The 57,671-nt window shown below is 36.4% G+C and carries 51 protein-coding genes and 1 riboswitch (2 of these 52 running past the window's edge); of the genes, 21 read left to right on the top strand and 30 right to left on the bottom strand.

Annotation, left to right across the window (positions count from 1 at the left end):
• From NP781_RS24675 to NP781_RS24660, 4 genes are all read right to left on the bottom strand, one after another.
• Window positions 1–671: the start of a beta-propeller domain-containing protein gene (locus tag NP781_RS24675; protein WP_257521048.1), read on the bottom strand. The gene continues 1,429 nt to the left of window position 1, outside the view; 671 of the gene's 2,100 nt are visible here — the first part of the coding sequence; it begins with the start codon at window positions 669–671; its stop codon lies off the left edge, out of view.
• Between the two features lie 123 nt (window positions 672–794).
• Entirely contained in the window at window positions 795–1,988 is a 1,194-nt protein-coding gene (locus tag NP781_RS24670; RefSeq protein WP_257521047.1) for an acyl-CoA dehydrogenase family protein, read from the bottom strand.
• Between the two features lie 9 nt (window positions 1,989–1,997).
• The gene (locus tag NP781_RS24665; protein WP_004229703.1) at window positions 1,998–3,170 is read right to left on the bottom strand and encodes a saccharopine dehydrogenase family protein; all 1,173 of its coding nucleotides are present in this window, start codon (window positions 3,168–3,170) and stop codon (window positions 1,998–2,000) included.
• A 26-nt stretch (window positions 3,171–3,196) separates the two neighbouring features.
• A complete protein-coding gene (locus NP781_RS24660) occupies window positions 3,197–4,675 on the bottom strand; it encodes an aldehyde dehydrogenase family protein (RefSeq protein ID WP_257521046.1) in 1,479 nt (492 codons plus the stop codon).
• A 580-nt stretch (window positions 4,676–5,255) separates the two neighbouring features.
• Between NP781_RS24660 and NP781_RS24655 the strand changes: the two genes are divergently transcribed.
• Window positions 5,256–6,056, top strand: coding sequence for a TIGR00266 family protein (locus NP781_RS24655; protein ID WP_004229711.1), 801 nt, complete (start codon window positions 5,256–5,258; stop codon window positions 6,054–6,056).
• Between the two features lie 38 nt (window positions 6,057–6,094).
• Here the strand turns inward: NP781_RS24655 and NP781_RS24650 are convergent, their stop codons facing one another.
• The 4 genes from NP781_RS24650 to NP781_RS24635 all read right to left on the bottom strand — a co-directional run bounded on the left by NP781_RS24650 (window position 6,095) and on the right by NP781_RS24635 (window position 10,881).
• On the bottom strand, window positions 6,095–7,057 hold the full coding sequence (locus NP781_RS24650; RefSeq protein WP_221679082.1) for a 2-hydroxyacid dehydrogenase: 963 nt from the start codon (window positions 7,055–7,057) through the stop codon (window positions 6,095–6,097).
• Between the two features lie 216 nt (window positions 7,058–7,273).
• Window positions 7,274–8,566, bottom strand: a complete 1,293-nt coding sequence (locus NP781_RS24645; RefSeq protein WP_257521045.1) for a globin-coupled sensor protein — start codon at window positions 8,564–8,566, stop codon at window positions 7,274–7,276.
• Between the two features lie 294 nt (window positions 8,567–8,860).
• Window positions 8,861–9,697, bottom strand: a complete 837-nt coding sequence (locus tag NP781_RS24640) for an undecaprenyl-diphosphate phosphatase (RefSeq protein ID WP_004229718.1) — start codon at window positions 9,695–9,697, stop codon at window positions 8,861–8,863.
• Between the two features lie 104 nt (window positions 9,698–9,801).
• Window positions 9,802–10,881, bottom strand: coding sequence for a metallophosphoesterase (locus NP781_RS24635; RefSeq protein ID WP_257521044.1), 1,080 nt, complete (start codon window positions 10,879–10,881; stop codon window positions 9,802–9,804).
• A 309-nt stretch (window positions 10,882–11,190) separates the two neighbouring features.
• On the opposite strand from NP781_RS24635, the gene NP781_RS24630 reads away from it, so the two are divergent.
• On the top strand, window positions 11,191–12,339 hold the full coding sequence (locus tag NP781_RS24630) for an acyl-CoA dehydrogenase family protein (protein WP_257521043.1): 1,149 nt from the start codon (window positions 11,191–11,193) through the stop codon (window positions 12,337–12,339).
• A gap of 36 nt (window positions 12,340–12,375) precedes the next feature.
• Here the strand turns inward: NP781_RS24630 and NP781_RS24625 are convergent, their stop codons facing one another.
• From NP781_RS24625 to NP781_RS24610, 4 genes are all read right to left on the bottom strand, one after another.
• Window positions 12,376–14,586, bottom strand: a complete 2,211-nt coding sequence (locus tag NP781_RS24625; protein WP_257521042.1) for a histidine kinase dimerization/phospho-acceptor domain-containing protein — start codon at window positions 14,584–14,586, stop codon at window positions 12,376–12,378.
• A 16-nt stretch (window positions 14,587–14,602) separates the two neighbouring features.
• Window positions 14,603–14,758: a hypothetical protein gene (locus tag NP781_RS24620; RefSeq protein ID WP_004229738.1), complete on the bottom strand. Its 156-nt coding sequence runs from the start codon at window positions 14,756–14,758 to the stop codon at window positions 14,603–14,605.
• Window positions 14,736–15,428 (bottom strand): response regulator transcription factor, encoded by a 693-nt coding sequence (locus NP781_RS24615; RefSeq protein WP_004229740.1) that lies wholly within the window; start codon window positions 15,426–15,428, stop codon window positions 14,736–14,738. The genes NP781_RS24620 and NP781_RS24615 overlap by 23 nt, the downstream gene beginning before the upstream one ends.
• A 76-nt stretch (window positions 15,429–15,504) precedes the next feature.
• Window positions 15,505–16,368, bottom strand: coding sequence for a DMT family transporter (locus NP781_RS24610; RefSeq protein WP_257521041.1), 864 nt, complete (start codon window positions 16,366–16,368; stop codon window positions 15,505–15,507).
• A 155-nt stretch (window positions 16,369–16,523) separates the two neighbouring features.
• Here NP781_RS24610 and NP781_RS24605 point away from each other — a divergent pair, with 155 nt between their 5' ends.
• Window positions 16,524–16,754, top strand: coding sequence for a MerR family transcriptional regulator (locus NP781_RS24605; RefSeq protein WP_004229745.1), 231 nt, complete (start codon window positions 16,524–16,526; stop codon window positions 16,752–16,754).
• Window positions 16,755–16,813: 59 nt separating this feature from the next.
• On the opposite strand, the gene NP781_RS24600 is transcribed toward NP781_RS24605, so the two are convergent.
• From NP781_RS24600 to NP781_RS24590, 3 genes are all read right to left on the bottom strand, one after another.
• Window positions 16,814–17,800 carry a homoserine dehydrogenase gene (locus NP781_RS24600; protein ID WP_257521040.1) on the bottom strand — a complete coding sequence of 329 codons (987 nt, stop codon included), beginning with the start codon at window positions 17,798–17,800 and terminating at the stop codon, window positions 16,814–16,816.
• Between the two features lie 462 nt (window positions 17,801–18,262).
• Window positions 18,263–18,646 carry a hypothetical protein gene (locus NP781_RS24595; RefSeq protein WP_004229747.1) on the bottom strand — a complete coding sequence of 128 codons (384 nt, stop codon included), beginning with the start codon at window positions 18,644–18,646 and terminating at the stop codon, window positions 18,263–18,265.
• Between the two features lie 332 nt (window positions 18,647–18,978).
• Entirely contained in the window at window positions 18,979–20,280 is a 1,302-nt protein-coding gene (locus NP781_RS24590) for an O-acetylhomoserine aminocarboxypropyltransferase/cysteine synthase family protein (protein ID WP_257521039.1), read from the bottom strand.
• 116 nt (window positions 20,281–20,396) lie between these two features.
• Window positions 20,397–20,510, bottom strand: a riboswitch (SAM riboswitch).
• 155 nt (window positions 20,511–20,665) lie between these two features.
• Between NP781_RS24590 and NP781_RS24585 the strand changes: the two genes are divergently transcribed.
• Window positions 20,666–21,298 carry a glycerol-3-phosphate acyltransferase gene (locus tag NP781_RS24585; RefSeq protein ID WP_257521038.1) on the top strand — a complete coding sequence of 211 codons (633 nt, stop codon included), beginning with the start codon at window positions 20,666–20,668 and terminating at the stop codon, window positions 21,296–21,298.
• Between the two features lie 195 nt (window positions 21,299–21,493).
• Complete coding sequence (locus NP781_RS24580) at window positions 21,494–22,975, top strand: SLC13 family permease (RefSeq protein ID WP_221679066.1); 1,482 nt, start codon at window positions 21,494–21,496, stop codon at window positions 22,973–22,975.
• Between the two features lie 74 nt (window positions 22,976–23,049).
• Here the strand turns inward: NP781_RS24580 and NP781_RS24575 are convergent, their stop codons facing one another.
• Window positions 23,050–24,573 carry a succinyl-CoA:acetate CoA-transferase ScpC gene (locus tag NP781_RS24575; protein ID WP_257521037.1) on the bottom strand — a complete coding sequence of 508 codons (1,524 nt, stop codon included), beginning with the start codon at window positions 24,571–24,573 and terminating at the stop codon, window positions 23,050–23,052.
• A 367-nt stretch (window positions 24,574–24,940) separates the two neighbouring features.
• On the opposite strand from NP781_RS24575, the gene chrR reads away from it, so the two are divergent.
• Window positions 24,941–25,672 carry a class II chromate reductase ChrR gene (gene chrR, locus NP781_RS24570; protein WP_221679062.1) on the top strand — a complete coding sequence of 244 codons (732 nt, stop codon included), beginning with the start codon at window positions 24,941–24,943 and terminating at the stop codon, window positions 25,670–25,672.
• Between the two features lie 204 nt (window positions 25,673–25,876).
• Window positions 25,877–26,302, top strand: coding sequence for a hypothetical protein (locus tag NP781_RS24565; protein ID WP_221679061.1), 426 nt, complete (start codon window positions 25,877–25,879; stop codon window positions 26,300–26,302).
• A 42-nt stretch (window positions 26,303–26,344) separates the two neighbouring features.
• Here the strand turns inward: NP781_RS24565 and NP781_RS24560 are convergent, their stop codons facing one another.
• Window positions 26,345–28,024 (bottom strand): hypothetical protein, encoded by a 1,680-nt coding sequence (locus NP781_RS24560; RefSeq protein ID WP_221679059.1) that lies wholly within the window; start codon window positions 28,022–28,024, stop codon window positions 26,345–26,347.
• A gap of 132 nt (window positions 28,025–28,156) precedes the next feature.
• On the opposite strand from NP781_RS24560, the gene NP781_RS24555 reads away from it, so the two are divergent.
• The 3 genes from NP781_RS24555 to NP781_RS24545 all read left to right on the top strand — a co-directional run bounded on the left by NP781_RS24555 (window position 28,157) and on the right by NP781_RS24545 (window position 31,265).
• Entirely contained in the window at window positions 28,157–28,807 is a 651-nt protein-coding gene (locus NP781_RS24555; RefSeq protein WP_004229764.1) for a lysoplasmalogenase, read from the top strand.
• 90 nt (window positions 28,808–28,897) lie between these two features.
• Complete coding sequence (gene pepT, locus NP781_RS24550) at window positions 28,898–30,127, top strand: peptidase T (protein WP_221679058.1); 1,230 nt, start codon at window positions 28,898–28,900, stop codon at window positions 30,125–30,127.
• 175 nt (window positions 30,128–30,302) lie between these two features.
• Window positions 30,303–31,265, top strand: coding sequence for a DMT family transporter (locus NP781_RS24545; RefSeq protein WP_221679057.1), 963 nt, complete (start codon window positions 30,303–30,305; stop codon window positions 31,263–31,265).
• A 259-nt stretch (window positions 31,266–31,524) separates the two neighbouring features.
• On the opposite strand, the gene NP781_RS24540 is transcribed toward NP781_RS24545, so the two are convergent.
• Window positions 31,525–31,956, bottom strand: a complete 432-nt coding sequence (locus NP781_RS24540) for a DUF4395 domain-containing protein (protein ID WP_257521036.1) — start codon at window positions 31,954–31,956, stop codon at window positions 31,525–31,527.
• A 119-nt stretch (window positions 31,957–32,075) separates the two neighbouring features.
• Here NP781_RS24540 and NP781_RS24535 point away from each other — a divergent pair, with 119 nt between their 5' ends.
• On the top strand, window positions 32,076–32,786 hold the full coding sequence (locus tag NP781_RS24535) for a Fe-S oxidoreductase (protein WP_221679055.1): 711 nt from the start codon (window positions 32,076–32,078) through the stop codon (window positions 32,784–32,786).
• 57 nt (window positions 32,787–32,843) lie between these two features.
• Here NP781_RS24535 and NP781_RS24530 read toward each other — a convergent pair whose 3' ends face one another.
• Together NP781_RS24530 and NP781_RS24525 are read right to left on the bottom strand one after the other, a co-directional pair.
• The gene (locus NP781_RS24530; protein ID WP_221679054.1) at window positions 32,844–33,527 is read right to left on the bottom strand and encodes a GNAT family N-acetyltransferase; all 684 of its coding nucleotides are present in this window, start codon (window positions 33,525–33,527) and stop codon (window positions 32,844–32,846) included.
• A gap of 11 nt (window positions 33,528–33,538) precedes the next feature.
• A complete protein-coding gene (locus NP781_RS24525; RefSeq protein ID WP_221679053.1) occupies window positions 33,539–34,651 on the bottom strand; it encodes a mandelate racemase/muconate lactonizing enzyme family protein in 1,113 nt (370 codons plus the stop codon).
• Between the two features lie 80 nt (window positions 34,652–34,731).
• On the opposite strand from NP781_RS24525, the gene NP781_RS24520 reads away from it, so the two are divergent.
• Entirely contained in the window at window positions 34,732–35,973 is a 1,242-nt protein-coding gene (locus NP781_RS24520) for a PadR family transcriptional regulator (RefSeq protein ID WP_257521035.1), read from the top strand.
• Between the two features lie 56 nt (window positions 35,974–36,029).
• On the opposite strand, the gene nhaC is transcribed toward NP781_RS24520, so the two are convergent.
• The 8 genes from nhaC to NP781_RS24480 form a co-directional block, all read right to left on the bottom strand.
• Complete coding sequence (gene nhaC, locus NP781_RS24515; protein WP_112118021.1) at window positions 36,030–37,478, bottom strand: Na+/H+ antiporter NhaC; 1,449 nt, start codon at window positions 37,476–37,478, stop codon at window positions 36,030–36,032.
• A gap of 279 nt (window positions 37,479–37,757) precedes the next feature.
• On the bottom strand, window positions 37,758–38,867 hold the full coding sequence (locus NP781_RS24510; RefSeq protein WP_221679051.1) for an amidohydrolase: 1,110 nt from the start codon (window positions 38,865–38,867) through the stop codon (window positions 37,758–37,760).
• A 204-nt stretch (window positions 38,868–39,071) separates the two neighbouring features.
• Window positions 39,072–39,215, bottom strand: coding sequence for a hypothetical protein (locus NP781_RS24505; RefSeq protein WP_257521034.1), 144 nt, complete (start codon window positions 39,213–39,215; stop codon window positions 39,072–39,074).
• Window positions 39,216–39,444: 229 nt separating this feature from the next.
• Entirely contained in the window at window positions 39,445–41,487 is a 2,043-nt protein-coding gene (locus NP781_RS24500) for a TRAP transporter permease (protein ID WP_221679047.1), read from the bottom strand.
• Window positions 41,484–41,999, bottom strand: coding sequence for a DUF1850 domain-containing protein (locus NP781_RS24495; protein ID WP_257521033.1), 516 nt, complete (start codon window positions 41,997–41,999; stop codon window positions 41,484–41,486). The genes NP781_RS24500 and NP781_RS24495 overlap by 4 nt, the downstream gene beginning before the upstream one ends.
• 125 nt (window positions 42,000–42,124) lie before the next feature.
• Window positions 42,125–43,114, bottom strand: a complete 990-nt coding sequence (locus NP781_RS24490) for a TAXI family TRAP transporter solute-binding subunit (protein WP_112117189.1) — start codon at window positions 43,112–43,114, stop codon at window positions 42,125–42,127.
• A 290-nt stretch (window positions 43,115–43,404) separates the two neighbouring features.
• Window positions 43,405–43,956, bottom strand: coding sequence for a superoxide dismutase family protein (locus tag NP781_RS24485; RefSeq protein ID WP_257521032.1), 552 nt, complete (start codon window positions 43,954–43,956; stop codon window positions 43,405–43,407).
• 161 nt (window positions 43,957–44,117) lie between these two features.
• Window positions 44,118–44,882 (bottom strand): 3D domain-containing protein, encoded by a 765-nt coding sequence (locus NP781_RS24480; RefSeq protein WP_257521031.1) that lies wholly within the window; start codon window positions 44,880–44,882, stop codon window positions 44,118–44,120.
• A gap of 298 nt (window positions 44,883–45,180) precedes the next feature.
• Here NP781_RS24480 and NP781_RS24475 point away from each other — a divergent pair, with 298 nt between their 5' ends.
• Together NP781_RS24475 and NP781_RS24470 are read left to right on the top strand one after the other, a co-directional pair.
• On the top strand, window positions 45,181–45,366 hold the full coding sequence (locus NP781_RS24475; RefSeq protein ID WP_004229797.1) for a putative motility protein: 186 nt from the start codon (window positions 45,181–45,183) through the stop codon (window positions 45,364–45,366).
• A gap of 36 nt (window positions 45,367–45,402) precedes the next feature.
• A complete protein-coding gene (locus tag NP781_RS24470; RefSeq protein ID WP_221679041.1) occupies window positions 45,403–46,563 on the top strand; it encodes a response regulator in 1,161 nt (386 codons plus the stop codon).
• 56 nt (window positions 46,564–46,619) lie between these two features.
• Here the strand turns inward: NP781_RS24470 and NP781_RS24465 are convergent, their stop codons facing one another.
• Window positions 46,620–47,636, bottom strand: a complete 1,017-nt coding sequence (locus NP781_RS24465) for a GGDEF domain-containing protein (protein WP_221679039.1) — start codon at window positions 47,634–47,636, stop codon at window positions 46,620–46,622.
• Between the two features lie 279 nt (window positions 47,637–47,915).
• Between NP781_RS24465 and NP781_RS24460 the strand changes: the two genes are divergently transcribed.
• The 5 genes from NP781_RS24460 to NP781_RS24440 all read left to right on the top strand — a co-directional run bounded on the left by NP781_RS24460 (window position 47,916) and on the right by NP781_RS24440 (window position 55,458).
• Complete coding sequence (locus NP781_RS24460) at window positions 47,916–50,957, top strand: hybrid sensor histidine kinase/response regulator (RefSeq protein WP_221679037.1); 3,042 nt, start codon at window positions 47,916–47,918, stop codon at window positions 50,955–50,957.
• Window positions 50,958–51,089: 132 nt separating this feature from the next.
• Complete coding sequence (locus NP781_RS24455) at window positions 51,090–51,779, top strand: response regulator transcription factor (RefSeq protein WP_257521030.1); 690 nt, start codon at window positions 51,090–51,092, stop codon at window positions 51,777–51,779.
• Window positions 51,776–52,762 (top strand): sensor histidine kinase, encoded by a 987-nt coding sequence (locus NP781_RS24450; protein ID WP_257521029.1) that lies wholly within the window; start codon window positions 51,776–51,778, stop codon window positions 52,760–52,762. Before NP781_RS24455 ends, NP781_RS24450 begins: the two co-directional genes overlap by 4 nt.
• Before the next feature lie 103 nt (window positions 52,763–52,865).
• Window positions 52,866–53,627, top strand: a complete 762-nt coding sequence (locus NP781_RS24445; RefSeq protein ID WP_004229809.1) for an ABC transporter ATP-binding protein — start codon at window positions 52,866–52,868, stop codon at window positions 53,625–53,627.
• On the top strand, window positions 53,617–55,458 hold the full coding sequence (locus NP781_RS24440; RefSeq protein WP_257521028.1) for an FtsX-like permease family protein: 1,842 nt from the start codon (window positions 53,617–53,619) through the stop codon (window positions 55,456–55,458). Before NP781_RS24445 ends, NP781_RS24440 begins: the two co-directional genes overlap by 11 nt.
• 388 nt (window positions 55,459–55,846) lie before the next feature.
• Here NP781_RS24440 and NP781_RS24435 read toward each other — a convergent pair whose 3' ends face one another.
• On the bottom strand, window positions 55,847–56,287 hold the full coding sequence (locus NP781_RS24435; protein WP_004229811.1) for a hypothetical protein: 441 nt from the start codon (window positions 56,285–56,287) through the stop codon (window positions 55,847–55,849).
• Window positions 56,288–56,459: 172 nt separating this feature from the next.
• Between NP781_RS24435 and NP781_RS24430 the strand changes: the two genes are divergently transcribed.
• Both NP781_RS24430 and NP781_RS24425 read left to right on the top strand, forming a co-directional pair.
• Window positions 56,460–57,098, top strand: coding sequence for a YfbR-like 5'-deoxynucleotidase (locus tag NP781_RS24430; RefSeq protein ID WP_004229813.1), 639 nt, complete (start codon window positions 56,460–56,462; stop codon window positions 57,096–57,098).
• A gap of 103 nt (window positions 57,099–57,201) precedes the next feature.
• Window positions 57,202–57,671, top strand: partial view of a zf-HC2 domain-containing protein gene (locus tag NP781_RS24425; protein WP_257521027.1) — the 5' portion only. The gene runs 43 nt beyond the window's last position; the window shows 470 of its 513 coding nt (coding positions 1–470); it begins with the start codon at window positions 57,202–57,204; its stop codon lies off the right edge, out of view.

The following is a 57,671-nucleotide window of genomic DNA, read 5'->3' as shown; positions in this document are numbered from 1 at the left end:
ATATATTGGGAATCTTTTAATTTGATACTTGTAGCCATCTTTAAATTATTAGGATCTTTAGCATTCACAACTGTAATGCTCTGATCTTTTGCAGTGTAAATAAAGCCATCTTTTACAATAACAATGTCTCCCTCTTCTACCCCCTCTACTTGATTATTAGTTGTAGATTCATTATTAGCAGTTGCTTTATCTTCACTTGCCGCACTTTGTAAGCTCTCGTCTTCTCTAATTTCTACTCTTTGAGTTGTCAACAACTTTTTAAAATAGTGCTGTAACTCTTTCTCCGTTTTAACGGCTGTTAATGTCTCAATAATTGTAAATGGAATTGTCTGTGAAGCTACATTCAGACCGCCTTGTGCAAAGGCCTCCTTTTTTACATGCAATTGATAATTACCTGGTGCTAACTTTTTCACCACTATCGTTTTTTGATCTTCCAACAATTCAATTGTTGCAGGTACTTTGCGTCCTTTTTCCGTAGTGATATAGACATATTCCTCAGTTATTTTGTTTTTCTTTAAAGCAACTGAAAAAGATGCTTGCCAGTTTTGTGTTGCCATACTTGCGCTAGCCGCCTTTGCCGTCACATCTGTATTCACTATCCATGTAAAAATTCCAGGCACGATAGCTAGAACAATTATCAGCATAATTGCGAACCATTTACTTTTCATCATTTTTCCTCTCCTTCATATACTTGTTTATTAATTAGACTAGTAAAAAAGAGGAAAGTTACATTTTTCTGAAATTTTCTAAGTTAAGGCACTACAAAAAACGAGAGGGAAACACTTCCCTCTCGTTTATTCTTCAAATGGCCATTTAGGCAACATATTTTTTAAAGGCTTATCTTGGCGTCTTCCCAATACATAATCCGCCTGCATAATAGTATGAATTTCGCGAGTCCCTTCATAAATAACTGGTGCTTTGGAGTTTCTTAAATAACGGGCAACTGGATACTCGTCTGAATAGCCATAGGCTCCATGAATCTGTACCGCATCATCCGCAGCCTTATTGGCAAAATCACAAGATTGCCATTTTGCCAATGATGTCTCTCGAGTATTTCGAACACCTTTATTTTTCAATTCTCCTACACGATAGACAAGGAGACGACTCATTTGATAGCCTGCTTCCATATTAGCTATCATTCGTCCTACAAGCTGGTGCTCACCAATAGGTTTGCCAAATGTTTCCCGTTCATGGCAGTACTTCACACTAGCCTCTATGCAAGCTTGGATCAAACCAACAGCACCTGCCGCTACTGTAAATCGACCATTATCTAGCGCAGACATGGCAATTTTGAAGCCCTCGCCCTCTTCACCTAGTCGGTTTTCAATTGGCACGCGTAAATCTTCAAAAAAGAGCTCACCTGTATTACCAGCACGAATACCATATTTTCCTTTAATCGCTTTAGATGTAAAGCCAGCCATGGAACGTTCTACAATAAACGCACTAATCCCATGATGTTTCTTCGATTTGTCAGTATAGGCAAATACGATAAAGTGGTCTGCAATATCACATAAGGAGATCCACGTTTTTTGCCCATTGAGGATATAATGATTACCATCACGTACAGCAGTTGTTGACATGGCAGCTACATCAGACCCAGCCCCTGGCTCTGTGAGACCAAAAGCTCCAATTCGTACACCTTTAGCTTGTGGAACAAGGTATCGCTGCTTTTGCTCTTCAGTCCCCCACTGCATTAGGGTCATGCTATTTAAACCTGTATGGACAGATACGGCTGTGCGAAATGCCGTATCTCCCCGTTCAAGCTCCTCACATACGATAGCAAGTGCATTATAATCCATGCCACTACCTCCGTATTGTTCAGGAACACAAACCCCCATTAAGCCAAGCTCAGCCAGTCTGGACCAAATCTTAGCATCAAAGCCACCTTCAGCATCCCATTTCGCAATATAGGGAATGATTTCCTCATCAACAAACTGTCTTACTGTTTTTCTTAGCATTTCCTGCTCAGTGGACATTTCAAAGTTCATGGTTAGCACCTACCATTTCACAATCATAGCAGACTTGTGTGATGTCTCTTTAATGACCACACCTCGTTTAGCCATCTCTTCAATATACGTATCACCTGGCACGATTGCTTCAGGCGGGAATACACCATGCTCTGTAATAGCACCGGCACCAATCATTTGAGCAACAACTGATATCGTATTAGCGGTAGCACGTGCCATAGCTGTTTCATTAATTGTCATGTCTTTCCGTACAACCATTTCATATTCATATGTCACCTGCTGTTGGGCCTTTTCACCCGCTACAATAACACGTAACAATACAGCATCAGGTTTTGTGCCCAATTCAAGTTTCTTTTTGAGTGCCTCTCGTACAACTGCACGAACAGGCACTTCTTGATTATCCACTTCTACCTTATTCGCAGAATCAAGGAAGCCTAAGTCTGCTAAAAGTTTAAATTTCTCAGCATGGCCTTTATAACGGATGGTTTTATATTCTAATGTGCGGACATTCGGGAATGTCTTATACAATGTGGAGATACCACCAGATGTATAAAATGCCTCAAGCACACCGAAATCATCAAAATAAATAGGTTCAACGCCTGATAGGGATGGAACTTCTTCAAGCTTGCCCTTCTGAATCGTTTTTGAAGGCTCAGTATAATGATCGAATACGCCATCTAAAGAAAATACGCGTGTATAATGAAGCGGAGGTTTTGGCTCAGTTGGAATACCACCAACAAATAGTTTAATAGATTCTACTTCATCTAATTTTGAAGCACCATAGCCCGCAAGAATATTGACCATGCCGGGAGCAACACCTAAATCAGGGATAATTGTAACACCCTTCGCCTTTGCTTCCTCATGTAAATCTAATATCTTCTCTGTAACGCCACCAATATGACCACCTAAATCAACAGAATGGACACCTGCCTCAATAGCTGCTCTTGCTACTCGTTCATTGAACGAATAAAACAATGCATTGACGGCAACATCACCCTTCGAAATAACGTTCATTAATGAATCGTCACGTTCTGCGTGTAGCTCTACCACTTCTACCTTATTTGTATCTAGCGTATCTACAAAGTCCTGTGCAACTTTCACGTCGATATCACCTAAATACACACGCTCCACTTTATCGTTTTTTATTAAATCACGAGCTACCTCTTTCCCCATTAAACCTGCACCTAATACAACAACTTTCATCAAGAACATCCCCTTTCGTTGATCTGTTACTCTGTATCGATTTGTGCTCTTTGTAATTTACCGCTGTAGTCTACATAAATACTTTTCCACTCTGTGTATACATCTAGGGCTGCTACACCTGAATCACGGTGCCCATTTCCTGTCCCTTTAGTACCTCCAAATGGCAAATGGATTTCAGCACCTGTTGTGCCAGCATTTACATAAACGATACCTGTGTCTAAATCACGTTGTGCGCGGAAAATTGTATTGACATCCTGTGAGAATATTGAGCTAGATAAGCCAAATTTCACACCATTATTTACTTCAATTGCTTCTTCCAAACTTGCCACTTCAATTAGAGATACGACTGGACCAAAGATTTCTTCTTGGGCAATAATCATGTCAGGCTTCACATTCGTAAACAATGTTGGCTCATAATAGAACCCCTTATCATAAGGTGGTTCATTTAGTATCCTGCCACCTGCTAATAATGTAGCACCCTCTTGTTTACCTATTTGTACATAGTGATTAATTTTTTCCAATGCTGCTTTATTAATCACTGGCCCGATTTTTACTCTCTCGTCTAGACCATCCCCAATTGTGAGCTTTTGCATTTCATCTAAGAGACGTTTCTCTAATTGTTCTTTTACATCTTTATGCACAATGACTCGGCTACATGCTGTACACCTTTGCCCAGCAGTACCAAATGCGCTCCATAAAATCCCTTCTGTAGCTAGCTGTAAATCAGCATCATTCATGACAATAACAGCATTTTTGCCACCCATCTCTAAAGAAACCTTTTTCAAATGCTTCCCGCCAAGCTCAGCTACTTTACTGCCGGTTGTTGTAGAACCTGTAAACGAAATAACCTTGACGTCAGGGTGTTCAATTAATGCTGTGCCAACTGTAGGTCCTGTACCAAATACGATATTAGCAACACCATCTGGTAAGCCTACTTCCTCAAAAATTTTACCCATTTCATAGGCCATCATTGGAGTCTCATTAGACGGTTTCCAAATGAATGTATTCCCTGCAACAATGGCAGGAAATGACTTCCACGTGGCGATAGCAACAGGGAAATTCCAAGGTGTAATGAGTGCTACAACGCCTATAGGTGCCCTTACACTCATAGCAAATTTATTGGCAAGCTCAGACGGTGTTGTTTCACCAAATAATCTACGTCCTTCACCAGCCATATAGTATGCCATATCAATTCCTTCTTGGACTTCTCCTCTAGCCTCTTCAATGACCTTGCCCATCTCTTTTGTTAAAACGGTCGCCAAATGTTCTTTTTTCTCTTTCATTTTTTGACCGATGGCATATAAATAATCTGCACGTTTTGGTGCTGGTATAAGTGCCCAGCTCTTTTGTGCTTGTTTAGCAACAGCTACAGCCTCGCCTACCTCATTCGAAGTAGAACGTGGAATGGTAGCAAGCTGCTCACCGTTTGCAGGGTTCGTCACTGCTATACTTTGTAAATGTGAATGTGTGATCCATTTACCACCGATATAGTTTTTAATCTCCACTACATACACCCCCTGAAATACTCTATGATGCCTCAGCTGTTGTACCAGTCGTATCCCATAGGTATAAGTCTATGAATTTAACCAGAATCCATTTCGCCTTTGGATAATTGCGTCCGAAACAGTGGAATGTGCTTGCACGTTGCACTATTCGTGACAGTTACCAGTGGCTTTATCTCCATACAATCAATAATTGCTCCCACCAAAAGAATAAATGTCTCATTAGGAATCTTGGAGTGAATGGAGATAAAATATGTCAAAATTCCGAATTTTCAATATACACCACACCCTGTAATACTAGCATTTCCATAATAATCGGTGACAACTGCCAGAGGCTTTATTTCCACTTAACTTCCTTACCTCAATATAAAGGATGACTTCTAATTTTAGAAGCCTCTTAAGGTTATGTATATTCACAATACCCTTAGTTAAATGAAAATAAATAATACACATTCTAGTTTTTTATATTCGACATTTTCTAACTAATTCCCTTTTTTTCTAAAATATTTAATTTTCTATTGAAACCAATGTAGCTTATAATCGTATACAATACCATTAAATTTATTTTTGGAGGAATCCCTTTATGAATAATCATGAAATTGACTACAAGTTATTTGGTGACGACATGCAATATGTGCAAGTTGAGCTTGACCCTCAGGAAACAGTGGTTGCAGAAGCAGGAGCGTTAATGATGATGGATGATTCGATCCATATGGAAACTATTTTTGGTGACGGCTCACGAGGTGGCTCACAAAGTGGTCTAATGGGTAAATTATTAGGTGCCGGAAAACGCCTAATAACAGGTGAGAGCTTATTCATGACAACATTCACAAACGTTGGCTCAGGTAAGAAGCATGTTTATTTCGCATCACCATACCCAGGGAAGATTATTCCGATGGATTTAAGCCAATTAAACGGTAAAATTATCTGTCAAAAAGATGCATTCTTAGCTGCTGCTAAAGGGGTCTCTGTTGGCGTTGAATTTCAGAAAAAAATTGGAGTAGGCTTCTTCGGTGGTGAAGGCTTCATTATGCAAAAGCTAGAAGGTGACGGCATGGCGTTTGTTCATGCAGGAGGAGCCATTCACGAAAAAACATTACAACCAGGTGAAGTTTTACGTGTGGATACAGGATGTCTTGTAGCAATGACATCCAATGTGGATTACGATATTGAAATGGTTGGAGGCGTAAAAACAGCCCTGTTTGGAGGCGAAGGAATCTTCTTTGCTACATTACGTGGCCCTGGAACAGTGTGGGTACAATCATTACCATTTAGCCGTTTAGCCAGTCGTGTCTTTGCAGCTGCACCTATTTCGCAAGGTGGAGGCGGTCAATCTAAAGGTGAAGGCGGTATCGGCGGCTTATTCGATTTATTCAATAGATAAAAAAATGGAGCATATCTTTCACCGATATGCTCCTCTTTTTAATCAATTCGATTGGATATTGCCTTTCCTTGTCCATAAGCAGTCAAGGCTTTTACATTTAACATTAGCATAGCCGTTCTCGTTTCTAATGATGCGCTACCGATATGTGGCAGAGCTACTACATTTGGAAGTGTTAATAAAGGATGATCCATCGCAATCGGCTCTTGTTCAAACACATCTAGTCCTGCAGCCCAAAGCTTCCCATTTTTCAGAACATCGTACAGCGCATCCTCATCAATAATTCCACCACGTGAGGCATTAATTAATACCGCATCTTCTTTCATCAAAGCAAGTTCCTTTGCACCAATAAGTCCTTCCGTATCACTATTATAAGGTGTCATAATCACAACAAAATCAGATTTCTTTAATAGATCCTCCAGCGAAACATACTGGAAGCCATACATTTCTTCTGCTTCATGACGACGTCTGCGATTATTATACAAGATTTTCATATCAAACCCTTTTGCTCTTCTAGCAACGGCTTGGCCAATTCTCCCCATGCCAATAATGCCAATTGTAGCTCCTGAAACATCCTTGCCAACCAGTTGCATTGGATACCAGCTTTTCCAGTTACCCTCACGTAAATATCTTTCACTTTCTGGAATTCTACGAGCAGTTGCAAGCAGTAAGCCAAATACTAAATCAGCAGTTGTATTAGTTAGAACACCAGGCGTATTTGTCGCCATAATGCCTCGTTTTTTTAAAGCCTTCACATCGATATTATTATATCCAACTGCTAAATTCGTCACTAATTTTAAGTTGGGTGCATGCGAAAGTAATTCTTCATCTACTTGATCGGCTATCGTTACCCACAGTACCTCACAGTCAGCGACAGCTGCTAGCAATTTTTCACGTGGAATCACAATTTCTTCCTCATCCCATTGTGAGATTTCATAAAATTCCTGTAGCAGTTCAACAATATGTGTAGGAAACTTACGTGTTATAAATAATTTCTTTTTCATGCTCCAAACACCCCTCTACTCAATTCCCTAATTCGCCTATAGCGTAACACTTAAAACAAGCATTTTCTAGGGTTTTGTAATCTTCCTCTTTCTATAAAATTTGTTATTAGCTAATTCATCAGCCTATTAGTTGATTTATCCGTAAAATAAGACCTTTTATCCTAATTCACATACAAAAAAACTATGCATAGATAGTTATGCATAGCTATGTTTCTTTTAAAACTCTCTTATAGTTGTATTCAAGCGATTAGCCACCCTCTCTAACTCTTCCGAAGATTTACCAATCGATTCAATAATAGTAGCTAATTCAGATACTTGATTATCAACTTTTTGGAAATTTGAGATCGAATTTTCTACAGAACCAGAAATCGCATCAAAAGCTTTTAGGGATTCAGCATTACGTTCAATACTACTATTTACAAGCTCCTGTATGTCCTGAATAGCTTGTACTACTTGTGTTGTGATACCATTTGACGTCATGATTAACTCAGCAATCTGCTCAACAGAGCTTTTCGTTTGCTCCGCAAGCTTGCGTACTTCGTTTGCAACAACTGCAAATCCTTTACCATGCTCACCAGCACGTGCCGCCTCAATTGCAGAGTTTAATGCAAGTAAATTTGTTTGGCCAGAAATACTTTTCACAATTTCTACAACGGCATTTATTTTAGAAGAGGATGCATCTAATTGCTCCACCATATTTCCCATTTCTACGGTCTTATAATGAATCTTCCCTGTTTGCTCATTAATAGATAGTATTTTACTATAGCCTTCACTAGAAACTTTTTGCATTGATTCTGCCTCATACATACTTTCCTTCAAAGAAGCGTTGACACGCTTGGCGCTATATAAAAGTTCTGTTACTGTTTCAGTCGTAGTTTGTGATTGAACCTCTAATTGTGTAGAAATTCCACCTATAACATCCTTTACATGGTCCCTAACATTATTGCGTTGTGTTTCAATTAGTATACTTGCGTAGCTATCGTATTCTTCTAAAACGATTTGTTGTTCAAAATTACATATTTTACTGATAGCATCACAAAACTTCTCTTCTTCGCCCTTTGGTAATCGTAGTTCATACACTATTTTGCGAAGTGATTTCTCAAGTATTTGAAAAGCAGCTAAATACCATTTCGGATATAAATTAATCTTTACATGCATTTTTGCCACACGTCTTCGCTTCTCTAAAAAGGCTTCATCTATTCGCCCCTCAAACATTTCAATAATATGGTGACGTAATGTCTGTCTTAAACGTTCGCTGGAGCTATGTGATTGAATAACCTTTTGTAAGGAAGGAACACTTTCTATTGCATGATAAAATGCAGCTACCACTTCTACTACATTTCTTTCTACATATGGTTTTAAACTATTAATTAGCTGAAGATCATGCACACTTAACCCTACAAGATTTAATTGTAGTAAACGGTCTGGATCCTCTATAAAAATACCGATTGTTGCTTCATTGCTTATTTCAATTGTATTTTTCTTAGATCTATTAATAAGTTGAAACATTTTCTCCACCTCATATATTTAATCATATATTTTAATAAGTCTATATTCCTACTTTTTATAAAAAAACAACAAATAATTAGACACTTTATGTATCAATTATAATCTCAAAACAGTTAAATGAACAATATGTAGGTAAATGTTGTCTAATATTATTATAATTTGCTTTTAATTTATGCATTAACATGATTCTTTATACTCATTTTCTTTCACTTTATTGAGAAAATGGATGGATGATTCAATAATTTTAACGCAAAAAAAGCCACTGCTTCTTGAAGAAGAAGCGTGACTTATTGTTTACATGAAAATGATAACGCAAAGAACTGCGGCTAAAACTAAACGATAAATGGCAAAAGGCATTAATTTTACCTTTGAAATAAGCGCTAAGAAAAACTTAATGGACAGTAATGCAAAGACGAACGAACTAATAAATCCTACAGCATAGAAGCCAAAATAGTCCATTGATAAAGTATCCCAGTTTTTCAAAACGGATACGAGGCTAGCTCCTGCCATGATTGGCACAGCCATAATGAATGTAAAATCAGCTGCAACACGGTGACTCATACCAAATAGTACCCCACCCGAAATTGTTGCACCTGAACGAGAAAAACCTGGCCATAGAGATAGGCATTGTACTAGCCCTACCTTAAATGCTAAACCATAAGAAATCTTATCTAAAGAATCAACTTTTGGTTTTCTCGGTGCCAACTTATCTGCAGCAATCATTAGAATTGCTCCTGCCACTAGTGCATATACAACATGTTCTACTTTAAAAAGATGGTCGTCAATAAAATCCTTGAATGCAAAACCTAAGACAACTGCTGGTAGCATACCAACAATAACATGCAATAAGTTAAAGCGGCCATTTATGGACTTAGCTTGACCTTCAATATTATATAAACCAACTAAGCTTAGCATACGTTTCCACATAACTACGATAACTGCTAATATGGAACCAAGTTGTACAACAATTTTAAATGTGTTGGCAGGATATTTCCCTAAAAACTCCTCTGTCTTTAACCACATATCATCCACGATAATCATATGCCCCGTAGAAGATACTGGTGCAAATTCTGTCATACCCTCAACAAAGCCTAATATTAATGCTTTTAATAACTCTATAATTTCCACCATGTCACCTTACCTTTTTTAATCAAATACCCACTTATTATAAAATACTACGTTTGTATATACTACTGCCATTTCACCTAAGAAGCCGATTGTTAGATCATCACATTCTATTTAAATGTTATATCTACTACCCAAAGCTCTGATCTACTGCCAATTCGCATCGGTGGGCCCCAGAAGCCATAGCCTGATGAAACAAGTGTATGCATCTGTTCCTTCAATTTATAACCATAATCCAGTTCAAATACACGAGCTGTTATATACTGATTCGGCCACAGTTGTCCCTTGTGTGTATGACCAGACATATGTAAATCAACGCCCATTTTTGAAGGCATGTTCAAATCGTCAGGTGTATGATTCATTACAAGCCATGGTAAATTAGCAGAAGGCTTTAGTACCTCAAGTGGTTTTCTTTCTTTATTCGTTCTGTCCTCTTGCCCTGTTAATATAAACGCATCTTCTATAAGAATTGTTTCATCTAGGAGCATTTTCACATTGGCATTTTCCATTTCCTTAATAAACTCAGGAATTTTTTTGCCATAATATTCATGGTTACCTAATATACCATATGTTCCATATGTAGATGTTAGTTGTTTTATGACATCTGCCATACCCTCTTGAACAAACCATTTAGGGTCATCGTCCACAATATCCCCAGCTAACAACACAATATCTGGTTGTGCTTCATTAGTTAAACTGACAAAACGTTGTAAATGTCGTTTATGTGATAAAACACCTAAGTGAAAATCAGATGCCACAACAGCTCTTAGTGTGTTTAACTCACTATCTTGTTTATCAATTGTTATTTCTAAATGACGAACAACTGGTGAATAGGCTAAATAGGAGCCAATGATACTTAACAAGAATAGGATTGCTACTGCTACGCTACCTATTATTTGCACATTTTTAAAAGGTGTGAGCCAAATAATGAATTGTGCAACTAAACATAGCAATATGCCATATTCAAAGATAAACATCCAATAATTACTGATTACAGAAAACACTCGTAATGACTCGTGTAATCTTCCGATTATAATACTAAAAGCAACCATATACAGCACGATCCAAAATAAGACCGGAAAACGAAACCACCCCATTGCTACAAGCCACTGCTTTACTCCCCACCCTAAATAGAAAGTCAAAGCACTATAAATACTAATTAAAAGAACACCACCGATTACTTTTGGCATAACCAAGTCCTCTACTTTCTGTCTATAATTTAATTGATTATATCATTATGCTTAACAATCATATTGCTTAAAGCACTTGAATAATCTTCTAGAGAAAGTAGGAACTTGTCACTTTATTCTATGACAAATTTAAGTTTACCTTTTCATATCATTAGTTACTCTCGTTTTACATGACATTTCACTGTATATAGATGACATTTTCGTCATTTACATATTAAATACCACTTTTATTTTCACATTTCTTCCAGTAACATAGTAGATGAACGAGCAAATTCGCGTATTTACGAGGAAAAAGGGGTGCTATTTCAAATGACACGTTATAAATTTGAAACAACAGAGCATGAGTTATTTCGCAAAACCTTTCGTAAGTTTTTAGCTGAAGAAGCTGAACCGCATTATGCACAGTGGGAAAAGGATCATCTTATTCCGCTTTCTTTTTGGCGTAAGCTTGGTGATATGGGGTATCTTTGCCCACAAGTAGAAGAACAATATGGCGGACTGGGCTTGGATTTCAGCTTTGGCGTCATTATACAAGAAGAGCTTGAACGTATAGGCTCAAGTCTTATCGGGGTTGGCCTGCATAATGATATTGTTGTCCCATATATCGAAGCATATGGTACACACGAACAAAAATCTCGTTGGCTGCCAAAATGTGTTACAGGCGACTATATAACAGCTATTGCAATGACGGAGCCTGGTACAGGTTCAGACTTGGCAAATATCAAAACGTCAGCCATTCGCGATGGGGATCATTATATCGTAAATGGTCAAAAAACCTTTATAACAAATGGCATCCATACAAACTTAGCGGTTGTCGCAGTAAAAACAAATCCTCAGGCTGAGAAAAAGCATCGTGGTATTAGCCTACTTGTTATTGAAGAGGGCACACCTGGCTTTACAAAAGGAAGACAGCTCGAAAAAGTTGGTATGCATGCCCAAGATACAGCTGAACTCTATTTTGAAGATTGTCGAGTGCCTGTTCAAAACCTACTTGGAGAAGAAGGCAAGGGCTTTCATTATATGATGGAAAAACTACAACAAGAGCGATTAGCAGTAGCGATTGCCGCACAAACAGCCGCTGAGGATATGCTTATGCTAACGCTAGACTATGTGAAATCACGTCAGGCTTTTGGCAAAACAATCGGTGACTTCCAAAATACACAATTTAAAATAGCTGAAATGGCTACTAAAATCGAGCTTGGTAAATCCTTTTTGGAATCATTGATTGAAGAGCATATTGCAGGGAATGATGTTGTGACAAAAGTTTCTATGGCAAAATACTGGATTACCGAAAATGCACGTGACCTTGCTACGCAATGTATGCAATTGCATGGTGGCTATGGCTATATGGAGGAATATAAGATCGCTAGAAGATATAGAGATATACCTGTTATGTCGATCTATGCTGGTACTAATGAAGTCATGAAGGTTATTATCGCCAAAAATTTAGGCTTATAATAAAAAAGGCGGCCGAAGTTTGCCGCCTTTTTACCATTAAACTGCTGGAATTCGAACAATTACTTTAAATAAATCGCCATCTACATCAATGCTCATTCTTGCTCCATGTAAATCGACAATGGATTGTGCAATGGCTAATCCAAGCCCTGAGCCCTCTGTATGACGTGAGGCATCTGCACGTTTAAAGCGTTCAAATAATTCTTCAGCATCTTCACTAATTTCATACTTCGCTACATTTTTCACTGTAAATTCAGCATCACCATCTGCCGTACGCTTAAATGTCACATAAACACGCGTTCCCTCTAGTGCATACTTCAAGACATTGACAATTAAATTATCAATAAGTCTCCACCACTTTTGGCCATCCACATATGCAAAGATTGGATCATGAGGCATGGTCATTCGTAAATCTAGTTGTGACTGTGTTAAATCCTCTTTATGCTCCCCTACAGCTTGCTGGATAAGCTGTGTTAAATCTACTCGACTGCGGTGAAGTTCAATATTACCACTTGCCATTTTTGATACTTCAAAAAGGTCTTCAATCAGCACTTTTAAGCGTTCAGACTTTTTATCCAGTATATGAATGTATTGTTTCCGTTCTTCCTCTGTAATATTTGGCTTCTTCAATAAATCGGTATACGTAATTATTGAGGTTAAAGGAGTACGTAAATCATGACTCACATTTGTAATCAGCTCTGTTTTTAAACGCTCACTTTTCGCCTGCTCATGCATGGACGTACGCACACCTTCTCGTAAATGATTGAGGTTTTCTGCATGACCTGTAAGCGGAGATTTACCTTTTACCTTTACATCACGGTTTAAACGTCCTTCAGCCATATCCTTCGTATCTTTCATAATACGATTTAAATAACCCATTCTGGATAAGAAAACAATCATAGCAGGGAACCCTATAAGCATACAAATACCAAGCACAAGGACTGCAAAGCTCCCTACTCCAGTCATTAATGCAACAAGGCTACCTCCTCCAAAGAATGCTGCGGCTAGCATTACAATTGAATGCAATGCAATTGAACGATTAATAAATAAGTCAGTCATCGAATCGCCAAGTGACCATAAATAACTCGATTTAACATTCTCCTCTAGCTTTTTCAAAGTATCTACTCTTGTATACAACCATATTAATTGTACGAAGAAAACACTACCAATTACCATTAGAACAACTATTTTAAAGGCAATATCAAGTATAAAACGAACATAATTATTATTATATATTGAATTATATTCTATAGATTCAAAAACAACTTGTGCTGAAAAGAAATACATAAAGGCTGTTATTAATAAAAGAATAATTTGAACATCAATTTTATACTTCGTTAATAGATCTTTTTCCTTCATGCTCATAACTATCTGTAATAAGTCCTTACGCCCCCTCCATACAAAGACGGCCATTATAATACTTGTGATCCAAATAAAGTAATGGGTATATTGATTGCGCTGAAACTGTTGAAATTGTTGGTATCCTCCTTGTATCAATTCTTCTGATATTACTGCTTTTTTAGAGATAGCTATTACACCTGTATATTCTGTCGTTTCGTAAAGGTCATCTACATTCACATACGTTTCTGTACGGTAAAAAATATCTCTTAAATTATCACTGATATTCCATGCATATAGCGGTTTTCGATCAGTATACTTTATTTTATAGGCACTACTTTCAGAAACATCACCAGAACGGTAAATTTTACCAGTTTCTGTATTTGTCAACTCATATGACCAATAATCATAGGTTTTACTAAAGCTTTTGGATTCAGTTTGAGCGGCTTTGATATATTTATCAATAAGTTCTTCTTTTTCTGCAAAAATCTTCTTTCGTACATGCTCATCATCTTCAAAATTTGCGGTAATATCTTTAATTTTAGTATCCCGTTCAGTCTCTAGCTTTGTCTTTAATTCTGTAGCATTGGCATCTACAGCTTCCTGAATGCGCTGTTCATATTGTGCTTTAATATTTTCGATTTGCTGCCCTAATGTACCATAGTAATTACGATGATCATCTATTTCAGTTTGGGTAATCTCAATTTTATTTTTCAATTCCTCTGCATTCGGTACATTAATTACTAACGGTCCTAGTTCTGCAGTGAAATTATCGATTTCATGCTGGAAATTTTCCGATTCGAAATATGATTTCCCAATATACTGGTACCCCACATGATAAAAAGTAAAGATACCGAAAACTGTCCAGATTAAACACATTAACACGAGAAGAGATTTCCATTTTTTCACCATAAATCTTTACACTCCTCTAAAAAATTCTTTCTAGTAACTGTAAAACCTCTGAGGAGCGAGAATTGACAATTTGATAGGCATAAACACCAAAATAAATGAGTCCAACAACGCCTGCTAGAAATCCTGCAATTGTCATATACTTCTCTAGTTTATTTTTCCATTTTATAGCCAACGCCCCATACCACCTTTAGATAGCGTGGATTTTTCGGATCAGCTTCAATTTTCTCACGTATTTTCCGAATGTGAACAGCTACAATATTTTCAGCATTATAAGCTTCCTCATTCCAAACACGTTCATAAATTTCACGAATCGAAAACACACGCCCTGCATTTTTCATTAATAGTTCTGTAATTTTATATTCTATCGGGGTTAGTCGAACTGGTTCTCCTTCTAGTACAACTTCTTTTGCCTCTTCATCAAGAACTAGTCCGTCTATTTCCACTTTTGTAGCTCCCTCACTATACGTTCCTAGCTGCACATAACGGCGCAGCTGTGATTTTACACGTGCCAATAGCTCTAATGGATGGAATGGCTTTGTCACATAATCATCAGCTCCTACCGATAATCCATGAATCTTATCGCCATCCTCCGCCTTTGCACTTAGCATGATAATGGGGATATTGCGCTCTTCCCTAATTTTAAAGGTTGCTGTAATTCCATCCATATTTGGCATCATGATATCTAAAATTATTAAATGTACTTCATTGTTCTCTAGCTTTTTTAATGCATCTAAGCCATCTGCTGCTTTAATGACATGATAGCCTTCATTTTTTAAATAGATTTCAATACCATCACGAATATCTTGATCGTCATCTGTAACAAGAACTGTTAATTTCGTCATGATATACACCTCGCTCTCAAATATAAGTGTATCTTCTAAATCTTAAAAACCAGCTATTATAAAAATGAAGAATTTCTTAAGGTTTTAGCTTTTTTCTCCCACCCAATGTTAAAACAACAATGCCACCTAAAAGCATCGCTACTCCAAGCCAGGAAACTACACTTAAGTGTTCTCCAACTAAAAACACACCAAGAATTGCAGCAGTCAAGGGTTCTGCTAATGAAAGTGTTACAGCTGAGGATGAACTAATTTTTTGTAGTCCACTTAAAAACAGGAAATACGCTACACTTGTACACATAATCCCCATAAATAACATTGTCCATAAGTTGTGCACATTTACTAACCAGGAAAATCCACCTTGTAAAGAAAACGGCAGTAAAAACAAAGCGCAAATGGAGAATGTCATAGCAACTGCGGGTAATGCCTCTTCTTGTGCCATTAATTTTTTACTTATGTTTGTGTAAAATGCAAAGGATAAACCTGCACAAAGCGCTAATATGAATCCGCCAACCTGAACAGAATCTTCTCCATTATTCATAAACAATAAAAGACATCCGATAATGGCCATCAATGTAGCAAGTCCCCATACCGCTGTGGGACGTTTTTTCCATACTAGCCACTCTAAAACACCAGAAAACACTGGTGCACTACCAATAGTAGCAACAGTTCCAATGGCTATACCTGTTAGGCGAATGGATGAGAAGAAAAGACCTTGGAAAAGCGCAATACTAGCCGCAGCTAAAATTGTCCATTTCCATGACCACCTTAAAAAGTTAATTTTCCTCATTATAATCGTAATAACTAATAATAAACTGCCACCAATTGCAGAACGAATCATGGCCACTGCTATCGGAGATACCCCTTGATCCAGATATGTTTGGGCAGTACCTGTCATTCCCCATAGAATTGCTGCTAGTAATACAAACATTGAATTTAGCATTTATCAACTCATCCCCGCTTCACTACGTTATCAATACTAATCATACATATTTATCCAAAATCAAACAATTATCATTTTTACTTTTCTTTTAATTCCAATAGTATGTTTTCTCATGAATGGACGTTATAATAAAAACAGTAAAAGGAGCGAATCGTATGTACAAATCAATTGAAGAGACAGCTATTGATCTTGGTATGCCTGAGGATCAAGTTATGCGTCTAATTTATGAAGGACGCATCCGTTCTGTTTACGATGGCCAACAAATTTTAATCAATAGCGGACAATTCAGCACTTATTTTAAACAATTGGAACGTATAAAAGAGGAAATTGAAATTTGGCGAGCTACTCCTATTCCAGAGGACATAGACGTCAAAGATGAAGACTAAAAGCCCACCATTCATACAATTGAACATTGTTGAATGGCGGGCCTTTTTTAAAGCTTTTATTAGATTGTCACAACAAATCCTGCTCTTTTCCCAATGATTTCAGCATAATCTTCTACCATCACACTCGCTGTTGGATACATCCCTGCTCCAGGACCGATTAATGTTAATGTACCAATATAGTTAGTCTCTAATGCCACCGCATTGAACACATCGTCGACTGGATAAAGTGGATGCTCTTTATCAACTAGTTGAGGACCTACTTTTGCAACAATCTTACCGTCAGCTAGTTTTTCCACTTCAGCTACATGGCGGTAACGTAGACCCTTTTCACATGCTTCATGAACTTGTTCAGCAGAGATACTATCGATCCCAATTACCTCTACATCAGACCAGTCAGGCTGCTCACCAAAAGCTAAGGCACTTAATATCATTAATTTTTTAAATGCATCCTGCCCAGATATATCATTATATGGATCTGCTTCGGCATAACCTAAGCCTTGTGCCTCTTTTAAAGCTGTTTCGAACGACCAGCCCTGTGCACGCATTTTTGTTAAAATATAATTACATGTGCCATTTAAGACACCTTGTATACGACTTACATCATTTACAAGTAAAATATTTTTCATTGTTTTTATAACAGGTACGCCACCAGCAGTAGTAGCCTCATAGCCTACAAAAACACCATTAGCTTTTGCAAGATCCTGCAACTCCAAACCTCGTTTGGCAAACATCACTTTATTGGCAGTAATAACATGACACTTATGTTCCACCGCTCGCTTTAAATAACTGTATGCAGGTTCTTCGTTCACAATTGCTTCAAACACTACCTGCATACCTGGCTCTGCTAAGACTTCATCCATACTTGTTGTCATTAAATGTGCTGTGCCTGGTACACGTTCACGACTAGCATCTGTCACTAAAATCTTCGCTACCTCTAATTCAATACCTAATTTATTTTTTAGCTCTTCTCGTTTTTCATTTAAAATATGGTAAATCCCCTGACCTACCGTTCCAAATCCTAAAATCGCTGCCTTTATAGTTGCCATTCCTATTATTCCCTCCAACTTACATTCCGCAGTTTCATTAAAGCTAACTCTCCATGGGGTTGTGTCATGACAATGTGACACCCACCGCAGTCTTTAGCTAACAACTCTCTTTGTATGAGTTTCGCTATTTCTATATGTGTTAGGACACATACAAATTCAAATAATTCAAAATTTAACTTAAAGAAAATTGTAACGCAAATACACACTTTGCACAAGAAAAATCTTTCTAGGAAGGACATTTGTTTTCTCTAGATGTGCAAAAGAAATCGGTTTCATTCCCTTTATTATACGTTTTATTAATCAATCTATAAGATTTGAACAAATATTGACTATTTACATTTCAATATATGAATGTCTTTCTTCTATTATATATATGTATGCTCAGACACTCATAACAATCCCTTTAAAGAAAAAACTCATTCCCTGTAGCAGCAGAGAATGAGCTTAAAAATATGAGGGGTCTTAACTTGCTTTTGAAAGCAATTGATAACGGTATTGTGCTAAAGCTTGTTGAACAAGACTAATCTCTTCTTCTGTAAAATTTGGTATTGCATATGTACGTTCCACTAATTGAAATGTACCATACTTCAAGTAAAACTCTGTCGCAGGAAGTGAGATATGGCTCACACCATACTGTTCATATGCCTCAAATACTTCCTTAACAGTAAAGTCTTCTTCAGTAAAAACACGTTCTTGAAATGCTGTATGACCAAATACTTCCTGCCATTTTCTTTCAACTGATGTAAGAAGGTGTTGAATGGATTTATTGTTGACAAATACATGCCCTTCATTTAGCTCATATATTAGATAGGATACAATGTTTTGCGCACTATAGATGTTACCCATTTTAAACACTCCTTTATCATCAGTTTTTGGGAAGAGTAGTCACTGGCTAGGCAACTACCCTTCTATATATTCAAAAGTGGGGGAGCACTTATGAAAACATTTACCTTTTTTCTAAAGAATTTTCGTACTGTTAACTTATTTCCTAGTATATAACATGGATTTAATAAAATCAATAATACATATAAAATTACTTGGTATTTTTTTATAAGGTTCTGATAATTAAACGGGTGCCATAATAGGTGGATGTAGCAACGTTTAACGCATTACCAAATGAGGCTAATCGAATGAGAAAATACGTAAACGCCACAACATTCTACCATTTGCTTTAAACTTTAAGCTTCTACTGTTTGTTCAGTTGTTGTTGCCTGTGTAATGGCTTGATCTAAATCAGCAATAATATCCTCTACTGCCTCTAAACCGATGGATAAGCGAATGAGCGACTCGGTTACACCAGCTTGAACTAATTCTTCTGCTGATAGTTGCTGATGTGTAGTGGAAGCTGGATGAATAATTAATGACTTTGCATCACCTACATTTGCTACATGTGAAAATAATCTCACGCTATCAATAAGCTTTCTCCCAGCTTCTCGTCCACCCTTGATGCCAAATGTAAGCACTGAACCGAAGCCATTTCTTAAATATTTTTTTGCTAACCCATGTGTCGGAAAATCTTCTAGGCCGTTATAATTTACATACTCCACAGATGGGTGGTTTTGTAAATACTTAGCCACTGCCAACGCATTTTCATTGTGTTTAGGGATACGCAGATGAAGCGTTTCTAACCCTTGCAATAAATTAAAGGCAGCATCAGCACTTAGTGTTGGACCAAAATCACGTAATAATTGTACACGTAGCTTTGTAGCAAAGGCAGCAGAAGCAGTATCAATTCCATAACGTAACCCATGGTAAGAGGCATCTGGTTCAGTAAAACCAGGGAATCGACCGCTAGTCCAATCAAACTTACCAGCGTCTACAACAACGCCCCCTAAAGTTGTACCATGACCTCCTATCCATTTAGTTGCTGAATGAACCACAACATCTGCACCGTATTCAATAGGTGTAGAACCGTAAGGAGAAGCAAACGTGCTGTCAATAATTAATGGTAGACCATTATCATGTGCAATTTTAGCTACTGCTTCAATATCTAAAACCTTTAAGCTTGGATTACCATAAACCTCTGCAAAGACAGCTTTTGTTTTATCAGTAATCGCCGCATTGAAATTCTCTGGATTTGTTTCATCTACAAAAATTGTTTTAATACCGTAGTTTGGTAATGTGTTAGCAAATAAATTATACGTACCACCATATAAAGAACTAGCTGCTACTATCTCATCACCAGCTCCAGCTAGATTTAAAATGGAAAATGCGATAGCTGCTGCACCAGATGAAAGTGCTACTGCTGCTGTTCCACCTTCCAATAAAGCCACACGTTTTTCAAACACATCAACTGTTGGATTAGTAATTCTTGTGTAAATGTTCCCTGCTTCCTCTAAGGCAAAAAGACGTTGCGCATGAGCAGTGTCTTTAAATACGAAAGCAGTTGAGCGATAGACTGGAACTGTGCGAGAACCCGTCACTGGGTCTGGCTCTTGACCACCATGCAACAGCAATGTTTCTGGTTTAAAATTTGTCATTGTGTACCTCCAAATGGTTATTTTTTTACGATGGTACCGGAGATGAGGAGGATTTTTCTGTAGAAAACAAAAACCCTCTTCAGCTAAGAAGAGGGTTGCGGTTGCAAGTTTTCCTCCCCTTATCTGCCAGATCCAAGTAAGAATCTGTAGGAATTAGCACCTTAGTAAGCTCATTGCTTACTGGTTGCCGGGCATCATAGGGCCTATCCCTCCGCCGCTCTTGATAAGAGTATGAGATTCAATTTCCATCGTTGTTACACAGTATAAACATAGAGTTTTTTTCTGTCAACATGTAAATTTTATTTTTTCCGAAACTTCTGTCTGCTCTTATACGTAATATGAACGCATACACTATTTTAGAAAAAATTTTGAGAGGAGTATTTTTATGGTAAAGGCCGTGATCATTTTTCTTATGATTGGCTATTTAATAGGCTGTATTCACGGCTCTAAAGTGGCTCAATTTTTATCGGGGGTTGATTTAAAAAAGGCTGGGCACGGTAATGCTGGTGCCTCTAATGCTACTCTTTCCCTTGGTTGGAAATATGGCGTTTTAGTTGCCCTCATCGATATAGGCAAAGGTGTTGTGGCTATTATAGGTGCGCATTTTTATCTAGCTGACGCCATTCATTTAACAGAAGAACAAATTTGGCTGCTTACTTATATAATGGCTGCTGGGGTTATTTTAGGTCATAATTTCCCATTCTACATGGGCTTCAACGGGGGGAAAGGAACTGCCTCCATCATTGGTATTTTACTTGCTGTTGATTGGAAGATTGGTTTATTTGCACTTATTTTATTTGTTATTTTATCCTTTGCAACAAATTATTTAATTGTTGGTGTTCTAGAATTTTATCTCGTGTTTTGTACAGCAACTTATTTATGGATTCCTGGCATTGGCCCAACCATTATAGCTCTTCTTCTTTTTGGCATAGCCATTATCCTGCACCTTGAAAATATTAAACGATTAGTCATTGGCACAGAGCCTAAAGTAACTTCTGCCTTTAAGAAAAAGAAATAATATTTTTTGGATATTTTTGTATTATTTGTGACCATGTATTTTCTCTTTATCTACTCATATTGCTGTAAAAAACACAATTTTCACATAGATTTTTTTCTACAATAAAATCGACATATTCTTATCTTAATAAAACATTATACAGGCCGATGTTATGGATAATGATCGTCATTTTTATCGTAGAAAGGATGAGAAAATATGTCTTCCCCAAAGCAAGCAGCTACAAAATTTAATTTAAAGCCACTGTGGATTGGCTTGGCATTCGCGTTACTAATCATTATTACCTTTTTACCTAATAATGGTGATTTACCTATAGCTGGGCAACGAGCTTTAGCCATTTTAGCTTTTGCAGTCATCCTTTGGGTTACAGAGGCCGTTTCATATCCTGTGAGCTCGGCCATGATCATTGCGCTAGTAACTGTTTTACTAGGACTCGCTCCGTCAATGGAAGATCCAACTACAGAGCTAGGAACAGCTAGCGCATTAAAATTATCTTTAAGCGGCTTTAGTAATTCTGCCGTTGCTTTAGTAGCAGCAGCTCTTTTTCTAGCGGCAGCAATGCAAATTACTAATCTACATAAACGACTTGCTCTTTGGATTCTTTCATTGGTAGGAACGAAAACAAAAGCTATCGTATTTGGCGCTATTTTAGTCTCTATCGTCCTCGCATTTTTTGTACCTTCTGCTACAGCACGTGCTGGCGCAGTAGTACCGATATTGCTTGGAATGGTGGCAGCTTTTGGTTTACCACGTGATAGTCGGCTTGCTGCCTTATTAGTTATTACTTCGGTACAAGCAGTTTCCATTTGGAATATCGGTATTAAGACTGCAGCAGCTCAAAATATGGTGGCTTTAAACTTTATCCAAGAGCAATTTAATGTGGATATTTCATGGGGTGCTTGGCTACTTTATGCCGCCCCCTTCTCAATTATTATGTCTATCTTTTTATTTTTCATTATGATTGCTTTAATTAAACCTGAGACTAGCAATATCGAAGGTGGTAAAGAGGTCATCAAAAAACAGCTTGCAGAGCTTGGCCCATTAAAGGCTCCTGAAATTCGTTTAATCATTACATCCGTAGTTTTACTATTTTTCTGGGCAACTGAAGGAAAGCTACATCCATTTGATACGACAACAGTCACAATTATTGCTATCGCTATTCTATTAATGCCTAAAATCGGTGTGTATTCGTGGAAGGAAGTTGAGCCTCATATTCCATGGGGAACAATTATCGTCTTTGCGGTAGGCATTATGTTAGGAACCATTTTACTAAATACGCAAGGTGCTGCATGGTTATCAGATAAAGTTTTTGGTTCACTCGGGCTAAATACTATGCCTTTACTAGCAACCATCGCACTCGTAACTTTATTTAACATTTTGATTCATTTAGGCTTTGCAAGCGCAACTAGCTTAGCCTCAGCACTTATACCTGTGTTTATCGTTTTAGCCTCCACATTAACGGCTAATGTTGATCAAGTTGGTTTTGTTATTGTGCAACAATTCGTCATAAGCTTTGGCTTCCTATTACCAATTAGTGCACCACAAAACATGCTTGCCTATGGTACAGGTTCCTTTACAACAAAGGATTTCTTGAAATCTGGGATTCCATTAACCATTATCGGTTTCCTTCTCGTACTTTTGTTCTCTGCAACTTATTGGAAATGGATTGGATTATTATAAGACTTTCATTAAATTAAAACGTAAAAGCCTTGAAGAAACAGACTAAACTGTCCTTCAAGGCTTTTCAGATAATACTATTGTTTTGTAAAAGCAGGGTCCTTCATCGTACCGTTTTTCGCATAATTAACGTGCCATGATAGTGCTTTTTCTAGATCATGTGGTGTATGATGTCCACCCGTTGCCTCATTGGCATCATTAAAGTACTGCCACAGCTGCTCCCTATAATCAGGATGTGCACAATTATCAATGATAAGTCCCACTCGCTCTTTTGGGGCAAGTCCTCGTAAATCTGCTACGCCCTGTTCAGTTACAATGACATCAACATCATGCTCTGTATGATCAACATGCGAGACCATTGGAACAATACTCGAAATATCTCCACCCTTAGCATAGGACTTTGTCACAAAAATTCCTAAACGTGCATTTCGAGCAAAGTCACCAGACCCTCCGATACCATTCATCATCTTTGTACCAGAAACGTGTGTGGAATTAACATTGCCATAAATATCTAATTCCAATGCTGTATTCACTGAAATTAATCCGAGTCGACGAATAATTTCAGGCTGATTTGAAATCTCTTGAGGGCGCAGCACTAATTTATCAGCATATTTTTCAAAATTCCCATAAACACGGTTTCCTACTTGCTCAGAAAGGGTAATAGAAGTTGCAGATGCAAATTTTACTTTCCCTGCATCAATTAATTCAAATACTGCATCCTGGAGAACTTCTGAATAAACTTCTAAGTTCTCAAACTCAGAATCTTTAAAGCCTAGCAATACAGCATTTGCTACTGAGCCTACCCCAGATTGAATTGGTCGTAAACTTGTTGTTAAGCGACCTACTTTAATCTCTTCACGTAGGAAATTTAATAAGTGATTAGCCATAACATCTGTCTCTTCATCCGCTGGGACAATCGTTGATGGCGCATCTAATATATCCGAAATGACGATGCCTTTTACTTTATCTAAATCTAGTGGAATTCCAATTATACCAAGACGATCTGAAACATTCTGTAAAGGAATTGGATCACGTTTTCCTTGTTGTGCAGGTACGTAAATATCATGTATACCTTCTAATGCATCAAGCTGTGCTACGTTTAATTCAATGATGACTTGGTCTGCTTCTTGCACAAAAATGGGAGAGTTACCAACTGAAGTTGTAGGAATTAATAAGCCTTCTTCTGTAATAGCAGCAGCTTCAATGATCGCAAAATCAATTGGTCCAATAATACCTTGACGAACAAGCTCAGCATTATGGGAAAGATGGGCATCGACAAATGTGATACCACCGCTATTGATTTTATTACGAATGCCAGCATCTGCTTGGAAAGGACCTCGCTTACGAATGACCCCTGCTTCTGCTAAATATTGGTCTACCTCAGGTCCAAGTGATGCACCTGTAAAGACATCTACTTGAAAATCCTCTTTTTTCGCTTTCTCTACAAGTGCAAGAGGTACAACCTTTACATCGCCAGCACGTGTGAATCCGCTCATCCCTAATACCATGCCATCCTTAATCCAAGAAGCTGCTTCTTCTGCTGTTACAACCTTGCTTCGTAATTGTTCATGACGAAGCTTTTTCGCTAACTTTTCTTCCATTCCCTATTCCTCCATTCCACTTTATTTTTGTTCAACTTGCATATTTGGTTCCAGTAAATCTGTGACATCCGTCAGAGAATGTATCTTTATTCCAGGAGGATTTCATCACCTAATAGCTAATGCTGTCTAAACATTTGTGAATAAAGATCATGTAATTTTTGGTAGCACAACCAAATAAACAGTCGCTTCTACAATTTTATACTATTTAGAATATTTAATCTATATCAAATGAAATATTTTACTTTACGAGATAATTTCGACATTTATAAATTATTTATAAATAACTTTTTGTTCCTCATTATTCGATTTTGCTAGAAAAGCGTGCTATGCTCAAGGTATAGAACAGACACAAAGGAGAGAGTTTTTAATGGTTAAAGAACTATTACGTAGCCATTCCTCGGTACGCATCTATGATGGAGAACCGATTTCAAAAGAAATCATTGAAGATTTAATTGGAACAGCACAAATGGCTGCAACATCACATTTTGTGCAAGCCTATAGTGTAATATGGGTAACAGATGCAGATAAAAAGGAAAAATTAGGCTTACTCTCTGGTAATCCACGTCAATATGAAACTTCAGGTGGGGCATTTGTTTTTTGCGTAGATTTCAAGCGACTTCAAATGGCTGGGAAACTAGAAGGAGTGGATATTGTAGCTGATTCTGCTGAAAATGTCCTTGTTGGGGTAGCAGATGTATCATTGTTTGCACAGAATTTTGTTATTGCGGCAGAATCAATGGGTTATGGCATTTGCTATATTGGAGGTGTACGCAATAAACCTTCTGAAATCAGTGAATTATTTAATCTGCCTGATCACGTTTTCCCATTATTCGGGCTAACAATTGGCGTTCCTGCGCGTCGCAATGAGGTAAAACCTCGTTTACCTGTATCTGCTGTATTACATGAAAATGAATACAATGTTGAAAAATATGAAGAGCTTTTACCTGCCTACAACGAGAAAATGGAAATATACTATAACAGCCGTTCGTCAAACAGAAAAATTGATAACTGGACAAAGCAGATGGCTGATTTTTTAATCGAACAACGACGTCCTCATATCAAAGAGTTTTTAGCAACAAAAGGGTTTAATTGGAAATAAACGAACGAAAATGGAGTTACTATCGTATGATAATAATTCCATTTTTTACATAAAACTATTACCGATATATATTCAATCTAGGGATATTGCCACAATTCCTTCTATAAATCTAACCATAAATTAAACGAAAAGACTCTTTCCTTTTCCAGCTATTCCATTCATATTAATAAATGATACCTATTAAAGAAAGGAGTTATACAAACAATGTCCAATATCAATAAACATCTTGCTCGCACCTTGGAACAACAACATAAGAGAAGTGTAAGAGGTTTATTCTTAAAAATTGAAGACTTAAATAATGAATGCACCCAATTAAGAAAAAGACTCGAGCCACATATTGATTTGAGTGTATATAAAAAACCCATTGATTATGTCAATCAGTTCGTTTCTCATACTACAATTCTCAATTTAAAATTCGTCTCGAATACACAGAATTTAGAAGTAGTTGTCTTGCATGCTCTTTTATTATCCTATATTTTAGAAAACACATACGGCGATGCTTGTGAATATGAAGATAAATTGTTACAGGGGTATATACAAGAAATCTTTACACTAAATGATCATGCTAAAAGACTATTTATGAACCATAGAGAAAAGATGCTTACCTATGTTCAAGAGCAAGCTACATAAAAAAGACGATCTTCGTAATAACAAGATCGTCTTTTGTTCTTTTTATTGTAGTCCTCTAATTATAAGTGAGCGAACTGGTAGGAACTGCTCTCCTGTATCGCCATAAGTGAGTATTACCTCATCACCCTCTTGTAAATAAATTGCTAAAGGTTCTGTTTCGGCACTCACTAAATAATTTTCACCATTGTTTAATAAGAAAGATACAGTTGTAAAATCGCCTAGACGTTCTTTATATACACGTAATACCTTACCACTTATTTGTTTTTCCTCAGCACTTGAGCTACCATCTACAGTATTTCCTCCTCGACTTAAGGCTGTTTTATATAGTTTCAATGCCTCCTTAGGAGTAGTAGCGTAAACGGAAATTTCAGGATTGGCTGCAGAAACAATAAAATAATTTTGTAAGAAACCATTGGAATCTAGCACCGCTGTCAGCCAGCTCGCTTCCCCATAAAAGTTATATAACACTGGCATTTCGCCATTCCACTTTTTCTCAATAAATTTCTTCTCTATTATTTGTAAATTACCTTGTGAATCCATATAACTTGAGTCTTGATTCCCTGTATAGTATGTTGCATTCCCTGTTCGTGCGTTTGTTAGTGAATAGCCTAACATTGAATCCACACCTTCTTTAGGGCTTGTAAAATCCGTAAAGTAATACATATCACCCTTCTCATCGAAAATTGGGCTCACATTCGACTCTGTTCCTTCATCAGAAGGAATCTTTACATCCTTTTTACCAAACATACTATTCCAAAAACCATGTACATAATTACCGAAATAACTGTTTTGTAAACTTACTGTCTCTGGTGATACAGCACCATCAATGAATTCAGGTATTTGATCCAGTTTAATGACCTCTGATTTCCCCGTCAGCGCATCAACCAAGACAATTCCTTTTACATCAAAGCCATTACGCGCAGAAATAAATTCCCCATATGAGCGAATATAGTATGGCTTTCCTTCATCATCTACTTCCAACTGTACGTCACCATAAAAAATAAGGAATGGATGTTGCAAACGAATATGACGTTCTAAATTAGCATTTAAATATGCGGAAGGTACATATTTCATTTCCTCTTTAATAAATTTAGGATTATCCGCAGAATCTGTAGCACTCATTATGAAGTAACCAGGTGTTGTACCACCGTTCATCCATTTAAAGAATCCAGAAAATTCAACTGGTGCGATATAAACATATTCGCCCTTCACTTTTTGAATTTGTAAGCGCCCTAATTCATAGTAGCTCGTATTTGGCACTTGTCCGAAAGCCTTTTTCATTTTATTGCGAGCAAATTTCGGGGGTACACTTGCAGGTGTTTGTGTCTCATCGAATGGTTTTATTTCAACTTCTTCCTTCATTTCAGATGATTTAAATTTTTCATTAGCATTCCATAAAGGTGCTGATAAAACATACACAGCTACACCTAAACTTGCTAAAAATAAAACACCTTTTATTTTCCGTTCGATACCACTTGCTAGCAGAGCACCCGCTAACGTTAATAAAATAATAGCTGGCCAAAAAACAAGCCAATTTACATCAATTTTTGTTACATATAACGTAATCCCTGTGGCTAAAAACCCTAGTACAAAGACTCCAATAAAAAAGTATCCAATTACTTTTTTCGATTGTCCATCTTCTCTCTTCTTCGTAATAAGCGGTGTCACTAACACACTTGCGATCATTGCAATGACTGCTGAAGCTATTAGTAGCTTAGTCATTTGGTTCATCCTCTCTTCTTCTTTCTCACTACTTACTTTACGGTTACATACTAAAAAAGTTTCATACATACGTTGTACAGAAAGGAATTCTACCATAAATATTGAATTTCAAAAGGAAAGGAGCTGAAAAATTTGTTAAAAAAATTATTAATAGGTGTCATTATTTTATTGGGTCTTTATTATATTTTTCTCTTTTCCCATATTGCTGAAAGTTTAAAACTCATCTTTAAAGTGATTCCTATGTTGCTCATCATTATTTTAGCTGCGATTCAGAAGCCGTTACATATTAAAAAGTACCAACTTTTGATTATTGCTGGACTTGTATTCTGCATGATTGGAGACTATACATTGCAGTGGTTTTTAATCGGTCTAACTAGCTTTCTTATCGGGCATATCTTTTATATTTTCGCTTTCTCTACTGCAAATGAACGGCAAGTACCAACTTGGGCAAAAATACTTTTATTATTCTATGGAGCAAGTATGGCTATATGGATTGCGGGATCCGTCTTTAAAACAGGCGAAACCATTCTTGGTATTGCAGTAATCGCCTATATTTCTGTGATACTCACAATGGGCTGGACAGCTATAAAAACTGGCTCTACGCTGGCAACAAGTGGTGCATTATTGTTTATTGCATCTGACTCTTATTTAGCTATTAACAAATTTGTCATGCCACTAGCATTTTCTCATGAAATTATCATGTTGACTTATTATAGCGCCCAACTACTTATTGCTTTAAGTATCCTTCAATATTCCGAAATCCGAAGTAAAGTGTTACAATAATATAAATTATGCCAAGGCATAATTGCGTCTGGAATCGGCTTTGTGAATGCACAAAGAATTTTAACATATATACATTAGGAGGCCATACTTATGAAAGAACAAGTAATTGAGCGATTAATACGCTATGCAAAAATTGATACACAATCAGACTTCACAAGCGAAACAACTCCTTCTACACAAAAACAATTTGACCTATTACATGTTTTAAAAGACGAACTTGCCGAAATTGGTTTGACAGACATTACATTAGATGAAAATGGCTATTTATTTGCCTCATTAGAAGCTAATACAGATAAAGAAGTACCAACTATCGGCTTTTTAGCCCATGTTGATACAGCTACTGACTATACAGGCACAAATGTGAAGCCACAGCGTGTAGATAATTATGATGGTGGAGATATTCAGTTAAACGAAAACTTAGTTATGTCTCCGACTGACTTCCCAGAGCTTAAAAACTATGTTGGCCAAACACTTATCACAACAGATGGTACTACATTATTAGGCGCTGACGATAAGGCAGGGATTGCTGAAATTATGACAGCAATGGAGTACCTCATTAAAAATCCTACTATTAAGCATGGTAAAATCCGTGTAGCCTTCACGCCAGATGAAGAAATTGGTCGTGGGCCACATAAATTTGATGTCGCTGCTTTCGGTGCAGACTATGCCTATACTATGGATGGTGGACCACTTGGCGAACTACAATTCGAGAGCTTCAATGCCGCTGGCGTAAAAGTAATTACAAAAGGCACTAGCGTCCATCCTGGTTCAGCAAAAAATAAAATGGTGAATGCTATTACAATGGCCATCGCCTTCCAAAATGAAATGCCTGCTGACGCAGTTCCTGAAAAGACAGAAGGTTATGAAGGTTTCATTCATTTAATGAGCTTTAAAGGGGCTCTTGAGCATACTGAGCTTTCTTATATCGTGCGTGACCATGATCGCCAAAAGTTTGAGGAGAAAAAACAATTAATGCGTGATGCTGCAGCTAAAATTCAAGCACAATTTGGTGAGCATGCACTGAGCATTACCATTGAAGATCAATACTTCAATATGGGTGAAAAAATTGAGCCTGTAAAAGAAATTGTTGACATTGCACGTACTGCAATGGAAAAATTAGATATTACACCGAATACCCTGCCGATTCGTGGTGGTACAGATGGCTCACAATTATCCTATATGGGCCTTCCAACACCAAATATTTTCGCTGGTGGCGAAAACATGCATGGTAAATTCGAATATGTTTCCGCTGAAACAATGGAAAAAGCAACTCAAGTTATCATAGAAATCGTTCAGCTTTTTGAACAGCAAGCAAAATAATAGTTTTAATTTTGAGTGAGCTTATTTCTAACGCATTTACCTAAAGAATCATGAAAAATTTTCATAGCTACGAAGAGAGGTTTGTCCTCTCTTCGTAATTTTTTCAGCTATAATTACTGAATTTTCAAATTACATAAAGGGTTTGAGGTTATAAGCTCAAATTGAGGTGATGTTTATGAAAGAAATTGCATTAGGTATTTTAGCTTCCCTTTTCTTTGCCGTGACATTTATTTTAAATCATGCAATGGAAATGCAAGGTGGTAGTTGGCTATGGAGTGCATCATTACGATATTTTTTTATGCTCCCTTTCTTGCTTATCATTGTCTTTTATCGTAAGGGCTTTTCACAGCTTTCTGGTGAAATAAAAGCACAGCCTATAGCATGGCTACTTTGGAGCTTTGTTGGATTTGTTTTATTTTATGCGCCATTAACATTTGCTGCTGCTTTTGGTCCAGGTTGGTTGGTTTCAGGTACATGGCAGTTTACAATCGTTGCTGGTGTATTATTAGCTCCTCTTTTTGTTTCGATCATTGCTGGTAAAACAGTGAGACAAAAAATACCTTTCGTATCCTTGCTTATTTCATGTGTCATTTTAGTAGGTATTTTGCTTATACAAATACCTCATGCACAATCAGTATCGTTTAGAAGTTTAATGCTTGGTATTTTACCTGTCATCGTAGCAGCTTTTGCTTACCCTCTTGGCAATCGTAAAATGATGGAAGTTTGCGGGGGACGAATCGATACTTTTCAACGGGTGTTAGGAATGACCATTGCTTCAATGCCAGCATGGATTATCATGGCTATTTATGCCATTCTTACAATAGGACTTCCCTCAGCAAGTCAAATGTTCCAATCATTGCTTGTTGGAATTAGCTCAGGCGTTATAGCAACAGTTTTATTTTTCATAGCAACGGATCGCGTAAGAGACCATCAAGGCAAGCTAGCCGCTGTGGAAGCAACTCAGTCAACAGAAATTCTTTTTGTTATTATTGGTGAGGTATTACTATTAGGAATTGCCTTCCCTAGCCCTATTGCACTTGCAGGTCTCGGAGTCATCATTGTCGGTATGCTATTACATAGTTACTATACAATGATTATCGGGAAAAAGAATGCTTTGCAACAAAACTCAACTTCCTAGCAGTCCATTATATGGGCTGTTTTTTGACAAAAAAAGACGACTCTATTCTAAATTTAGAATAAGTCGTCTGAGATTTTCACGTTCCCAAAAAATGAGGGGGGTTTTAGGAGCGTAATCATGAACTAGCAAACTTCTGGAGAAAAGTAGCTAAAGTTCATCCTCTCTACACTGTATTGTAGACGAGGAATAATCTTTATACGATAATGATAATCATTATCAATTAAAATGTCAATCATAATCTAATCATTTTTTTACTTTTTTAAAAAGATTTTTTTAGTGAGCGTCGGTACTGCCATTGCTTCAACTGAAAATGTAAAAAACAGCCTATACAAAATCCTGCTATTGCGATGGATGATGCAATTGCAACCAGGCCAGTAAAGAGATGACCAACAACCTGCCAATGTAACAGATAACCGAATAAACCAGCTGCTAAACAAAGGCTAGCAATACTGGAATTAAATTTTTGCTGCTGAGCATCCTCTGGTATATATGTAGATGGGGCCTTTGTTAAAAAGAGCTTCCCTACACGAAGTATCGGGTTATAGTTGCATAAAATACCTAGTAAATTTGCAGCTAGTGGAACTACTAATATCCAGGTAATTCCTGATACCCATGATAAAATGACACTCAGAAGAATCGTCCACTGGTTCAGTCTAACAAGTGGTCTTGGAATTGTATGAAGTTGCAACACCCTAAAACCCACCTTTCTGATATGTTTAATGTATTTTACTACATGATATTCCATTTGTGAAGCAAAAATGATTACTTTATAATGAAGTTAACAGATGTTCAAAGGAAAAGAGGATAACTATGCCAGCTTTAACCATGGATCAAGTTCAACAATTAAACTCGTACAGTATTTATACAACTGAACCTAAGCGGACTTTATTTACTTTAGCTGATATACATAAAGACTTTTACCATCCTGATTTTTTAAACCTTATGATGGGTATAACAGATGCAGCAACAGAAACAGCAGCTATTTCTCACTTTGCACGCCGCTATGGGATGTTTTTTGCTATGCAATTTTATATGCTTGCCGCTTATGACGAAGTATGGGATGGTAAGCCACTTGAATTGCGTTTTGATGCTGCAAAGGAATTTAATAGCTTTACTGTTGCCATGTTTGCTAATCCAAATGATTGGCGCTACGTTGAAGAAGATGAACGTCAAGCTGTTATTGAAAAAATTCTTTACGATGGCCATGTCATTGTCCAACAGCTTCGTAAAGTAACCTCCATTTCCCCTCTTACCATTTGGGAAAATTTCTTTGGTTATTTGCTATGGCATTATCATATATTATTATCTAATCCTGGCTTAGCCGATCAAGCCATGGAGGATATTGAGGCTTTAGAGGACCCGAAAACATGGGCACGCTTCTCCAATAAATCTTGGTGGGCACAATATACAGGTGGTCTTAGCCCTACTACTTTAGTCAATGTACCTGTAAGAAAATCATGCTGTTTTTCTAAAGATATCCCAGGTTTAATGGCTTGTGGTTTTTGCCCCATAAAAAAATAAAAGAGCCTTTTAAAAAAGCCTTACCCTCCACAAATGTGAAAGGTAAGGCTTGGTGCTTTATTTTTCGTATACTACAAACCAATCGTTGTTTTCTTCAAACATAGACGTGCCAAGGAAACCTTGTTTTAAAAGTTGCTGTTGCGCAGTCGTATCTCCCATCGATATCACTTGTTTTTCTGTAAAGTTCGAGGACTTCTCTTGTTGTAGGTCTTTATAAAAAATATAACGAAGCTTATCTACATATTTAATTTTCAACCCTTTAATAACGAGGTCTTGCGAGAATTTATCCTTTAAGCTCGGAATATTATATGGCTTTACAGTGGAGCAAACATAATCATATTTTTCTAAATCGATATTTTCCATCACTACTGTAGCTAATGTTTTCTGTAATCCGTAACCTCGATATTTTGGTGAAACATTCGATATTTCCTGATATAAAACACGTTGAAATTCGTTTTCTGCAATTCCACAATCATAGCCAAGGTGTTCTTCATCAATAGGCGGTTTTAACAGTGCACGAAATGCGATCAATTCTTCCCCTACATACGCACCTATCATCATTCCATGACCATTTAAAATATACTCAAATTCCTCTGTGCTTAAGGGTTGTAGGATACTTTGGTCTGCTAAAGCCTCATAAACCTCAACTTGTAGCTCTTCAATTTGTTGTAAATGCTGGAGCGTTAATTTTATAACAAAAAACGGTGTCTCACCAAGCTTACCATCATAAATAATTTCCATATTACGCCTCCTTAGGCTGTGACAACCGTTGAAAACTTACATAATTCCTGGATTACAGCTTCATCTACATCTACACCTAATCCTGGTTTTTCATTTAGGCAAATAAATGGTACATCATAATGTAAGTTCCCAACATCCTTTGAGAATTTTAATGGACCCGTTAGTTCTACACTCGTCATAATTTTCTTAGAAAATGCTACATGGAAACCTGCAGCAGAACCCACTGACGACTCTACCATGGAACCAACTTGACATTCAATTCCTGCCATTTCCGCCATCACAGCAAGCTTCATAGCAGGATAAATGCCACCACACTTCATTAATTTAATATTTACTTTATCTGCTGCACGCTTGGCTATAATATCACGCATTTCACGTACGCCTCGTAGTCCTTCATCAATCATTAATGTCACATCAGACTTTGATTTAATTTCTACCATTCCATCAATATCTTCACTATCGACAGGTTGCTCTAACCAATCAATATTTAAATCTTTCATAGCTCGTAAACCTTGTAATGTAGTGGCTGCATTACCCCAACCTTGATTTACATCCACTCGAATAGCAATGTCTTCGCCTACTCGCTCACGTACCGCTTTTATACGAGCTACATCACGAAGTACCTCTGTACCTACCTTCATTTTAAAAGAACGATAGCCCATTTCTACTCGGTTAGCTGCCTCTTCTGCCATTGCTTCAGGTGTTCCAATACTTAGTACATGTGTGATTGGGAATTTTTCATGATAACGTCCACCTAAGAGTTGGTATACAGGCACCCCTAAGGCTTTCCCAGCAATATCGAAGCAAGCAATATCGATCGCTGCTTTTGCTGCTGGTACATCTTTCACAACTTTATTCATTTTATCATGTAGTTTTTCAAAGGCCATTGGACTTTCCCCAATAATAGCTGGGACAAGCTGATGTTTTAGCACAGCATATGTACTTTCCCATGATTCACCTGTTACATGTTCATCAGGAACAGCTTCACCATACCCTACCACACCTGTATCGGTAGTTACTTTTAAAATAATGGAAGGCATTGTATCATATGTAGCATAACTAATGATGAATGGATCAATTAGCGGTAAATGTATAGCAAAAATTTCTACTTGTTTAATTTTCATCGTAATCAGTCTCCTCTGTCGTTTAAGTTGTCGCTAATACGTCGCTAAATGTTTAAAAAAATAGAAAAGGATCGATGCCCATGTCTACCAAAATAGCGATTATATGTTCAAAAGCATTTATGAAGCGTATTATTAGTATCGCACAAAACATAGCCGATATTCAATTAGAATTTTATCTTTACAGCCACCCCTCTGAAGCGCCTACTTTGATGAAGCAAATAAAACCATGTGATGCAATATTATTCGGAGGAACATTACCCTATTTACACACTCAATCATTACTTTCAGATATTCCAATCCCTTGGAATTATATTAAGCAAGATGAAACAACCATTTCTACAACATTGTTATCATTAGTAGCCAAACATGCTGTAGCTATCGACAGGATATCCATTGATGTAATGAATCCTGCATTCGTTGATAATGTTTTAGCAGAAATAGAATTTCGTGGTCAAAAGCCACATGTTCAGCATATTTCGATTACTGAACCAACTGAGAATATTTTAAAACGCCATATCGCCCTGTGGAATTCTAAAAGTATTGATTTTGTCATTACAAGTATTCATAGTGTATTTGATGAACTACAAGCACTTCAAATACCCTCAATGCGAATGTTAGATGCTACTAAGTCAATTATTCAATGCCTTGAAGAAACAAAATCAAAATCACTATTAACGAAATCAGAAGCTTTCAAGGCTGTAGTGGGTCTCTTAGAAATCCCTAAAAATACTTCCATTGAATCAACTGTTTTAAATCAAATTGCGAAAGCTACCTTTTCAACTTTTAAGCAAATTTCAACGAACTCCTTTGAGCTATATACAACTGCTGGACATCTTCAAAATGCTCTAGAAAAGGAAAACTTAGAACAGCTCATACAGCAAGTTGCACAACCATTTAAACTAGCATTTGGCTATGGCTATTCCATTTTGGAGGCCACACAAAATGCTCAGCATGCCTTAACATTTACTAAACCTTTTGAGATTTATATTCTTGATGAACATAAAAACTTATTAGGGCCTTTCCCGAATACAGAAGGTAAAATTTCTTTAAAAACCGATGATCCTTATGTTTTACAAATGGCTAAGCTTACAAGTTTAAGTCCATTGAATATCTCTAAAATAATCAATTTCAGTAACGAACGACAGTCAGCTCAATTTACATCTCAAAATCTTTCTGAATACCTCCAAGTAACACGACGTACTACAGAGCGTATTATTAAAAAATTAGTTGATAATGGTTATGTAAATATTGTTGGTGAAGAAATGACCCATCAGCAAGGACGTCCTCGCAAAATTTACCAATTGAATTTTGCAACTTACTAAACTGCTCTATAAAAGAATTCTCGTAGATACACGTGGATCTACGAGAATTTTTTATTTTAGTCAGCCATTACCATATTATCCGCATTTTCTGCTTCTATCGCCTTTTTACGCTTCTCAGCTTCTGCTATTTCTTCTGGCGTTAATTTAACAATAGCAAATCCAATATATCCATAAATAATAGAAATAATTGGTACAGCAAAGTTAAGAATTGCATATGGTGCATATTCCATTGCACTTACACCTAAAGTTGCTAAAATAAACACACCACAAGTATTCCAAGGGAAGAAAACAGATGTTAGGGTTCCTCCATCCTCTAATGCACGAGATAGATTTTTAGAATGTAAACCACGTTGTTGATAGACACCTGCAAACATACGTGAAGGAACAACAATTGAGATATATTGCTCAGAACATGTTGCGTTAGTCGTTACACAAGCTGCAATCGTTGAAGCAATAAGACTTCCTGTAGATTTGGCAAACTTCACAATTACATTCATTAATGCCTTTAACATTCCTGAATACTCTAAAATACCACCAAATGTCATCGCTACAATCGTCATTGAAACCGTATTCATCATAGAATCTAAACCACCGCGGTTAAATAGCTCGTCTACCATTTGATTACCTGTAGAGATTTCAAAGCCAGCCTGTAATGCATGTACTGCACTAGCTGCTGAACCACCTTGTACAAAAATTTGTAGTAAGAAACCTGAAACAATCCCTATAATTAAAGCTGGAATTGCTGGCACTTTCTTAGCTACTAATACAATAACTCCGACTGGAACTAGTAATAGTAAAGGAGAAATAACAAAGCTTTCTTCCATCACTTTTAAAGTTGTTAAAATTTCTTCAGATTGCATTGAAACTTCTGCAAATTTTCTACCCAAAAATCCAAAAACAACAAGTGAAATAATCAACGCTGGAATTGTTGTATAAAGCATATGCTTTATATGATCAAATAAATTAGTACCTGTTAATCCTGCCGCTAGATTCGTTGTATCTGATAGGGGTGACATCTTATCTCCAAAGTATGAACCCGAAATAACAGCACCAGCAATCATAGCCGCTGGAATACCCATACTTAAACCAATACCCATCCCTGCGACACCAATAGTCGCCATTGTAGACCATGAACTACCAATAGCTAATGACACAATTGAACATAACAGCATGATTGTCACTAGGAACCACGCTGGAGAAATTAACTTTAGACCGTAGAAAATCATCGTTGCTACGACACCGCCGCCAATCCATGCTCCAATTGTCAAACCTACTAAAATAATAATAACAATGGCAGGTAATGCCAGACGAATCCCTTTATACATCATCTCTTCAATTTCTGCCCATTTATATCCATGCATTTTGGCAACAATTGCTGCTACAGTTGTGCCAACAAGAAGAGGTACGTGAGGACTTTGCTCTAAAACAACTACTGTAATTAACATAGTAATAATCATAATTGCAAAAGTTAGTAGTGCCCAGCCCGCATTAATATCCTTTTTCATTTTTCCATCCCCTTTTTTTGCACCAAATCCCTTTTCGGTTTTTTCAAGACGCAAATAAATTTTTACGTTTTTTAGCTTAATATTCAAAAAATTAAAAGTCAACGCAAAAAATTTATGCTTCCCTAGCAAATCCCTTTATTTTAGCGTAATAAAACGCTTTCAAGTAGCAATAAAAAACAATGCAAACCCTTGAATATCCATGCATTATTAAAAATGTTCATGCAAAAAAGCTATACGAAAAAATAGTTACATTTTTTCATATAGCTTTTTATAATTTTTTTATTCAGGTTTTTTTTCTAATACACATGCAAGTACTTCCGCAGCATCAATTAAGGCACTACGATCAAATGTCATTTTAGGGTGGTGTAATCCTGGTGTTAAATTTGCACCAATTCCAATCATTGCCGCTTTTAATTCCGGCTTTTTAACCGTATAAAAATGGAAATCATCACTGCCCGGTGTTGTTATTTCATCTGCTAAATGCTCTTCCCCCAAAGCTTCAATGATGGCATTCTTCGCCATGTTCGCAGCAGTTGGGGAAACTTCAGCACCTGGTGTGAAATCTATCCACTTCCAACTCATATCTATTTCAAATTGTTGCTGAATTGATTTCAAGCCAGATTCAATTTTACTGCGCAGCAATTCAAGTTGTTGATTGTGTTGTGCGCGAACATCCATTGAGAAACTAGCATTACCAGGAATAATATTCGTACTACCCCCATCTGCAATAATTTTTGTTAATTTAGCAGAATGAGGTTCAAATGGTGATAAATGAATGCTGTGTAGCATTTGTTGCACGGCCATAATAACATCTATAGCATTTTTACCTTGATGTGGTCTAGCACCATGTGCATCTATACCCTGAATAGATCCCTCTAAAAAATAAGCAGCACCATGATGAATCGCAGGCGAAACTTTGCCAAGTGGTAATTCTTCTATTGGTCTTAAATGAACACCAAATAAATGTGATACTCCATCAACTGCGCCTCTATCAAACGTTGCGCACGCGCCATTTCCTAGTTCTTCAGCAGGTTGGAAAATGAAACGAACACGATGCTGTAAGGTGCGATCTTTCAGTAGTAATAATGCACCAAGAACCATTGAGATATTCGCATCATGTCCACACGAATGATTTGCTTGCCATTTCCCATCAACTTCCTGCCATAAAGCATCAATATCAGCACGTACTGCAACAATTTCATTACCAGTCCCAATTTCAGCTATTAATCCTGGTATATCACCTAATAAACGATAACTAACATGCAATTCATCCAGTATGGAAGCAATTTTTTTAGTAGTCTCAAACTCTTTCCAACTTACTTCGGGATATTGATGAAAATGATCAAACCATTGATAAATCGTTTCTTCTACTGTTAAAGCTTTCGACATAACTACACCTCTATACGCATTTTTGTTTCCCATTATACATGAATCTTTTTCAGAAAAGTACATATGTCTTCAGACCTAATTCACTTATTTAAATCATATATTACATTCATATGCACTGAAAAAGCCATTTATCAATAGAGGTATAAAATAGAATGGGCTATGCTAAAAGTTAGTATACTTTCAACATAGCCCATCAAATTTTTATTATAAACTTGTAAAAAACCCTTCTGGATACTCTTCATATTGAATCTTCACCATTTGCTCCTCATTTTTCTCTTCCTCTTCACGCAAATCGAATTCTTGATCCATTAAATACGTCTCAAACTTTGAATTTAACAAATTTCCCATCGTACCACTCCTTATTTATTGAATTTTCTGATAAAAGGATTATACAATAGATTTTTAGTAAATTGCAATAAATTATATACATTATGCATTATAACTATAAAACCTATCACAAAATTAGATTAAAAATGCCCCTGATTCTTATGATTTCTAAAACGAATTTAACCTTTTTTAAAAAAAATCTGCTCATTAATAGTTATTAAATGAGCAGATTTTTATGCAAACCAAAAATTTACGAGACTGAAACTCCCGTTTTGCCATTCATATTATCGGGATGATTTCCTTTTTTATGGGATAGAAATTGAATTACAAACATCACAATAAATATTCCTAAACCTACCCAATCTGAGAATTTTTCTGGATAGATTAGTAATAGTCCTGCCGCAATCAAAATAATTCTTTCAAACCAGAAAAGTTTACGATACCAGTAGCCGATCACCCCTGCACCAATCGCCACCATTCCCGTGATAGCAGTAAATACTACCCATAAAATTTGCGGAATGGTTGTATCAATCATTAATAATGCTGGGGAGAAAACAATCATATACGGTATAATAAATGCCGCAATCGCAAGTTTCGCTGAATTTACACCCGTTTTGATAGGGTCACCACCAGAAATACCTGATGCCGCAAACGCAGCCAGGGCTACAGGTGGTGTAATATCTGCAATAATACCAAAATAGAACACAAAGAAATGAGCAGATAGTAATACAACTACTGGCACTAATTCTTGTGGTGTATTTGGAGATAGTAATGCCACTATTGCTGGTGCAGCAATTGTCGATGTTATCACATAGTTAGCTGTTGTTGGTGCACCCATCCCAAGAATAAGCGATGCAATCATGACAAAAATAAGTGTCAAAATAATACTCCCACCAGCTAAAGCTACTAAGCTATTTGCTAAACTTAAACCTAGTCCTGTTTTTACAACGACACCCACAATAATCCCAGCACAAGCAGTAGCTGCAACGACACCTAATGCAGTTCGAGCACCTTCCACCAACGCATCAATCACATCTTTTGGTTTAAGACGGGTTTCTTTATTAAACATAGCCACACCAATCGAAATAATAATTCCATATAATGCAGCATGCATAACTGCTGTACCCGTTAGCATTAATATGATAATCGCCACAATCGGTAATAGAAGGTAAATCTTTTTAAATACCTCTTGACGATTTGGCATTTGATCGTCTCGCAGACCTTTTAGACCAACTCTTTTTGCTTCGAAATGTGTCATAATCCAAATACCTGTAAAATATAAAAGAGCAGGAATAGCTGCCGCTTTTGCTATATCCCAATACGTAATCCCTCGACCAATAAATTCAACCATTAGGAAGGCAGCAGCCCCCATAATTGGCGGCATAAGTTGGCCACCTGTCGATGCAGCTGCTTCCACAGCACCAGCAAACTCTTTTCGATAGCCTAGTTTTTTCATCATTGGAATTGTATAGGAGCCTGACGTTACTACGTTAGCTACAGAGCTTCCAGAAATCGTACCTTGAAGTGCACTTGAGAATACAGCTACCTTCGCAGGACCACCAATTAATTTTCCAGCTAGTGCAACTGCTAGATCGTTAAAATACTGGCCAACCCCTGTTTTCACAAGAAATGCCCCGAATAGTAAAAATACAAAAATAAATGTGGCTGATACACTAATCGGTGTACCGAATATCCCATCAGTTGTAAAGTACATAAGATTGACGATACTCTCCAAATCCTGTCCTCTATGCGCCATAAATGCCGGGAAATACGGGCCATAGTAAGCATAAATCAAGAAAGCGATTGCAATAATTGTAATTGGCAACCCTACAGCACGTCGAGCAGCCTCAAGAACTAGTACAACAGCTATTAGCCCAACAATAAAGTCTACCTGTGTAATGGAGCCATTGCGATTTACAAGTTCTGTATAGTTCATAGACCAATATGAACCTACTGCAATAGCTAGTAATGCTAAAATATAATCGAACCAGGCAATTTTATGCTTGGGTGCTTTTTTTCTCGCTGGAAATAATAAGAAAATTAATGTTAAACCAAAGCCTAAGTGGATGGTACGTTGGATTTGAGCAGGAAATTGCCCAAAAATAGCTGTGTAAAGTTGGAATAGCGAAAATGCTAAAAGGCCATAGAAAATAACATGCTTCATTACACCTGAAATGGTTCTTACATTGGACTCTATATCATATTTTTCAAGTATGGCTTGTTGCTCTTCAGCAGAAATTTGCTCAAATTCTTCTACTTTTTTTTCTTTCTTTGATTTCTCTTGTGTTGTCATTTCATCCTTACTCCTTTCCACTGTTCGTAAAGCGACAAACGCTTAATTTCAAATAAATAGGATTTACCCCTCTGTAAATCTTTTTTTAAATCATATTCTCTTTCTGCATAATTGAATACCAGATCTAAATCTAAATCACCTATATAGATCGTAAAATTATCAAGTATGGCACTATTGTTAAATTGGAGAACATATTTACCGTTCCGTTGAATAAGTGTTTGATTTTCCTCTGCATAGCCTGGCATACCAATAGCTAAGTCTTCATATTCCATTTCAAGCATTTCAATACGATTACCTTTTATATATTGATAGGATTCCAATACATCTGACTTATGTATGGAGTGGTTGTATCTTATTTGAAAGGTTTGCTCATCTAAAATGGGTATGTAGTGCACTTTAGGATGGGATAAACGAGTCTCTGTAAAGGTGAACACCTTTTGAAGAGGAAGAAATATGACAATACATAGACAGATACTTAATAGGACTGTTATGATGAATTTTCTCTGTTGCATTCGACCTATTCCCCCACTTTAAAAGCTATTCGCCTAATCCTATATCCTAAAAGTAAGAAAGAGACTCGAAGCTTTATGCAACGAGCCCCTTCGTATTTTTTAGAAAGTTTCAAGCACTATTCACACTATTTCTTTTCATCAAAGTATTTTTGTGCGCCTGGATGAATGTCAATACTAATACCATCTAAACCTGTTTCTGCCTTAATAAATCTTCCTTTATCGTGAGAAATTTTATTTGTATTATCATAAATAGCTTTTGTCATTGAATAAACAACATCTTCCGGAAGATCCTTCTTCACCGCTAGCATAGCCAGAACTGAAACTGTCTCCACATCGTTTGCAATACCATAAGTACCAGCTTTTACTGTGTCTTTTGCATAGTAAGGGTATTTAGCAATTATTTCATCAGCTTTACCCGCATCTAAACCGATAATATTCACTTTCGTTGTAGCATTTAACGCTTCAACAGCACCTGTTGGTGTACCTGCTGTAATAAATGCAGCATCTATTTGACCTGATTGAAGACCATCTGTTGATTCACCAAAATCAAGGTTTTGTGCCTTGATATCATCCATTGTTAATCCATTGATTTCAAGTAATTGTTCAGCATTTGCGTATGTACCCGAGCCTGGCGCACCCACTGATACTTTTTTACCTTTTAAATCTGCATATGTTTTAATACCTGAAGCTTCAGTTGTAACAAGTTGCACTGTTTCTGGATAAAGCGCACCCAAAGCTGAAATTGTATCAATTTTATTGCCATCAAACATCATCTTACCTTCAGTAGCATAATAAGCAATATCCGTTTGAACAAATGCAATCTCACCTTTTCCTTCTTGTAAAGCAGTCATATTGGCAGCAGATGCCTGAGATACCTCTGCAGTAGTTTTAATGCCTGTATCAGTGGTAATTAAATCAGCAAACGTACCTCCAAGCGCATAGTAAGTACCTTGTGTGCCACCTGTTAATAAACTTAAAAACTTAGGTTTTTCGGTTGATTCGGAGTCTTCTCCAGTGTCCTTCGAACCACTCCCACTATCTGATCCACATGCGGCTAATATCATAAGCGCAAAGATACTTAATAGCATTATTAGATTAAATTGTTTCTTCTTCATAGTAACCTTCCCCCTTTGGTTATTTTTAAGAATCTATTTAAAATTAACAAACTTAGTATAATAATGTCAATATATTTATAGTAAATTCAGACTTTTATAATTATACAAAACTACTTACCACCCATTAATTTACAGAGCTATAGCTTTATTTAATTACCCCCTTTATATCTATAATAAACTCATATTTTCTTTTTTTAATAAAATAAAATAACTATTCTAACTGTATAAATAATGAATAGAATATAAAAAACTGCATCTGAAAACAAACAGATACAGTCATACATTCTATACTATTGAATGGCTCCACAAGCTATTCTTGCTCCAGAATTACCAGCAGGATCTGTTTTATAATCATCCGCTGATTCATGAATGACAATAGCACTTCCATCACTATCTAATAGCGAATTAGGTTGATCCTTTTGTAAAGTTAACCCCTCAGCTAAAAAGTTAAGATCCACATTGCCATCTTCACCAATTTCCAAATTTGGTAGGTCCCCTAAATGATAGCCATTAGGATTTAATTTACCATGTTCCTTGTTTGTTGGATTAAAATGGGCTCCTGCTGATTCAAATTTAGGTGGCTCACACTTTCCTACTTCATGAATATGGATACCGTGTGTGCCTGGTGGTAAGCCTGTTAATGCAAGCGTCACCATAACGCCATTATCTTCCTCTTGAAGATATGCATTGCCATAGCTTTCATTGTTAGCACCAATCACTTTTGCAGTAGCTGTTAAAGGGGAAGATGCATTGACAGCTACTTTTTCCTCTTTCTTATCAAAAAAACTGCAACCCGCAACAAAAATTAGTAAAGAAAGACTCATTAAGCTTATTTTTTTCATAAAAATACCTCCTCTCTTTCTGATGATTTCCAATTTCTTCAGTACTTATGCACAATTAGTCATTTATGCTTCTATAATGGCTCCTATTTCATTGGAGCTTGAATAGGAAAATCAACCAAAATAAAAGGGATTTCCCAAAGTTCGAGAAACCCCTTCCATAATTAATTTAAGATTTTTACCGTTACTGTTTTGACACCCCACTGAAGTGCTTGTCCTTCAGTAGGAATAAATACATCGATTTTATTTCCTTTAATAGCTCCCCCTGTATCAGCAGCAATTGCTTCACCATAACCTTCCACCCAAACCTTCGTACCGAGTGGAATAACTCGTGGATCTACAGCTATTACCTTTAAATTAGGATTCGATCTTATATCTGTTCCATTGGCTGTAATTCCTGAACAGCCTTCACAATAGGCTGTATAGGCAGTAGCACGCATTGTTAATGTTTTACCAGAAACAGTTGCTGGAGCACTTGCTGGTTTTGTTTTGGCTGGTGCAGCAGGCTTAGTAGCTGTTGCAATCCCCTCGGAAGTTTTTGGCTTTGATTTTGCAGCTGACGCTTTAATAGCTAGCGATTCACCAGCTAAAATCAAGTCTGACGCAAGGTGATTCCATTTTTTCAAATCGTCTACTGTCACATTATTAATACGAGCTATTGAAAATAAAGTATCGCCACCCTTGATGACATATTCATCCCCCAACGGTTCTTCTGCTTTTGACGTGTCTTTTACTAAGTCTTGCTCTGGGTAAAACCATAATGAATCCTTTTCATTTAATTGCTGGAACTCACCTACAGTTAAATTATAAATTTGCGGGAGTGTCCATAGTATATTACCTGGCGATTTGTCCTTAGCAAAGGAAGGACTAGTATAGAGACTCACACCAAAAGTCAATACTACCGCTAAAGCTAATGCTCTTTTCTTCATGTTTAGTAATACCTCCATCATTTTATTATTTGTTGCAAATCTGTTGCTAGCACACTAGAGTTGACCGCTCTATTATGTAAGCAACAATAAGTTTGCAAATTAATAACTCAGGACTAGCTGCCTGATATTAGGAATTATTACTATAAAAACGGAAAAATATACAATTTCAATTAATTTTTTAGTAATTTAATCAATTTATTGCGTATAAACTATAATTTAGTAGGGCTGTCTAGGACTTTTTTATATTAGATATTTGCTATATTTAGCCGATAAAAAAAGAAAAGGAGGGAATATAAAAATGGAGGTTAATTCACTTATGTCATCTCAGCTGATGGAGCTCCAACAAACAGTACAGATGAGTGTCATGCAAAATGCTCTTAATTTAAACACAACTACAGCAATTGAATTACTGAAAGAACTACCTCAGCAACAAACAGCTCCCACTCACCCATACAAAGGATCTATAATAGATATCTCAATCTGATCATACAGCCATATTTATGAAAAGGAGGTTCCTTATGTGATTCGGGTAATTGTCGTGGACGATGAGCCATTAGCTCTGGTTAGTATGAAAAAACATTTAAATGAATTTGATAACATAGAGGTCATTCGAACCTTTACTACAGCAAAGGATGTACTGAAAGAAGGACCTACCTTAGACTTTCAAGTAGCATTTTTAGACGTTGAAATGCCCGGTATGAGCGGATTAGAAGTAGCACAATTGTTAAAAACATGGGATAAAAATATCTGTATCATATTTGTAACTGCCTATCGAGACTATGCTGTTCAGGCATTTGATGTACAATCTCTTGATTATTTATTAAAGCCAGTTTCAAAATCTCGCTTAGAAATGACAATTAACAGAATACAAAAGCTATTCCAAAAAGAACTATCATCGGAGAAAACTCGAACGCATCAAAAGCCTATGCTTCAAATCAGATGCTTTGGAGAGTTTGTCGTTTCTTTTGATGAAAAAGTAATTCATTGGAGAACAATTAAAACAAAAGAGTTGTTTGCCTTTCTATTTTTACAGCTTCATATGCCAGTACCTCGTGATAACATTTTAGATTCACTTTGGAGTGATACGGATGTAAAAAAAGCCAGAGTACAATTGCATACTACTGTCTCCTACTTACGTACAACACTTTCAGCTTATGGCTACACGGATGTCATTGAATATGCGAATGGCTGCTATATTCTGAAACTAAACGATTTTCAATGTGATGCCTTTGATTTGGAGGATATCTTAAATACCAAAGCTGAAACAGGAAGATTAAATATTGAAAAAGCTGAGGAACTCATCCAAAATTACCATGGTGAGTTTATGGCAACAATGGACTATGCATGGACTACTAGTAAAGCAAATTTGATGAATAAACAATTTAGTCAACTACTTGATGAATTGATACTTTATTACTCTAAAAATCAGAATCTTAAAAACAGAGAGCGTTCATTGTTATTTGCTTTAGAGTTTAATCCGTATTCCGACAAAATCGTGCAGCAATTAATCCAACATTATACTGAAATTGGAAATCGCGCAGAAGCTATAAAAATATATCATTCGTTTAATAGCCTTCTATTAACAGAATTAAATGTGTCACCATCTCAGGAAACCACAGAACTTTTTCAAAATGTCTTACAGGCACATGAAAAAGAGTACGAAACAAGCGTTTACCCCTAAGGACACATGAAAAAACATGCTAGCGTCAAGTGCTAGCATGCTTGTATAGTTTAATATTATTTAACAATCATTTGTCTCATATTACTTACAACACATAAACAGTTTCTTCCAGATTGTTTAGCCTTATATAAAGCATGATCTGCAATTTCTATCAATTGATTGGGACTCTGGACATTAGGGGTAAAAGCCGTAATTCCAGCAGACATTGTCACAGGTCTCCCACACACAGTTTCTTGTAAACCTTGTTTAATTCGGAGACTTTCCGCTAGTTGAACTGCATCCTCTATATTCATAGAAGGTAAGATGACCATAAATTCTTCGCCGCCAAATCTAAAGCAAAAACCCTTTTCCCCGACACTGCTCTGCATAGTCATCGCAAAGGCTTTTAAAACTTCATCCCCTACAGTATGACCATATGTATCATTTATACTTTTAAAATCATCTAAATCTATTAAGATAATGGCATGGGGAACCTTATCAATAATTAATTTGTGTAAAATTTGATCCATTCTTCTGCGATTAAGAATCCCTGTTAGTGAATCTAAGTTCAACTGCTCTGTTAAGTCATTGATTTTACTTTCCGAACAGATCATCATATTTTGAACATTCTTTTTCAATAAATTTACCTCATCATACCAATCAGCGATTTCCTCAATCCCTTGTGCTCCTTCATCTACTTCAATCCTTTTCGATAGCTCTTTAAGAGGCTGTGTAATTTTGATAGCAAACCAAATAGCAAACCCCATAATAGTTGCTATAACTATTATGATTGGGCCTAGGACTTTTTTAAAAAACAAATTGAAGGACACTATTCCTTCACCAAGTAAAGTATCAACTATTTGTTGCGTATACGGCTCTAATGAATGGTCATCTGTCTTAGCATCTTGTAAATAGCTTTCTGTAATTGTCGAGACTTCCATTACATAAGTTTCTTGTACATTTGCTTTATGTTCCTTCAAAATTTCATTGAAATTACGATAGCTAATCCAAATACTAATACTAGATGTCACGAGGACAACAATAGTTGTCACACTAATAATAAGAAACGATAACTTTAACTTGAATTTACCCACAATAGATCATTTCTCCCATTGAGATGTTTTGTCGTTAATCTTATCTATGTTTAAATTTCGATATACTTATTCAATCATCATACGTCAAACCTCTTAAAGAAAACTTAAACACTAATGATTTTTTCCTTCTTCAATTTAAAAGGAAAAAATCGATAGTACTACTAACTCCAAATTGTTCTATTTATATAGGCTTAAAGCATTCTTTTATTATCCATTATATTTTCTTTTTTCCAATTTCGTGGCATGGTAGATAGAGATTCATTAGGAGGGAAAATTGCTGTGTTGAGAAAAGCTTCTACCCAACATCTACTTATTATAATTGCCATTTTTATAGTCCTTACTTTTCTAAGGTTATTATGGTTAAACTATTTCCTCCCCTCTACACATCAGCCTAGTGCCAAAGATGGTGTGGTCAACATAAACAATTTGACTACTTCGGAAGAAGAAGTTATTTCCTTGGATGGAGGATGGATCTATTATCCTGGACAATTTGTGAATGCTGAAAATAAGGGGGGTAACAAAGAGAGTCATAGCAATACCTATAATATACAAAATATTCCTGCATTAAAAAAAGAGCGAACAACTCAACCCTATGGCACTTATCAGTTAAGAATTCTGCTACCTAACACTTCAGATAATGATCGATATGCCATTCGTATCCCTGCTATCTCAACTGCTTCAAACTTATATATAAATGGAAAGCTAGTAGGGAAATCAGGCAAAGTAGCAGATAATGCGGAAGACCATGAAGGTCAGGCTGCACCTTATACTGTTTATTTTACTAATACGCAATCTGAAATTAATCTCATACTTCATGTATCTAATTTTGATACACCTACAAGTCCTATTATTAATAAAAGGATTTTATTTGGCACTGCTTTGGCAATGACACATCATCAATTAATTGTAGGGCTATCTCTTTCAACTATTGTAGTTATGCTAATCATATTCTCTCTTTTTAGCATACTTGTATATTTGTTCATCTATCGAAAATCTATCGTTTTACTTTTCACATTTGGCTTTCTTTTGCCCTTAGCAGATGAATTAATTACGTTTGATCGCTCCCTACTGGATTGGTTGCATATGAATTATGTATGGTCCTATAAGTTTTCTTCCATTATTTTCCTAGGAGCCTCCTTTTTCTTTGTTCAGTTTATGAGAGTCCTCTTAGTCAAATATCACAACACTAAAACATTTCAATGGATTTTTGCTTGTTATATTTTAAATGCAATACTCACGATTGTTTTACCAATGCCATGGCTGATACCTACGAAGAATATTTTCTTCGTACTTTATCTAGTATCCTTTCTTTACGTAGTGGTACTGGCTCTTAGAGAGTATCTAGAAAACCAAAAAAGAAGCTCTGCTTTTATTGCACTAACAGCTATCGGCACAACAAATGGTATTATATGGGGCTTCATTAAATCTGTATACGTATTCGATATTCCCGTTTATCCATTCGATTATTTATTTATCATGCTTGGTTTTTCTAGCTATTGGTTCAAACGTTTTCATGAGAACTCTCAGCAAATTCAAAACTTAGTGACAAAGCTACAACACGAGGATGCTTTAAAAGATGAATTCCTTACAAGCAATGCAGAAAAACTTTGGAGTCCAATGAATAGGATGATTACCCTAGGTCAATCCATTTATGACAACCCACAGAACAAACTTGTTACTGAAGATGAAAAAAACCTTAAACACCTAATCGATATAGGTAGAAGTATGTCCTTTACGTTAAACAACATACAGGATTTTACTCGTTTAAAAGAAGGAGATTTACATCTTCATACACAAAGTGTAAATCTTCAAGGTGCTGTTTATGGAGTTTTTGATATCCTCCGCTTTATTGCAAATGGTAAGCAAATACATATGGTGTCTTTAGTACCACCAAATTTCCCAAATGTATTAGCCGACGAAAATCGCCTTATTCAAATCCTATTTAACATTTTGCATAATGCCCTAAAGTATACAGGTGAAGGCTCTATAGAAATTATTGCTCGTGAAAAACAGCATATGGCTATTATCCACATTCGTGATACTGGACAAGGAATGGACAATTTTGTACAAAGTCTTTTGTATTCTCCCTATGAACAGGGTCAGGAATATGATGAAGGCATTGGTATTGGCCTACTTATTTCAAAAAAACTGATTGAATTGCATGGTGGTACGTTAAATATACAATCTATTCCTAACAAAGGATCGAATATTTATTTTACATTACCTCTTGCAGATGAAAGCACACAAAATAAGGAATACGCAACCTTTAATGCACAAGCTAAAACTCAGCTATCCACAACAAATGAACAAGAGTTATCCATGGTGTCAGATAAGCATTTCAGGATTTTAATGATTGATGATGACCCTATGAATTTAGCAACGATGAAAAGTATATTTTCGATCTCTGAATACGAAATTACTACTGTTACAAGCAGTGAGAAAGCTCTAGCCCTCATTCAGCAAGAAGCATGGGATTTAGTAATTGTTGATGCAATGCTTCCGTATATTTCAGGCTATGCTGTGATTCAAAAAATACGAAAACAATACTCATTGCTGGAATTACCCATCTTATTATTGACGATAAGAAAGCACCCTGAAGATGTTTATACAGGCTTTGCCTATGGTGCTAATGATTATGTAACAAAACCTATTAATGCATTAGAGCTAAAAGTAAGAAGTCGAGCTTTAATTGATTTAAAATATAGTATTCAACAACGTCTACATCTAGAAAGTGCTTGGCTGCAATCTCAAATCCAACCACACTTCTTATTTAATACACTTAATACCATTGCCTCACTTAGTACTATTGATACAGATAGAATGATTGATTTAATGCATCACTTTGGTGAATATTTACATGCCAGCTTCGATGTCCGAAATCTTCAAAGAGTAGTACCACTACAGCATGAGCTCGATTTAGTTCGTTCGTATCTTTACATTAAACAGCAGCGATTTGGAGAATTAATTCAGATTGAATGGGATATTGATGAAACAATACAAATTGACATTCCTCCAATTTCTTTACAAACGTTAGTTGAAAATGCCATTCGACACGGTATATTAAAGAAGGAAGAAGGTGGTACTGTTTGTATTCGTATTAAAGATTTCACAACTTATGTATCCATTAGTGTAATTGATGATGGTGTGGGAATTAGCCCCACTCTATTAGAGGAATTGCAAGAAGATTACAAAGGGACAAGCTCTGGTATAGGAATAAGAAATACAAATCTACGACTTAAAAGAATTTATGGCCAACAATTACAAATTCAAAGTACTATAAATCAAGGTACAAATGTTACTTTCCATATACCTAAAGATTAAAAACAGGAGTCATTACAGTGCCAATTTGAATCTGTAGTGACTCTTTTCTCAAGTTTATAATAACAATTTTTCTATAGATTTTTTGAATTGAGGGTACATTATACATATAGAATAAAGGAAGGATCGATAGGTATGTACAAAATATACATAATAGAAGATGATGCAAATATAGCTTCACTGATTGTCGAGCATTTAGCTAAATATCAGTTTGAATGCTTTACTGTACAACAATTTCCACACATTATTGAAGAATTTAATACGATACAACCACACCTAGTCATTATGGATATCAATCTCCCGACTTACGATGGCTATTTTTGGTCACGGAAAATCCGTCAACTCTCAACCTGTCCAATCGTCATTGTCTCTGCCAGAGTAAATGATATTGATCAAGTATATGGAATTGAAAATGGTGCCGATGACTTTATTACAAAGCCCTTTTCATTGGATGTCCTCATGGCAAAAGTAAATGGACTACTTCGACGTACCTATGGTGAATATGCTTTAACCGAGACAACAACCATAACTATAGCCAATACTACATTAAATCCAGATACAGTTCGTCTACAAACAAAAGGCAAAGATAGCCTGTTAACGCTAAAAGAAATGCAGCTTAGTAAGTTATTATTCGAAGCTTACCCTAATGTAGTGCCGCGTCAAAAGCTTTTAAGTGCTATTTGGGATGATGAAACCTTTGTTGAGGAAAATACTTTGTCTGTGAATATTGGTCGATTACGTAGAAAATTGGAAGCCGTACACTCTCATCTTGAGATTAAAACAATTCGTGGTCTTGGATATCAATTGGTGGAGGAAAGTAAATGAAACTATTCTTTCGAGATCATCTTAGTTTCATTATTCTCTATAGCATAAGCTTCCTCCTATTACCTTGGATAATTCATGTATTAGATGACCTATCCGCACACTATGCCTACTTTATTTTTCTTGTCAGCTTTCTATTTATTCTGTGGCTACTCGGTCGTTATTATCGAAGAAGAAAGTTTTATCATCATTTACAAAAAAATATCAACACACAGGATGATCTTCATTTATTTGAACCACGTGCAGCTATTGAGCAATACTATAGTGAAAAACTAAGGCAAATACAGTATTTATTTTTAACCCAACAGCAAAGATTGGAAGAACAAGCACATGAGAAGCAACTTGTTCTATCACATTTTGCACATCAAATGAAGACACCTTTATCTGTTATTCAATTAATCGTTCAAGCTACACCCAACAAGACCACTGATGAATTGCAGCAATGGCATACCATCAATAAAGAGTGCAATAAATTGACATTTACCCTCAATCAGTTATTAACGTATGAGCGCACATCTCATTTAGTAGCTGATTTAAAAATTGAACCTATTGTTTTAAAAGGGCTCGTGCAAGAAGTGATCAATGATTTGAAGGATTTTTTTATCATAAGAGAAGTTTTTCCAAAGCTGACGTTTGCTGAAGACCAAATCATTTATTCAGATCGAAAGTGGTTAAAAATTGTACTTTATCAAGTATTAAATAACGCCATTAAATATAGTGAAATGGCAAGCACCATTCATATCGACTATGAAAATGAGGCTTTACACATAACCAATCGTGGTGAGACCATTCCTTCTAGCGAAATAGCACGAATCTTTGATTTATTTTATACAGGTATGAAGGGGCGATCAAGTGGCGAAGCAACAGGTATAGGCTTATATCTAGTGAAAAAAATATTAACTACACTAGAGCACCCCTTCACTTTACAATCTTCTGAGCATGTCACTATTTTTTCCATTAATTTTTCAAACAGTCTTAAAAAATGAAGATGACAACTTTGTCATCTTCACGTCATCAAGAGAAATAGGTTATGTGCCGCTCCTTTTCTATACTAAAGGTATCTAATGACCATAAAGGAGTTGTTTTAATTTGGGTAACGCCATACTACAAGTAACCAATTTGCACAAGGAATATATCGGTGAGATCACCTATAAAGCGTTAAACGGTATCGATTTTCAGCTACAGCAACAGGAATTTGTAGCTGTCATGGGACCTTCAGGTAGTGGGAAAACAACATTTTTAAATAGTGTATCCACTATTGATCGTCCTACCGCTGGCGATATCTTCATAAACAATCATAATCCTTACGCATTAAATGATGAGGACCTCGCCAAATTTAGACGCACTGAACTAGGTTTTGTATTTCAGGATTTTAATCTTGTGCATACATTAACAGTGAAAGAAAATATTTTATTGCCATTAACATTAGATAGCCTACCTGCTTCAAAAATGCTTCAACGTTTAAAGGATGTCGCTCAATTTCTCGGTATCGAGGAACTATTGCCTAAACGTATTTATGAAATTTCAGGTGGACAAAAACAACGAGTAGCCATCGCTCGTGCTGTTATACATGGACCAAGTTTATTGTTAGCAGACGAGCCTACAGGAAACTTGGATTCAAAGGCTGTCAATGATGTCATGAACTTATTTTCCTCAATTAATCAAGAGCTTGATACGGCTATTCTCATGGTGACACATGATCCTTATGTAGCAAGCTTTGCCAATCGCATTATTTTTATTAAAGATGGGAAATTATATAACGAAATACATCGAGGCAACAACCGTAAGCAATTTTATCAGGAAATTATGGACACGCTTGCTTTTCTGGGTGGTGGACAGCATGAGCTTTAATCATATTGTGCTTCAAAATATTTTACGTGACAAATGGACGTATGTTTCTTACTTCTTGAGTAGTATGTTTTCTATTATTATTTTCTTTCTATTTTCTGTTATCGTCTTTCATCCAAATCTGAAAAGCCTAGATCCAGACTCTACACTTGGAATTTCTTTAATGCTAGCTAGTATGCTCGTTTATTTATTCTCTTTTATCTACATTACCTATTCAATCACAGCATTTTTACGTAAGAAGACCAAGACCTTAGGAATATTTATGATTACTGGGGCTTCCATGAAGCAGATTCGTAAGCTGGTCTTCCGTGAAAATCTGTTAATTGGCATTTTAGCTATTCTGGCAGCTATCGTTCTCGGCCTTGTCATTACACCTCTTTTCTTAATGGGTGCAAAAGTTATTTTAAAGGCAGAAACATTTGGTATGTACATGCCTCTTCAAGCAATTAGTATAACCATAGGATTATTTCTGATTTTATTTGTTGTGATATCGACAGTTGTTACGAGGTTCATTAATAAAGAAGCGTCTATCCAACTCTTAAAAAGTGATACAGTTATCGAGAAATCTATTAAGCCTCATTATGGGTTATTAATACTAAGTATTTTGATGTCTGCCACTTTAGCTTGCTTGCTAAAAATCGAGCATTCCATTGTAGACACGTTAAGTGTCCTTTATTATCTGTTATTTTTTATTAGCATTCTTAGTACGATTTATTTAGTTATTACACAAGGATTTCGTTTGTTATTGAAAATATATGAAAAGTCTCCTGCCTATCTTCAAAAAACAAATATGCTTTTGGCGTCCAATTTAAATGCAAAAATGAAGTCACATGCAAATATGCTGTTTCTCATTACTATCCTATTAAGCGGTGTCTTTCTATGTACAAGTATTTTATTTAGCTCTTATTACAATGTAAAAAAGACTAGTGAAGAAAATTATCCATATAGCTTTCAATATATTGCTGATCCAAAAGCTGATGACAACATGGTAAAGGCTGATCTTGATTATCTTGAAAATACTTTATCAACGGTTGAAGCTCACAAGTATTTTATTGAATTTAAATCAAACGAAGATCAACGTATTGGCTATATGCCTTTATCAAATTTTAATCTGATACAGCATCAGGAAATCAAACTAAGTAAAGATGAGTTTATTGCCGCTGCTGGCAATCGTGGTGAAGCACCAATAATAAACACTGCCAGCGACCTGTTTATAAAGTCTTTCAAACTAGCCAGCACCCATGAGCAAAATCTGCTATCTACCGGCTTCCAACAAAGTTATTTCATTGTACCTGAAGACATTTACAAAACCATTGACTACCCTGTTTATAAAACGTATATCTATGAACTGGAAGATTGGACAGCCCATACAGATTTGGCAAGAACTATTACCAGTGACTTACCCTCTTTACCTGGAGAACGTTATGTAACATCCAAAATTGATTTATATAACACAGAGATGTTTGTCAAAAGCGTCATGTTCTTTATCGGCTCCATGTTAAGTCTAATTTTCTTAAGTGCAGCCATGAGTATATTGTACTTCTATTTACAAACAACATTACAACAAGAGAAGGAAAAGTATATTGGTATCCGTAAGTTAGGACTTTCTAGAAATGAATTAGCTACCATTATCACTAAAGAATTGGCGATTCTTATTTTTGTACCATTCACTATAGCTATTACACTCTTGCTAATTACCCTTTTGGCTATGCGAACAATGGTTTCTACAGCATTTTTACAAGTTTCCATAGCTAGCTCTTGTTGTTTCTTTGTACTTTTCCTCATTAGCTATGTATTCATTCGAAAAAGTTATTTTAAACGCTTAGTAAGCTAAAAAAATCGCACTCCTTAAGGGTGCGATTTTTTCATAGTGTTGAAAAACAAACCAATTAATAGAATCTTTATGAAAGGTGAAAATGTTTCCTTTTAGCAAGGTTTTTCAAATAAAGTGAAGGTGTTAACTACTCATTTTAGTGAGGAGTATCGTCACTCATCACTTCTCCCCATTGAAAATAAAAGCCCTAATTCAAAAAATGGGTTATTTGATTGCTACTGCTGATAAGGAAAAGACACTTCTCAGCATGGTTGATTGAAGAGGAGCCAGCGTCACTCCTAAGGGATCTAGCGGCTCATCGGACGCCCCCTGGAAAGGACGCTGGCTGAACGGAAATCAGCCTCTCGCCTTGTGAAAAGGGCTTTTTCTGCAGATGACATTATCTTTTTTACCAAAGAACGGGCTTTGCTACCATCAGCCATAGCATAATAAGCAATAATACTATATACATCCATGTTTTACGATGCAACAGTGAAACAAATTGTAGATGATTAAATGCTGGTGTGTTAAAAGTACGCAACGTCGGTTTAAACGCTCTTGCTAGAAATACGATGGATGCAAACATCACGAGGAAGGTTAATACAATCCACGAGGTATTCCAATAATAGCCCGCATGCCACATTAACAAAATACCCGAGGCTACTAGTACATGCCCCGAATGTTTGACGAGCGTAATGGCCCCCTTAAAGGCTTCTATATATGGTGGCATGTCATCCATGGAAGCTGTACGCATTTTTTTTACAATGGTGAGCACAACGAACAAAGGCCCAATCGAAAGAATAGCACTTAAAATATGTATATAAAGAAGAAGTGTATAAATGGAAAACATGCTGTGTACTCCCCTTTTCATCAGTCCCTTTCATTATAGCATTCAAGCTGAATTTACTTTATCAGCAATTGTGAATCCTTTGTAAACACAGCCTGAATCATTGTTAAATTGTTTGAAAACCGTATAAAGAGGGTATTGTTTATAGTAACATGCACTTATAGAACAAAAAGGAGTGATTTTTATAGGAATTCACCAATTTTTTACAAGTCTTAATGATTTAGAGCGTATCATTCGTTGCCCTGGTCGCTTCAAATTTGAAGAGCACAATGTGGCAGCCCATTCTTGGAAAGTGTCACAATATGCGATGTTTTTCGCAACGTTAGAAGAAATGCACGGTGCAACAGTTGATTGGAAATCTTTATATGAAAAGACAATCAATCATGACTTTGCGGAAGTGTTTATTGGTGACATTAAGACACCAGTAAAACATGCTAGCCCAGAGTTAAAGCAAATGCTCGCACACGTGGAAGAAAAAATGATGGAAAAATTTATTATCAATGAAATCCCACAAGAATTTCAGGCTGTTTTCTTTGAACGGATGAAAGAAGGAAAGGATCATACTTTAGAGGGTCGGCTACTTGAATTTGCGGATAAACTCGACCAGTTTTACGAGGCTTTCGCAGAATTAAAGCGTGGTAATACTGACAAAGAATTTGTCTATATGTACCAATCAGCCCTTTCAAAACTTTTGGCCATTCCACTTGAAGCGACAGTTCATTATTTCCGCACAGAAATTTTAAAGGACGCAGTAAAGGAAAAAACACATATCGATATTCAAGCATTAACAAATGAAGTATTAACATCAAACTAATAGGGTGCATGTACAAGTTTTCCGATTGAAAAATTCACGGAAGGCTTTTTTTATTTTCCGCAAAAAGTCGTATAATGAGGAGAGATTGAATGGAGGGAAAGTATTGTCACAGGAATGCTCAATTATAGAAGATTTAATACCTCTTTATAAAAAACAACTGCTTCAAGCATCAACAATAGAATTTGTCGAACGGCATCTAACAACTTGTCAGCAATGTCAGCAGCTAGTAGTCAATTCATCAACTCAGAACGCATACTTGCCCATGAAAAGAACAGTATCCTTTTTTCATATCATATTTATTGTATTATCCTTTATGTTTGCCATTAATTCGTCCTTACTCGGCAATCAAAAGGGCTTTGTCCTCTCATATGCTCTTTTCGGCTGTCTTTCTTACCTTTTCTATAAAAACATCTGGATTGTTTTTATCATAAGCTCTGTGCCTGTATTCGTTTGGGCTATCATTAATAATCTTAATAATGAGCTCTATATTACAACCTTTTCTTTAACAGAAATAGGAACGCTAGTGATTGGAGCTGGCTACATTGCACTTTTACATACCATTTTCGCCTTAAT

Origin of the sequence: Lysinibacillus sp. FN11 (assembly GCF_024628845.1) — a bacterium.
In the GTDB taxonomy this organism is placed as follows: domain Bacteria; phylum Bacillota; class Bacilli; order Bacillales_A; family Planococcaceae; genus Lysinibacillus; species Lysinibacillus capsici.
This window is presented reverse-complemented; position numbering and strand designations above follow the sequence as displayed.

Coding starts and splice junctions, on each gene's coding strand:
- NP781_RS24480 (WP_257521031.1), bottom strand. CDS start 44,882: ATGAAGAAAAGAGCATTAGCTTTAGCGGTAGTATTGACTTTTGGTGTG.
- NP781_RS24575 (WP_257521037.1), bottom strand. CDS start 24,573: ATGGAAGAAAAGTTAGCGAAAAAGCTTCGTCATGAACAATTACGAAGC.
- NP781_RS24510 (WP_221679051.1), bottom strand. CDS start 38,867: ATGTCGAAAGCTTTAACAGTAGAAGAAACGATTTATCAATGGTTTGAT.
- NP781_RS24535 (WP_221679055.1), top strand. CDS start 32,076: ATGCCAGCTTTAACCATGGATCAAGTTCAACAATTAAACTCGTACAGT.
- pepT (WP_221679058.1), top strand. CDS start 28,898: ATGAAAGAACAAGTAATTGAGCGATTAATACGCTATGCAAAAATTGAT.
- NP781_RS24610 (WP_257521041.1), bottom strand. CDS start 16,368: ATGCTAAATTCAATGTTTGTATTACTAGCAGCAATTCTATGGGGAATG.
- NP781_RS24600 (WP_257521040.1), bottom strand. CDS start 17,800: ATGGCAACTATAAAGGCAGCGATTTTAGGATTTGGAACGGTAGGTCAG.
- NP781_RS24565 (WP_221679061.1), top strand. CDS start 25,877: ATGTCCAATATCAATAAACATCTTGCTCGCACCTTGGAACAACAACAT.
- NP781_RS24670 (WP_257521047.1), bottom strand. CDS start 1,988: ATGAACTTTGAAATGTCCACTGAGCAGGAAATGCTAAGAAAAACAGTA.
- NP781_RS24475 (WP_004229797.1), top strand. CDS start 45,181: ATGGAGGTTAATTCACTTATGTCATCTCAGCTGATGGAGCTCCAACAA.
- NP781_RS24645 (WP_257521045.1), bottom strand. CDS start 8,566: ATGTTTCAACTTATTAATAGATCTAAGAAAAATACAATTGAAATAAGC.
- NP781_RS24580 (WP_221679066.1), top strand. CDS start 21,494: ATGTCTTCCCCAAAGCAAGCAGCTACAAAATTTAATTTAAAGCCACTG.
- NP781_RS24590 (WP_257521039.1), bottom strand. CDS start 20,280: ATGACAAATTTTAAACCAGAAACATTGCTGTTGCATGGTGGTCAAGAG.
- NP781_RS24595 (WP_004229747.1), bottom strand. CDS start 18,646: ATGGGTAACATCTATAGTGCGCAAAACATTGTATCCTATCTAATATAT.
- nhaC (WP_112118021.1), bottom strand. CDS start 37,478: ATGAAAAAGGATATTAATGCGGGCTGGGCACTACTAACTTTTGCAATT.
- NP781_RS24485 (WP_257521032.1), bottom strand. CDS start 43,956: ATGAAAAAAATAAGCTTAATGAGTCTTTCTTTACTAATTTTTGTTGCG.
- NP781_RS24450 (WP_257521029.1), top strand. CDS start 51,776: ATGAAACTATTCTTTCGAGATCATCTTAGTTTCATTATTCTCTATAGC.
- NP781_RS24635 (WP_257521044.1), bottom strand. CDS start 10,881: ATGCCAAAAGTAATCGGTGGTGTTCTTTTAATTAGTATTTATAGTGCT.
- NP781_RS24625 (WP_257521042.1), bottom strand. CDS start 14,586: ATGGTGAAAAAATGGAAATCTCTTCTCGTGTTAATGTGTTTAATCTGG.
- NP781_RS24495 (WP_257521033.1), bottom strand. CDS start 41,999: ATGCAACAGAGAAAATTCATCATAACAGTCCTATTAAGTATCTGTCTA.
- chrR (WP_221679062.1), top strand. CDS start 24,941: ATGGTTAAAGAACTATTACGTAGCCATTCCTCGGTACGCATCTATGAT.
- NP781_RS24585 (WP_257521038.1), top strand. CDS start 20,666: ATGGTAAAGGCCGTGATCATTTTTCTTATGATTGGCTATTTAATAGGC.
- NP781_RS24530 (WP_221679054.1), bottom strand. CDS start 33,527: ATGGAAATTATTTATGATGGTAAGCTTGGTGAGACACCGTTTTTTGTT.
- NP781_RS24655 (WP_004229711.1), top strand. CDS start 5,256: ATGAATAATCATGAAATTGACTACAAGTTATTTGGTGACGACATGCAA.
- NP781_RS24615 (WP_004229740.1), bottom strand. CDS start 15,428: ATGACGAAATTAACAGTTCTTGTTACAGATGACGATCAAGATATTCGT.
- NP781_RS24500 (WP_221679047.1), bottom strand. CDS start 41,487: ATGACAACACAAGAGAAATCAAAGAAAGAAAAAAAAGTAGAAGAATTT.
- NP781_RS24525 (WP_221679053.1), bottom strand. CDS start 34,651: ATGAAAATTAAACAAGTAGAAATTTTTGCTATACATTTACCGCTAATT.
- NP781_RS24630 (WP_257521043.1), top strand. CDS start 11,191: ATGACACGTTATAAATTTGAAACAACAGAGCATGAGTTATTTCGCAAA.
- NP781_RS24490 (WP_112117189.1), bottom strand. CDS start 43,114: ATGAAGAAGAAACAATTTAATCTAATAATGCTATTAAGTATCTTTGCG.
- NP781_RS24520 (WP_257521035.1), top strand. CDS start 34,732: ATGTCTACCAAAATAGCGATTATATGTTCAAAAGCATTTATGAAGCGT.
- NP781_RS24640 (WP_004229718.1), bottom strand. CDS start 9,697: ATGGTGGAAATTATAGAGTTATTAAAAGCATTAATATTAGGCTTTGTT.
- NP781_RS24455 (WP_257521030.1), top strand. CDS start 51,090: ATGTACAAAATATACATAATAGAAGATGATGCAAATATAGCTTCACTG.
- NP781_RS24440 (WP_257521028.1), top strand. CDS start 53,617: ATGAGCTTTAATCATATTGTGCTTCAAAATATTTTACGTGACAAATGG.
- NP781_RS24435 (WP_004229811.1), bottom strand. CDS start 56,287: ATGTTTTCCATTTATACACTTCTTCTTTATATACATATTTTAAGTGCT.
- NP781_RS24605 (WP_004229745.1), top strand. CDS start 16,524: ATGTACAAATCAATTGAAGAGACAGCTATTGATCTTGGTATGCCTGAG.
- NP781_RS24650 (WP_221679082.1), bottom strand. CDS start 7,057: ATGAAAAAGAAATTATTTATAACACGTAAGTTTCCTACACATATTGTT.
- NP781_RS24560 (WP_221679059.1), bottom strand. CDS start 28,024: ATGACTAAGCTACTAATAGCTTCAGCAGTCATTGCAATGATCGCAAGT.
- NP781_RS24505 (WP_257521034.1), bottom strand. CDS start 39,215: ATGGGAAATTTGTTAAATTCAAAGTTTGAGACGTATTTAATGGATCAA.
- NP781_RS24665 (WP_004229703.1), bottom strand. CDS start 3,170: ATGAAAGTTGTTGTATTAGGTGCAGGTTTAATGGGGAAAGAGGTAGCT.
- NP781_RS24545 (WP_221679057.1), top strand. CDS start 30,303: ATGAAAGAAATTGCATTAGGTATTTTAGCTTCCCTTTTCTTTGCCGTG.